This is a genomic window from Streptomyces sp. NPDC059874 (assembly GCF_042731135.1).
GTDB lineage: Bacteria > Actinomycetota > Actinomycetes > Streptomycetales > Streptomycetaceae > Streptomyces.
In genome coordinates, this window is sequence record NZ_JBHWJY010000018.1 from 1 (window position 1) to 54,984 (window position 54,984).

The 54,984-nt window shown below is 72.7% G+C and carries 53 protein-coding genes and 1 tRNA gene (1 of these 54 only partly in view); 27 read left to right on the top strand and 27 right to left on the bottom strand.

All coding sequences use genetic code 11. From position 1 onward, the window contains the following. Positions 1–184 precede the first annotated feature (184 nt). On the top strand, positions 185–1,495 hold the full coding sequence (locus ACFV9H_RS13065; RefSeq protein ID WP_385397055.1) for an alpha/beta fold hydrolase: 1,311 nt from the start codon (positions 185–187) through the stop codon (positions 1,493–1,495). Positions 1,496–1,539: 44 nt separating this feature from the next. Here the strand turns inward: ACFV9H_RS13065 and ACFV9H_RS13070 are convergent, their stop codons facing one another. Further along, on the bottom strand, positions 1,540–2,385 hold the full coding sequence (locus ACFV9H_RS13070) for an MBL fold metallo-hydrolase (RefSeq protein WP_385397057.1): 846 nt from the start codon (positions 2,383–2,385) through the stop codon (positions 1,540–1,542). A gap of 18 nt (positions 2,386–2,403) precedes the next feature. On the opposite strand from ACFV9H_RS13070, the gene ACFV9H_RS13075 reads away from it, so the two are divergent. Continuing rightward, positions 2,404–3,168, top strand: coding sequence for a PIG-L deacetylase family protein (locus ACFV9H_RS13075; RefSeq protein ID WP_385397059.1), 765 nt, complete (start codon positions 2,404–2,406; stop codon positions 3,166–3,168). A 55-nt stretch (positions 3,169–3,223) separates the two neighbouring features. After that, entirely contained in the window at positions 3,224–4,057 is an 834-nt protein-coding gene (locus tag ACFV9H_RS13080; RefSeq protein WP_385397061.1) for an enoyl-CoA hydratase/isomerase family protein, read from the top strand. A gap of 7 nt (positions 4,058–4,064) precedes the next feature. Here ACFV9H_RS13080 and ACFV9H_RS13085 read toward each other — a convergent pair whose 3' ends face one another. Together ACFV9H_RS13085 and ACFV9H_RS13090 are read right to left on the bottom strand one after the other, a co-directional pair. Further along, complete coding sequence (locus ACFV9H_RS13085; RefSeq protein WP_385397063.1) at positions 4,065–4,961, bottom strand: SDR family oxidoreductase; 897 nt, start codon at positions 4,959–4,961, stop codon at positions 4,065–4,067. A gap of 50 nt (positions 4,962–5,011) precedes the next feature. Beyond that, entirely contained in the window at positions 5,012–6,169 is a 1,158-nt protein-coding gene (locus ACFV9H_RS13090) for a hypothetical protein (RefSeq protein ID WP_385397065.1), read from the bottom strand. Between the two features lie 183 nt (positions 6,170–6,352). On the opposite strand from ACFV9H_RS13090, the gene ACFV9H_RS13095 reads away from it, so the two are divergent. Genes ACFV9H_RS13095 through ACFV9H_RS13105 form a run of 3 tightly spaced genes read left to right on the top strand, consistent with a single transcriptional unit; the run spans position 6,353 to position 9,620 of the window. Further along, complete coding sequence (locus tag ACFV9H_RS13095; protein WP_385397067.1) at positions 6,353–7,327, top strand: NADPH:quinone oxidoreductase family protein; 975 nt, start codon at positions 6,353–6,355, stop codon at positions 7,325–7,327. Further along, positions 7,324–8,523: an acyl-CoA dehydrogenase family protein gene (locus ACFV9H_RS13100; protein ID WP_385397069.1), complete on the top strand. Its 1,200-nt coding sequence runs from the start codon at positions 7,324–7,326 to the stop codon at positions 8,521–8,523. Before ACFV9H_RS13095 ends, ACFV9H_RS13100 begins: the two co-directional genes overlap by 4 nt. Further along, positions 8,520–9,620 (top strand): acyl-CoA dehydrogenase family protein, encoded by a 1,101-nt coding sequence (locus tag ACFV9H_RS13105; protein ID WP_385397071.1) that lies wholly within the window; start codon positions 8,520–8,522, stop codon positions 9,618–9,620. The genes ACFV9H_RS13100 and ACFV9H_RS13105 overlap by 4 nt, the downstream gene beginning before the upstream one ends. Here ACFV9H_RS13105 and ACFV9H_RS13110 read toward each other — a convergent pair. Both ACFV9H_RS13110 and ACFV9H_RS13115 read right to left on the bottom strand, forming a co-directional pair. After that, the gene (locus tag ACFV9H_RS13110; protein WP_385397073.1) at positions 9,617–10,699 is read right to left on the bottom strand and encodes a CU044_5270 family protein; all 1,083 of its coding nucleotides are present in this window, start codon (positions 10,697–10,699) and stop codon (positions 9,617–9,619) included. The two genes, ACFV9H_RS13105 and ACFV9H_RS13110, sit on opposite strands and share 4 nt — an antisense overlap. Further along, positions 10,696–11,256: an RNA polymerase sigma factor gene (locus tag ACFV9H_RS13115; protein ID WP_385397075.1), complete on the bottom strand. Its 561-nt coding sequence runs from the start codon at positions 11,254–11,256 to the stop codon at positions 10,696–10,698. Before ACFV9H_RS13115 ends, ACFV9H_RS13110 begins: the two co-directional genes overlap by 4 nt. A 217-nt stretch (positions 11,257–11,473) precedes the next feature. On the opposite strand from ACFV9H_RS13115, the gene ACFV9H_RS13120 reads away from it, so the two are divergent. Genes ACFV9H_RS13120 through ACFV9H_RS13130 form a run of 3 tightly spaced genes read left to right on the top strand, consistent with a single transcriptional unit; the run spans position 11,474 to position 13,332 of the window. Continuing rightward, positions 11,474–12,004, top strand: coding sequence for a GNAT family N-acetyltransferase (locus ACFV9H_RS13120; RefSeq protein ID WP_385397077.1), 531 nt, complete (start codon positions 11,474–11,476; stop codon positions 12,002–12,004). A 59-nt stretch (positions 12,005–12,063) separates the two neighbouring features. Further along, positions 12,064–12,438, top strand: a complete 375-nt coding sequence (locus ACFV9H_RS13125) for a tyrosinase family oxidase copper chaperone (RefSeq protein ID WP_385397079.1) — start codon at positions 12,064–12,066, stop codon at positions 12,436–12,438. 30 nt (positions 12,439–12,468) lie between these two features. Further along, entirely contained in the window at positions 12,469–13,332 is an 864-nt protein-coding gene (locus tag ACFV9H_RS13130) for a tyrosinase family protein (RefSeq protein ID WP_385397081.1), read from the top strand. An 83-nt stretch (positions 13,333–13,415) separates the two neighbouring features. On the opposite strand, the gene ACFV9H_RS13135 is transcribed toward ACFV9H_RS13130, so the two are convergent. Both ACFV9H_RS13135 and ACFV9H_RS13140 read right to left on the bottom strand, forming a co-directional pair. Continuing rightward, positions 13,416–13,706 carry a chaplin gene (locus tag ACFV9H_RS13135; protein ID WP_365166797.1) on the bottom strand — a complete coding sequence of 97 codons (291 nt, stop codon included), beginning with the start codon at positions 13,704–13,706 and terminating at the stop codon, positions 13,416–13,418. Between the two features lie 96 nt (positions 13,707–13,802). After that, complete coding sequence (locus ACFV9H_RS13140; RefSeq protein ID WP_385397083.1) at positions 13,803–14,138, bottom strand: hypothetical protein; 336 nt, start codon at positions 14,136–14,138, stop codon at positions 13,803–13,805. Positions 14,139–14,239: 101 nt separating this feature from the next. Between ACFV9H_RS13140 and ACFV9H_RS13145 the strand changes: the two genes are divergently transcribed. Then, on the top strand, positions 14,240–15,709 hold the full coding sequence (locus ACFV9H_RS13145; protein ID WP_385397085.1) for a carboxylesterase/lipase family protein: 1,470 nt from the start codon (positions 14,240–14,242) through the stop codon (positions 15,707–15,709). On the opposite strand, the gene ACFV9H_RS13150 is transcribed toward ACFV9H_RS13145, so the two are convergent. After that, positions 15,687–16,949, bottom strand: a complete 1,263-nt coding sequence (locus ACFV9H_RS13150) for an alpha/beta hydrolase (protein WP_385397087.1) — start codon at positions 16,947–16,949, stop codon at positions 15,687–15,689. The two genes, ACFV9H_RS13145 and ACFV9H_RS13150, sit on opposite strands and share 23 nt — an antisense overlap. A 345-nt stretch (positions 16,950–17,294) precedes the next feature. On the opposite strand from ACFV9H_RS13150, the gene ACFV9H_RS13155 reads away from it, so the two are divergent. After that, positions 17,295–18,332 carry a TolB family protein gene (locus ACFV9H_RS13155; RefSeq protein WP_385397089.1) on the top strand — a complete coding sequence of 346 codons (1,038 nt, stop codon included), beginning with the start codon at positions 17,295–17,297 and terminating at the stop codon, positions 18,330–18,332. Between the two features lie 56 nt (positions 18,333–18,388). Here the strand turns inward: ACFV9H_RS13155 and ACFV9H_RS13160 are convergent, their stop codons facing one another. Further along, positions 18,389–19,075 carry a GNAT family N-acetyltransferase gene (locus tag ACFV9H_RS13160; protein WP_385397091.1) on the bottom strand — a complete coding sequence of 229 codons (687 nt, stop codon included), beginning with the start codon at positions 19,073–19,075 and terminating at the stop codon, positions 18,389–18,391. A gap of 140 nt (positions 19,076–19,215) precedes the next feature. On the opposite strand from ACFV9H_RS13160, the gene ACFV9H_RS13165 reads away from it, so the two are divergent. The 4 genes from ACFV9H_RS13165 (at position 19,216) to ACFV9H_RS13180 (ending at position 22,590) form a co-directional block, all read left to right on the top strand. Beyond that, positions 19,216–20,016, top strand: coding sequence for an alpha/beta fold hydrolase (locus ACFV9H_RS13165; RefSeq protein ID WP_385397093.1), 801 nt, complete (start codon positions 19,216–19,218; stop codon positions 20,014–20,016). Between the two features lie 77 nt (positions 20,017–20,093). Continuing rightward, positions 20,094–21,338 carry an MFS transporter gene (locus ACFV9H_RS13170; RefSeq protein WP_385397095.1) on the top strand — a complete coding sequence of 415 codons (1,245 nt, stop codon included), beginning with the start codon at positions 20,094–20,096 and terminating at the stop codon, positions 21,336–21,338. 12 nt (positions 21,339–21,350) lie between these two features. Then, positions 21,351–21,911, top strand: coding sequence for a hypothetical protein (locus tag ACFV9H_RS13175; protein WP_385397096.1), 561 nt, complete (start codon positions 21,351–21,353; stop codon positions 21,909–21,911). A 1-nt stretch (position 21,912) separates the two neighbouring features. Continuing rightward, a complete protein-coding gene (locus ACFV9H_RS13180) occupies positions 21,913–22,590 on the top strand; it encodes a (2Fe-2S)-binding protein (protein WP_385397098.1) in 678 nt (225 codons plus the stop codon). A 31-nt stretch (positions 22,591–22,621) separates the two neighbouring features. Here the strand turns inward: ACFV9H_RS13180 and ACFV9H_RS13185 are convergent, their stop codons facing one another. After that, positions 22,622–24,067 carry an FAD-binding oxidoreductase gene (locus ACFV9H_RS13185; protein ID WP_385397100.1) on the bottom strand — a complete coding sequence of 482 codons (1,446 nt, stop codon included), beginning with the start codon at positions 24,065–24,067 and terminating at the stop codon, positions 22,622–22,624. Positions 24,068–24,144: 77 nt separating this feature from the next. Here ACFV9H_RS13185 and ACFV9H_RS13190 point away from each other — a divergent pair, with 77 nt between their 5' ends. Next, the gene (locus ACFV9H_RS13190) at positions 24,145–24,852 is read left to right on the top strand and encodes a winged helix-turn-helix transcriptional regulator (RefSeq protein WP_385397102.1); all 708 of its coding nucleotides are present in this window, start codon (positions 24,145–24,147) and stop codon (positions 24,850–24,852) included. A 72-nt stretch (positions 24,853–24,924) separates the two neighbouring features. Here ACFV9H_RS13190 and ACFV9H_RS13195 read toward each other — a convergent pair whose 3' ends face one another. Together ACFV9H_RS13195 and ACFV9H_RS13200 are read right to left on the bottom strand one after the other, a co-directional pair. Beyond that, the gene (locus ACFV9H_RS13195; RefSeq protein ID WP_385397104.1) at positions 24,925–26,688 is read right to left on the bottom strand and encodes a S8 family serine peptidase; all 1,764 of its coding nucleotides are present in this window, start codon (positions 26,686–26,688) and stop codon (positions 24,925–24,927) included. A 276-nt stretch (positions 26,689–26,964) separates the two neighbouring features. Next, a complete protein-coding gene (locus tag ACFV9H_RS13200) occupies positions 26,965–28,359 on the bottom strand; it encodes a cation:dicarboxylate symporter family transporter (protein WP_385397106.1) in 1,395 nt (464 codons plus the stop codon). 105 nt (positions 28,360–28,464) lie between these two features. Between ACFV9H_RS13200 and ACFV9H_RS13205 the strand changes: the two genes are divergently transcribed. Beyond that, a complete protein-coding gene (locus ACFV9H_RS13205) occupies positions 28,465–30,060 on the top strand; it encodes an ATP-binding protein (protein ID WP_385397108.1) in 1,596 nt (531 codons plus the stop codon). Next, a complete protein-coding gene (locus tag ACFV9H_RS13210) occupies positions 30,057–30,758 on the top strand; it encodes a response regulator (protein ID WP_385397110.1) in 702 nt (233 codons plus the stop codon). The genes ACFV9H_RS13205 and ACFV9H_RS13210 overlap by 4 nt, the downstream gene beginning before the upstream one ends. Here ACFV9H_RS13210 and ACFV9H_RS13215 read toward each other — a convergent pair. Both ACFV9H_RS13215 and ACFV9H_RS13220 read right to left on the bottom strand, forming a co-directional pair. Continuing rightward, positions 30,716–31,561: a tyrosinase family protein gene (locus ACFV9H_RS13215; RefSeq protein WP_385397112.1), complete on the bottom strand. Its 846-nt coding sequence runs from the start codon at positions 31,559–31,561 to the stop codon at positions 30,716–30,718. The two genes, ACFV9H_RS13210 and ACFV9H_RS13215, sit on opposite strands and share 43 nt — an antisense overlap. Next, a complete protein-coding gene (locus ACFV9H_RS13220; protein WP_385397114.1) occupies positions 31,558–31,953 on the bottom strand; it encodes a tyrosinase cofactor in 396 nt (131 codons plus the stop codon). Before ACFV9H_RS13220 ends, ACFV9H_RS13215 begins: the two co-directional genes overlap by 4 nt. A gap of 277 nt (positions 31,954–32,230) precedes the next feature. Between ACFV9H_RS13220 and ACFV9H_RS13225 the strand changes: the two genes are divergently transcribed. Beyond that, complete coding sequence (locus tag ACFV9H_RS13225) at positions 32,231–33,622, top strand: glutamate decarboxylase (protein WP_385397116.1); 1,392 nt, start codon at positions 32,231–32,233, stop codon at positions 33,620–33,622. A 7-nt stretch (positions 33,623–33,629) separates the two neighbouring features. On the opposite strand, the gene ACFV9H_RS13230 is transcribed toward ACFV9H_RS13225, so the two are convergent. Beyond that, on the bottom strand, positions 33,630–36,059 hold the full coding sequence (locus tag ACFV9H_RS13230) for a Helicase associated domain protein (RefSeq protein WP_385397118.1): 2,430 nt from the start codon (positions 36,057–36,059) through the stop codon (positions 33,630–33,632). A gap of 139 nt (positions 36,060–36,198) precedes the next feature. On the opposite strand from ACFV9H_RS13230, the gene ACFV9H_RS13235 reads away from it, so the two are divergent. Next, the gene (locus ACFV9H_RS13235; RefSeq protein ID WP_385397120.1) at positions 36,199–37,119 is read left to right on the top strand and encodes an NAD-dependent epimerase/dehydratase family protein; all 921 of its coding nucleotides are present in this window, start codon (positions 36,199–36,201) and stop codon (positions 37,117–37,119) included. A 32-nt stretch (positions 37,120–37,151) separates the two neighbouring features. Next, the gene (locus tag ACFV9H_RS13240) at positions 37,152–38,006 is read left to right on the top strand and encodes an RNA polymerase sigma-70 factor (protein ID WP_385397122.1); all 855 of its coding nucleotides are present in this window, start codon (positions 37,152–37,154) and stop codon (positions 38,004–38,006) included. A 20-nt stretch (positions 38,007–38,026) separates the two neighbouring features. On the opposite strand, the gene ACFV9H_RS13245 is transcribed toward ACFV9H_RS13240, so the two are convergent. Continuing rightward, positions 38,027–39,628 carry a sigma-70 family RNA polymerase sigma factor gene (locus tag ACFV9H_RS13245; RefSeq protein WP_385397124.1) on the bottom strand — a complete coding sequence of 534 codons (1,602 nt, stop codon included), beginning with the start codon at positions 39,626–39,628 and terminating at the stop codon, positions 38,027–38,029. 289 nt (positions 39,629–39,917) lie between these two features. Here ACFV9H_RS13245 and ACFV9H_RS13250 point away from each other — a divergent pair, with 289 nt between their 5' ends. Beyond that, positions 39,918–40,316: a PfkB family carbohydrate kinase gene (locus tag ACFV9H_RS13250; protein ID WP_385397249.1), complete on the top strand. Its 399-nt coding sequence runs from the start codon at positions 39,918–39,920 to the stop codon at positions 40,314–40,316. Here ACFV9H_RS13250 and ACFV9H_RS13255 read toward each other — a convergent pair. The 4 genes from ACFV9H_RS13255 to ACFV9H_RS13270 all read right to left on the bottom strand — a co-directional run bounded on the left by ACFV9H_RS13255 (position 40,279) and on the right by ACFV9H_RS13270 (position 44,385). Then, positions 40,279–41,160: an aldo/keto reductase gene (locus tag ACFV9H_RS13255; protein WP_385397126.1), complete on the bottom strand. Its 882-nt coding sequence runs from the start codon at positions 41,158–41,160 to the stop codon at positions 40,279–40,281. The genes ACFV9H_RS13250 and ACFV9H_RS13255 overlap by 38 nt on opposite strands. Then, positions 41,157–42,341 (bottom strand): serpin family protein, encoded by a 1,185-nt coding sequence (locus ACFV9H_RS13260; RefSeq protein WP_385397128.1) that lies wholly within the window; start codon positions 42,339–42,341, stop codon positions 41,157–41,159. Before ACFV9H_RS13260 ends, ACFV9H_RS13255 begins: the two co-directional genes overlap by 4 nt. Positions 42,342–42,430: 89 nt before the next feature. Further along, positions 42,431–43,753, bottom strand: a complete 1,323-nt coding sequence (locus ACFV9H_RS13265) for a glycoside hydrolase family 18 protein (RefSeq protein WP_385397130.1) — start codon at positions 43,751–43,753, stop codon at positions 42,431–42,433. A 128-nt stretch (positions 43,754–43,881) separates the two neighbouring features. After that, a complete protein-coding gene (locus tag ACFV9H_RS13270; protein WP_385397131.1) occupies positions 43,882–44,385 on the bottom strand; it encodes a hypothetical protein in 504 nt (167 codons plus the stop codon). 152 nt (positions 44,386–44,537) lie between these two features. Here ACFV9H_RS13270 and ACFV9H_RS13275 point away from each other — a divergent pair. After that, positions 44,538–44,611, top strand: a tRNA-Trp gene (locus tag ACFV9H_RS13275). 154 nt (positions 44,612–44,765) lie between these two features. Further along, positions 44,766–45,062: an ABC transporter substrate-binding protein gene (locus tag ACFV9H_RS13280; RefSeq protein ID WP_385397133.1), complete on the top strand. Its 297-nt coding sequence runs from the start codon at positions 44,766–44,768 to the stop codon at positions 45,060–45,062. A 215-nt stretch (positions 45,063–45,277) separates the two neighbouring features. Here ACFV9H_RS13280 and ACFV9H_RS13285 read toward each other — a convergent pair whose 3' ends face one another. After that, a complete protein-coding gene (locus tag ACFV9H_RS13285) occupies positions 45,278–45,682 on the bottom strand; it encodes a VOC family protein (RefSeq protein WP_385397135.1) in 405 nt (134 codons plus the stop codon). A 140-nt stretch (positions 45,683–45,822) separates the two neighbouring features. After that, positions 45,823–47,451, bottom strand: coding sequence for a N,N-dimethylformamidase beta subunit family domain-containing protein (locus tag ACFV9H_RS13290; RefSeq protein ID WP_385397137.1), 1,629 nt, complete (start codon positions 47,449–47,451; stop codon positions 45,823–45,825). A gap of 234 nt (positions 47,452–47,685) precedes the next feature. On the opposite strand from ACFV9H_RS13290, the gene ACFV9H_RS13295 reads away from it, so the two are divergent. Further along, positions 47,686–48,348, top strand: coding sequence for a hypothetical protein (locus ACFV9H_RS13295; protein WP_385397139.1), 663 nt, complete (start codon positions 47,686–47,688; stop codon positions 48,346–48,348). 9 nt (positions 48,349–48,357) lie between these two features. Here the strand turns inward: ACFV9H_RS13295 and ACFV9H_RS13300 are convergent, their stop codons facing one another. From ACFV9H_RS13300 to ACFV9H_RS13315, 4 genes are read right to left on the bottom strand one after another with little or no spacing between them, the layout of a single operon-like run. Beyond that, complete coding sequence (locus ACFV9H_RS13300; protein ID WP_385397141.1) at positions 48,358–49,296, bottom strand: SMI1/KNR4 family protein; 939 nt, start codon at positions 49,294–49,296, stop codon at positions 48,358–48,360. Positions 49,297–49,338: 42 nt separating this feature from the next. After that, the gene (locus ACFV9H_RS13305) at positions 49,339–50,172 is read right to left on the bottom strand and encodes a sugar phosphate isomerase/epimerase family protein (RefSeq protein WP_385397143.1); all 834 of its coding nucleotides are present in this window, start codon (positions 50,170–50,172) and stop codon (positions 49,339–49,341) included. Then, the gene (locus ACFV9H_RS13310) at positions 50,169–51,326 is read right to left on the bottom strand and encodes a dihydrodipicolinate synthase family protein (protein WP_385397145.1); all 1,158 of its coding nucleotides are present in this window, start codon (positions 51,324–51,326) and stop codon (positions 50,169–50,171) included. Before ACFV9H_RS13310 ends, ACFV9H_RS13305 begins: the two co-directional genes overlap by 4 nt. Further along, positions 51,323–52,447, bottom strand: coding sequence for a Gfo/Idh/MocA family protein (locus ACFV9H_RS13315; RefSeq protein WP_385397251.1), 1,125 nt, complete (start codon positions 52,445–52,447; stop codon positions 51,323–51,325). The genes ACFV9H_RS13310 and ACFV9H_RS13315 overlap by 4 nt, the downstream gene beginning before the upstream one ends. A 198-nt stretch (positions 52,448–52,645) precedes the next feature. Between ACFV9H_RS13315 and ACFV9H_RS13320 the strand changes: the two genes are divergently transcribed. After that, positions 52,646–53,722 carry a LacI family DNA-binding transcriptional regulator gene (locus ACFV9H_RS13320; RefSeq protein WP_385397147.1) on the top strand — a complete coding sequence of 359 codons (1,077 nt, stop codon included), beginning with the start codon at positions 52,646–52,648 and terminating at the stop codon, positions 53,720–53,722. Beyond that, positions 53,719–54,525 (top strand): sugar phosphate isomerase/epimerase family protein, encoded by an 807-nt coding sequence (locus ACFV9H_RS13325; protein WP_385397149.1) that lies wholly within the window; start codon positions 53,719–53,721, stop codon positions 54,523–54,525. The genes ACFV9H_RS13320 and ACFV9H_RS13325 overlap by 4 nt, the downstream gene beginning before the upstream one ends. A gap of 34 nt (positions 54,526–54,559) precedes the next feature. Here ACFV9H_RS13325 and ACFV9H_RS13330 read toward each other — a convergent pair whose 3' ends face one another. Further along, positions 54,560–54,984: the end of a substrate-binding domain-containing protein gene (locus ACFV9H_RS13330; protein WP_385397151.1), read on the bottom strand. It continues 688 nt past the right edge of the window; 425 of the gene's 1,113 nt are visible here — the last part of the coding sequence; the start codon falls outside the window, past its right edge; the stop codon is at positions 54,560–54,562.

A 54,984-nucleotide genomic window follows, 5' to 3' on the forward strand; every position in this document is an offset into this window, starting at 1 on the left:
ACGTCCAGTACGTGGGCTTCCGCCCGGCACGCCGAGAGCACGCACCAGACGCCGCGGGGCCGCCCTTCGGGCGACGACGGGAATTTGACGACAGGGCCTAGACTCGGGCGGAAAGCCACCCCGCACCCCGACCGTGATCCGGCCGGGGTGCGGGTTTCCGTACCTCGTACCCCTGGGGCCGTCCGTGACCGTCGAGCACAGCTACCGCCACCCCGGAACGGTCCTCACCGACCACCGGTTCACCGTCCCGCTGGACCACGCGCGCCCGGACGGCGAGCGGATCGAGCTGTACGCCCGCGAGATCGTCGCCTCGGACAAGGACCCCGAGACCCTGCCGTGGCTGCTGTACCTGGAGGGCGGTCCCGGCTTCGGCGCCCGGCGGTTCATCGGCCGGCAGGCCTGGCTGGAGCGGGCGCTCACCGAGTACCGGGTCCTGCTCCTCGATCAGCGGGGCACCGGCCGCTCCACCCCCGTGAACCGGCAGACCCTGCCCCTGCGCGGCGGCCCCGAGCAGCAGGCCGAGTACCTCGCGCACTTCCGCGCCGACTCCATCGTGCGCGACGCGGAGGCCATCCGCCCCGGCCTGACCGGCGGCGCGCCCTGGACCGTGCTCGGCCAGTCCTTCGGCGGCTTCTGTACGGTCAACTACCTCTCCACCGCGCCCGAGGGGCTGACCGCCGCCCTGATCACGGGCGGGCTGCCGTCGCTGACCGCGACCGCGCGGGAGGTGTACGAGGCCGCGTACCCGCGGATGGAACGCAAGAACCTGGCGCACTACAAGCGTTACCCGATGGACGTCGACCGAGCCCGCCGGATTGCCGCCCACCTCGCGGAGCGCCCCGTCGAGCTCCCCGGCGGCCATCTCCTCACCGTCGAAGCCTTCCAGTCCCTCGGCATCCTCCTCGGTGTCGGCGAAGGCAGCCACCAGCTCCACTACCTCCTGGAGGACGCCTTCGTCCCCACCCCGGCCGGCCCCGCCCTGTCCGACGCCTTCCTGGAGGCGGTCCGCGCGCAGCTCTCCTTCGCCGGGCACCCCCTCTACGCGCTGATCCACGAGGCGATCTACGCCCAGGACCCGGGCGTGCCCACCGCGTGGGCCGCCCACCGGGTGCACGCCGACCGGCCCCGCTTCGACGCCGCCAAGACCCTCGCGGGCGACGAGCCGCTCCTGTTCACCGGTGAGACCGTCCACCCCTGGCACTTCACCACCGACCCGGCCCTCGTCCCGCTGCGCGAGACCGCCGAACTGCTGGCCGCCCGCACCGGCTGGCAGCCGCTCTACGACCCGGCCCGGCTCGCCGCGAACGAGGTGCCGGTGGCCGCCGCCGTCTACCACGACGACCTGTACGTGGACACCGCGGACTCGCTGCGCACCGCCCGCGCGATCCGGGGCCTGCGGACCTGGGTGACGGACGAGTTCGAGCACGACGGGGTGCGTGCGGGCGGCACCCGCGTCCTGGACCGGCTGCTGGCCCTTGTACGCGACGAGGCGTAGGGGGCGCCGCGGGCGCCGTTCCCGCGCCCGCGGCTGATGCCGCGTCAACCGGCCGGGCCGACGCCTCCGTCCAGGGGGCGCCGGACCGGCGGCGCGTCTTGGCCCGGCTCCACGAAGGCTCGGGTCAGGTGCGCGGTGCCCAGAAGGGCGTTGCGTTCCACGGCACGGGCCAGCAGCGCCTCCCGGGAGGCCCGAGCCGCCGCCCGGTCCCGCTCGTGGGAGTACGGGATCGCCGGATCGGCCAACTGCACGGCGTGCACCAGCACATCGCCCGTGACCAGCACGTCCCGGGCCCCGTCGCCCTGCTCGACCAGCACCGACTGGTGCCCGGGGGTGTGCCCCGGCGTGGGCAGCAGGGTGATGCCGGGGAACAGCCGGTGCGTCCCCTCCACCTCGTGCAGCTGCCCGGCGGCTCGCAGCGGCGCCACCGTCCAGTCCCACACCGGGTCCGCCCGCTCCAGCGCGGCGACCTCGGCGCGCTGTACGACGTACCGCGCGGCCGGGAAGTACGGCTCCCCGGCGGCCCCCGACGTCCATCCCGCGTGGTCCTCGTGCAGGTGGGTCAGGACCACCGCCTCCACCCGCGCCCGATCGATCCCGGCCTCCGCGAGTGCGGCCGGCAGTCGCCCGGGCACCGGCGCCCAGGCGGCGGCGGGGGAGGCGGCCGGCCCGACCCCCGCGTCCACCAGCACCCAGCGGCCGCCCGGCCGGGCGATCGCGAAGCACCGGAAGTCCAGCACCCAGGTTCCTTCCGGCCCGGCCGCGCCCGGGTCCAGCAGTGAGGCGCGTGCCCAGTCGGCCTCCTCGGCCCCGGGGAACGCCGTACGCGCCGTCTCGAAGAAGCTCCCGGTGGCGTCGAGCAGTGCCACCACCTGCCCTTGTTGATCCATTCGCCTATTGTGCGACGTATGACTGAACAGCACGATCAGCAGACCCCGTTGCCCGCCATGCCCACCGACTGGCAACGCGCACTCGCGGTGGTGGCACACCCCGACGACCTGGAGTACGGCGGCGCCGCCGCCATCGCGGACTGGACGGACGGCGGCCGCGAGGTCGTCTACCTGCTCGCCACGCGGGGCGAGGCGGGCATCGACACCATCGCCCCCGCCGAATGCGGCCCGCTGCGCGAGGCGGAGCAGCGGGCGAGCGCGGCCGTCGTCGGCGTGTCCCAGGTGGAGTTCCTCGACCACCGCGACGGCGTCGTCGAGTACGGCCTGGACCTGCGCCGGGACATCGCCGCGGCCATCCGCCGCCACCGCCCCGAGCTGGTCATCACGCTGAACCACCGTGACACCTGGGGCGGCGCGGAGGGCGGCGGCTTCTGGAACACCCCCGACCACAAGGCCGTCGGCCGGGCCACCCTGGACGCGGCCGCCGACGCGGGCAACCGGTGGATCTTCCCCGAGCTCATCTCCGAGCAGGGCCTGGAGCCCTGGAACGGGGTGCGCTGGGTCGCGGTGGCCGGCACGACCACCCCGACGCACGCGGCCGACGCCGGTCCGGGCATGGAGCGGGCGGTGAAGTCGCTCATGGAGCACAAGGCGTACATCGAGGGGCTGACCGACCAGGACCCCGAAGAGTACGTACGCGGCTTCCTCAGCGGCGTCGCCGCGCAGGCGGCGGCCCGGTTCGGCGGCCGCCCGGCGGTGCTGTTCGAGGTCTTCCCCCGATGATCCGGCACCCCCTAACCTGACGGTACGTCAGATTACGATGGGGGTGCGGACCCGAATGATCGACACCATCTCCACGGAGATCGCGGAAGGCGAGGAACGGCTCCGGCTGGAGGTCGCGGACGGGATCGCGGTCCTCACCCTCTGCCGCCCGGACAAGCTCAACGGCTGGAGCTGGGAGTCCACCCGCCAGCTCGGCCTCCTCGCGGACCGGATCCGCTTCGACCCCTCGGTGCGCGTGGTGCTGCTGCGCGCCGAGGGGCGGGCCTTCTGCGCGGGGATCGACGTGACCGCGCCGGGCGGCGCCATCACCGGGGCGTCCGGCGCCGAACGCACCCGCAACTACTACGAGGGCATCCGCTGGGTCCACGAGCGCTTCGCCGTTCTCGCCCGGCTCCCGCAGCCGGTGGTGGCCGCCGTCCAGGGCTACTGTCTCGGCTTCGGCTTCGAGCTGGCGCTGATGGCGGACGTCCGGGTGGCGGCCGAGGACGCCGTCTTCGCCCTGCCGGAAGCCCGGTTGGGCGTGGCCGTGGACGCGGGCGGGGACCTGCGCATCGCCCGCGAGGCGGGCGCGGGCTGGGCCAAGTACCTGGCCCTGACGGGTCGCCGCATCGACGCCGCCACGGCGCACCGGCTGAACCTCCTCCAACAGGTCGTCCCCGGCGACGAGTTGGAACCCACCGCCCGCGCGCTGGCCGCGGAGATCGCCGCGAACGCACCCCTCGCGGTGCAGGGCATCAAGCGGGGGATCGACGCCTACGCCGACGCCGCCCTGCCCGCCGCCCTCGACCGGGTGGCGATGACCGCGGCCCTCACCCTCACCTCGGACGACATCCGCGAGGGCTACGGCGCCAAGGCGGCCCGCCGCCCGCCGCACTTCACCGGCGGCTGATCCGGTTCTAACCGCCGAACCGGCCGCGCCCCAGCTGCTCCCGTACCGGGACGACCTCCGGGTTGACCACGGCCCGGCGCTGCCAGTTCGCCCCGTCCACCACCAGCGTGTGGCCCGTCACGAACCGGGCGTAGGGCGAGGCCAGGAAGGTCGCCGCCCAGCCCAGTTCGCGGGGCGCACCCACCCGCAGCGCGGGCTGCCGGGCGTCCTTGGCGTCGGGGGCGGCGCGCTCCAGGCCGTCCCGGATGTCCTCGGTCATGTCGGTGTGCGGGAAGAGACCCGGTACGAGCCCGTTGATCTGGATGCCGTACGGGCCCCACTCGACGGCGAGCGTCTCCACGAGGTTCTTCACCCCGGCCTTGGCGGCGGCGCTGTGGGCGAAGCCCGGACCGCCCGTCCAGGCGTAGGAGGCGCCGATGTTCACGATCGACCCGGGGGTGCCCGCGGCGAGGTGGCGGCGGCCGAACTCGCGGGTCATGAACCACGTGCCGGTGAGGGTGATGTCGACCACCGCCCGCCAGGCGTTCGGCGACAAGTCCTCCGCCGGCGAGGGGAAGTTGGCGGCCGCGTTGTTCACCAGCACGTCCGGGAGGCCGAACGCCGCCTCGGCCGCGTCGAAGACCTCCGCGACCCTCTCCGGGTCCCGGATGTCGCAGACGGCGGCCGACACCCGGCCCGCGCCGGGCACGGCCGCCAGCTCCTCGCGCGCCGCCTTGAGCTGCTCGGCCCGCCGGCTCGCGATCACCAGATCGGCGCCGAGTCGCGCGAACTCGGCGGCGATGGCCTTCCCCAGCCCGGTGCCGCCGCCGGTCACGAGGACCACCTGCCCGGCGTACGTACCGGGAGGCAGGGCGGCGGCGCCGAGCGGGGGTGGCGCGGGCAGCCCGCGCAAAGGGGTCTCCATGCGCCCATCGATAGCGCCTGGGCGCTCAGATCGCCATGCAGGGGACGTGATCAGGCCTGCGGCACGTACGCCTGTCGGCTCGCGCAGGTCCAGATCACCGCGTTGGACACGCCGGTGTTCCAGTCGAGGAAATGGCCGCCGACGCGGTCGTCGTCCGAGGCCGTGGAGGCCTCGCTGCGGGAGTCCTTGCTCGCCCCCGCGGGGTGCGGGAGCGCCAGCGCCGGTCCCCGGCCCGGCCAGTAGGCGGCCTGGATGTGGTTCGGGTATCCCTCGACGAAGGTGACGGCGGTACCGACGGTCACGTTCGTGGTCGGGCTGGCGGCGTCGAGCTCGAGGTGCGCGTACCCGGAGACCTTGCCCGGGTCGGTGGGCAGCGCGTCGTACGGCTTCTTCCAGACCGCGGCGGTCCGCCGCTGGTCGTCCCGGTAGCTGAAGTGCTCGACGCCGACGACCCGGCCGCGATCGTCGATGTCCCGCGCATGGCTGCCGACGCTCCAGTGGCCCTCGTTCCACACCTGGAGGCTGTAGGGCGGGTAGCCACCCCCGGCCGGCCAGACCACGGGAAAGGTCTTCGTGATCGTCTGGTCGTTGTCCGCGTCGTAGTATTCCGAGTGCGCCGTGCCGGTGATGTCACCGCGCTTGTTGATGCCCGCGACCGAGATGATCTCGGTGCTCGGATGGGCATCCGCGGGGACGGGCAGCTCGCGCACGACCTTGCCGTTCAGCCACTCCTTGGGGCCGCCCGCGTCCCTACCGACGACATGGCCCGCGTCATTGACGTCCGACGCGACGGTGCCGGTGGCACCCTCGTTGAGCAGCTGGACGGCTCCGGCGCCCTGCTGGTAGGTGAACGCGGCGACGGCGCGGTCCGAGCTGCGCTCCACGGTGCCCACCATCAGGCCCTTGGAGTTCACGGCTCTGACCTCGCCGGACTGGAAGCCTTCTGGCAGCGGGACGGCGTGGGCCGTCCGGTCCGAGGTCCAGTACACCGGCAGGTTGGCGCTGGAGCCGACCGCCAGGCCGCCCGCGCCGAAGTCCTTCAGTCGCCCGCCGCCCGAGGAGTCGCTGTTGATGCCGGGCAGCTTCACGATGTCCGGCGTGCACGGAGCGGTGGCCGCCGCGGCCGGGCCCGCCGCCGTGACGATGCCCGCGAGGACGATCGCGGCTGCGGCGGCGGACGTGGTACGTCTCGTGCGGCTTGTGTTCATCGAACGGTTCCCCCCGATGCTGCGTGTCATATGCCCCATGGCATCTGCCCGTTGATGCTATCCGCGCAGACCGGGAAAGATCGCCCGGTTGTTCGGGCGCGTCCCCGACGGGTTCACAAGAGGGCAAGCGACCGCTTAGTATGCCCGCGGAGCGTGATTCTCGACGGCGGCTGGAGGCCCCGGATGCAGGCATGGCGCGTACACACCCCCGGCGAACCTCGCGAGGCCATGCGCCTCGAAGAGGTCCCCGAACCGGTTCCCGGTGAGGGCGAGGTGAAACTCCGCGTGCTCGCCGCCAACGTCAACTTCCCCGACGCGCTGCTCGTCCGCGGCCAGTACCAGATCCGCCCGCCGCTGCCCTTCACGCCCGGCGTCGAGGTCTGCGGCGAGACCGAGGACGGCCGCCGCGTCATCGCCAACCCGAGCCTGCCGCACGGCGGATTCGCCGAGTACGTCACCGCGCCCGCGCGCGGCCTGCTCCCCGCCCCGGACACCCTCGACGACGCCGAGGCCGCCGCCCTGCACATCGGCTACCAGACCGGCTGGTTCGGCCTGCACCGCCGCGCCCGGATCCAGAGCGGCGAGACCCTCCTCGTGCACGCCGCGGCCGGCGGGGTCGGCAGCGCCGCCGTCCAGCTCGGCAAGGCCGCAGGAGCCACCGTCATCGGGGTCGTCGGCGGCAAGGCGAAGGCCCGCACCGCCGAGGAGCTCGGCTGTGACCTGGTCATCGACCGAACGGCGGAGGACCTCGTCACCCGGGTCAAGGAGTTCACCGGCGGGCGCGGCGCCGACGTGGTCTACGACCCGGTCGGCGGCGACGCCTACACCTCCTCCACCAAATGCGTGGCGTTCGAGGGCCGGATCGTCGTCGTGGGCTTCGCGAGCGGCACCATCCCCGCCCCCGCCCTCAACCACGCGCTGGTGAAGAACTACGCCGTCCTCGGCCTGCACTGGGGGCTCTACGCCACCAAGGAGCCCGCCGCCATCCTGGCCTGCCACACCGAACTCACCCGGCTCGCGGCCGAGGGAGCCGTCAAACCGCTGGTCAGTGAGCGCCTTCCGCTGGCCGCGGCCGCCGACGCCGTGCAACGCCTCGCCGACGGGACCACCACCGGCCGCATCGTGCTCGTACCGGCCATGGACGGGACGAGCCGATGACCAACACCACCGTGTCCGCCGAAGAACTGTCCGCCCGCGTACGGGACCTGCTCGCGTCCCACCCACCCGCCACCACCGACCGCGCGGACTTCCTGCGTGCCCGCTTCGACGCCGGACTCGCCTGGGTCCACTACCCCGAGGGCCTCGGCGGACTCGGCGCGCCCCGCACGCTCCAGGCCGTCGTCGACGCCGAGCTGGAGGCCGCCGGGGCCCCCGACAACGACCCGCGCCGGATCGGCATCGGCCTCGGCATGGCCGCGCCGACGATCCTCGCGTACGGCACCGAGGAGCAGAAGCGCCGCTTCCTGCGGCCCCTGTGGGTCGGCGAGGAGGTCTGGTGCCAGCTCTTCAGCGAGCCCGGAGCCGGCTCCGACCTCGCCGCGCTCGCCACCCGCGCCGTCCTCGACGAGGCCGCGGGGGAGTGGGTGGTCGACGGCCAGAAGGTGTGGACCTCCAGCGCCCACACCGCCCGCTGGGGCATCCTGATCGCCCGCACCGACCCCACGCTCCCCAAGCACCAGGGCATCACCTACTTCCTGTGCGACATGCACGCCCCGGGCGTCGAGGTCCGGCCGCTGCGCCAGATCACCGGCGAGGCCGAGTTCAACGAGGTCTTCCTGACCGGCGTCCGCATCCCGGACACCCACCGCCTGGGCGCCGTCGGCGAGGGCTGGGCCGTCGCCCGCACCACCCTGATGAACGAACGCGTGTCCATCGGCGGCATGCGGCTCCCGCGCGAGGGCGGCATGATCGGCCCCGTCGCCGCCACCTGGCGCGAACGCCCCGAACTGCGCACCCACGCCCTCCACCAGCGGCTGCTCGAACTGTGGGTGGAAGCCGAAGTCGCCCGCCTCACCGGCGAACGGCTGCGCCAGCAACTGGTCGCCGGGCAGCCCGGCCCCGAGGGCTCCGGCATGAAGCTCACCTTCGCCCGGCTCAACCAGGAGATCAGCGGCCTGGAGGTCGAACTCCTCGCCGAGGAGGGCCTGTCGTACGACGACTGGACCATGCGGCGCCCCGAAGGGGTCGACTTCACCGGCCGTGACGCCGGCTACCGCTACCTGCGCGCCAAGGGCAACAGCATCGAGGGCGGCACCAGCGAAATCCTCCTCAACATCGTCGCCGAACGCGTCCTCGGCCTGCCGCCCGAGCCGCGCGACGACAAGGACCTCCCCTGGAAGGACCTGGCCCGATGACCCTCGACCTGCTCTACTCCGAGACGGAACAGGAACTCCGCTCCGCCGTACGGTCCTTGCTCGCCGATCGCTGCGACAGTACGAAGGTCCTAGCCCGGGCCGAAACCGGCAGGCCGCACGACCCGGCCCTGTGGGAGACCCTCGCCGTCGGGATCGGAGCCGCCGGTCTCCTCGTACCGGAGAAGCTCGGCGGCCAGGGCGCGAGCCACCGCGAGGCGGCCGTGGTCCTGGAGGAGCTGGGCCGGGCCGTGGCCCCCGTCCCGTACCTGACCAGCTCGGTGCTCGCCACGGAGATCCTGCTCGGTTGCGACAGCCCGGAAGCCGCCGAGCTGCTCCGGGAGCTGGCCTCCGGCAGCCGGATCTACGTGCCGGCCGTACCGCTGACCCTCGCCCCGGGCGCGCCCCTGCCGACCGGCGTCCGGAATTCCGGCGAGAGGACCCTGAGCGGCGCGGTCACCTCCGTCGCGGACGCGGTGGCCGCCGACGTCCTGCTGGTCCTCGCCGACACCGGGCTGTACGCCGTCCCCGCGGCCTCCGCCGAGCTGACCGGGCAAGTCCCGCTGGACCTGACCCGCCCGCTCGCCACCGTCACCCTGCGGGAAGCCGCCGGCACCCGCCTGGCCGACCCCGCGACGGCCCGCGCGGCGGTCGCCGGAGCACTGCTCACCGGGGCCGGACTGCTGGCCTCGGAGCAGCTCGGGTTGGCCGAGTGGTGCCTGACCGAGACCGTCGGCCACGTGCGCGGGCGCCACCAGTTCAACCGGCCCGTCGGCTCCTTCCAGGCCCTCAAGCACCGCCTCGCCCGGCTCTGGCTCGACGTGGCCTCCGCCCGCGCGGCGGCCAGGGCCGCGGCCGACGCCCTGGCCACCGGTGCCCCCGACGCCCCGCTGACGGTGGCCGTGGCCCAGGCGTACTGCTCGGGCGTGGCCGTCCGGGCCGCCGAGGAGTGCGTACAGCTCCACGGCGGCATCGGCATGACCTGGGAGCACCCGGCCCACCTCTACCTCAAGCGGGCCAAGGCCGACTCCCTCGCCTTGGGCACGTCGGGCCACCACCGCGGCCTGGTCGCCGACTTCGCGGAACTCCCGGCGCCCTAGCAGGACGACGTGCTCGGCACACCCGGGTTCTCGTCCTTCTCCGTCGCCTCCCGGTACGGGGGGATGCTCTGCTGGGGGTCCGCCGACAGGATCGTCGTGCGCACGGCGATCTTGCCGTCGTGTTCCCCGCCACGGAAATAGGTGGTCTCCTCCAACAGGTCTCCCTCCTTCGGGTCGATGATCAGGCGGATGCGCATGTCGTGGAAGTCCGCTTCGATGGCGGTGCCGGGACGGCCGGTACCGTCCTTGACCGGCCCGACCAGCCGGAGCCCCGGCAGGTCCGCGAGGACCTCGAACATGGCCGCCCGCTGCTTCGGCTCCAGCGGTGCGAACTTGAGCAGGAGGGTCAAGTAGGTGAAATAGTCGCGGAACCGATCAGCCTCGGGGCCGGACCCGTGGCCTTTCGGATGGAGGCAGTCCAGTACGGCCTTGAGCGCCGCGGCGTCCGTGGGGAGCCGTTTCATCTCGTCCCAGCTGAAGCCGCCGGTGCGGTAGCTCGGGTGGTACCAGACCCAATCGGAGGTGCTGCGCCTGCCGCTGTCGCGGATCTCCCCGTCGGCTCCGTCCTGGACGTACAGGGCACCGGCCGACACCCAGGTGCTTTCGTCACGGACCTGCGGCTTCTCGGAGTATCCGAGTTCCGGCTTGAGGGGGTGGCCCCAGAAGGAATCCACCGTGTGGACCTTCCAGTACGGCGCGTCCACGGCCGTGCCCTTCGCCTCCGTCGCGGCGACCTCGCGCAGGAAGCCGGCGGCGCTGGCGGTGGCCGCGGGCGGGGAACCCCGCAGGCTGCTGACCGGGTAGACGCTCACGCCCGCCGCGATCGCGGCTATCGCCGCGGCCGAGACCAGAAGCCTACGGGTGCGCGGCCGGGGGCGTCGCGGCCGGAGCGGTATCACCTCCGGCGCGGGCTCACGCTCCGCAGCGGCCTCACGCTCCGCCGCCGCGGCGGCGCGCACGGCCGCCAGGGCGGCCCCTACGACCGCGGCGCTGGGCGCACCGACCTCACCGGCCGCGCGCAGCCCGTCGGCACCGGGGAAGTCCAACAGGTCCGGGAAGTCCGTCGTACGGTCCGTCATGCCATCTCTCCAGAAAAATTAAGGGAGTTCGGGGAATCGAGGGCGGTCCGCAGGCGGCCGCGGGCGCGGTGGAGCCGCGAACGCGCCGTTCCGGCCGGTATTCCGACCACGCCGGCCGCCTCGGTGGGCGTGAGCTCCTCCCAGGCGACGAGCAGCAGCAGTTCCCGTTCCACGGTCGGCAGGCCGGCGAGCTTGTCGCGCAACAGCGGCCCGCAGGCCGCGGCGTCCAGCCGCTGGTCCACCGCCTCCCAGGGGTCACTGCTGTCGGCGGCCGGGGCAGACGCATCGGGCCGGTCCTGGGCGGACCGCCGCCAGTGGCCCGCCAGTACGTTCCGGGCCACGCCGAAGAGCCAGGCCCGGGCCGTACCCCGCCCGGCGTCGAAACCGGCACGTCCGGCGAAGGCCTGCAGCCACGTCTCGGACAGCAGATCGTCCGCCGCGGCGGGTGCCCTTCGCGCCAGGTAGCCGTGCAGGCTCACCGAGTGCCGCACGACCAGCGTCTCGAAGGCCGCTGGGTTCTTCGCCGACCACGTCAGCAATTGTTCGTCCGCGTCCACGCGCGATCCCCTCCCCGGCCGCGTGTCGTAGCGGCCCCACCCTGTACTTGTCGTCTTCCCGCGAGAGCGTTCGCGGCCCGCTCGACGTGCCGGCCCGGGCCGGACCGGGAGAGCGCGGCCCCTGCGTTCCCGGGCGCCCTGCGGATGGCCGCCGTCGCCGGCGATCCGCACCCGCCCCGCCCGCAGCGCGCCCCCGACCGATCCCTATGCTCGCCGCATGACCGCTGCGATCACCCCGCTGTCCGCCTCCGGCCTCCGTGCCCACCGGGACGAACTCGCCGCCCTGCTGGTGGACATCGTCGCCACCGGCTCCTCCCTCGGCTTCCTCACCGGTCTCGACCACCAGGAGGCCGCCGCCTGGTGGGACTCCCTGCTGCCCGCCGTCGAGGAGGGCTCCCTCGCGCTGTGGGTCTCCCGCTCCGGCGGCGACGGCCGCATCGACGGCACCGTCGGCTGGTACCGGGAGTCCAAGCCCAACGGCCGCCATCGCGCCGAGCTGCGCAAGCTCATGGTCCACCCGGCGGCCCGCGGCCGGGGCACCGCCCGCGCCCTGCTCGCCGAGGCGGAGGCGGCCGCCGCCCGCGCCGGGGTGGTGCTGCTGTTCCTGGACACCGAGACGGGCAGCGGCGCCGAGAAGGTGTACCTCCGGGCGGGCTGGACCGAGGTCGGGACCATCCCCGACTACGCCACCGACCCGGCCGGCCGCCTGCACCCCACCACCCTCTTCTACAAGCACCCTCAAGGGTGACCTCGCCCGCCGCGCGGCGTTAGACCCGTAGCCGCCGGCCACCGAGCGAGGGAGACCGTATGTTGTCCGCAGCAACCGCCGCCGCACCACTGACCCGCCGCGCGGTGCTCCGTACGGCCTTCACCGCGGCCGTGCTCGCCGGCACGGCCGCCGCCCTGGCCCCCGTACTGCGCGCCCGGCGTCCCCGGCAGACCCTGACCCCGGCCCCGCTCGCCGAGGAGGAGACGTACCGCGGCCGGCACATCGCCGTGGACCTCGCAGGGGTCCGCATCGACGGCCGCCCGCTGCACGTCATGCGCCGCGCCGACGGCAGCTACCTGAGCGGGATCAACCACTTCCAGTCCTATGCGACGCCCCTGGAAGTGGCCCGCGCCGCGGTCGACGAACTGGGCACGACCCAGCTGGCGTTCGCGGCGGCCCCGCACCACGGCTGACACACCTACGGGAACGGGAGGAGCCCCGCGTTGTACACCCGGCAGAATCAGAAGAACCTGACCAGCGCCCAGAAGAAGCGGTTCACGGCGGCCGTGCTGGAGCTGAAGCGCGACGGCACGTACGACTCCTTCGTACGCACCCACGGCAAGTACTTCGTGCCCGACCGCGACCGAAAGCTCCGCGTCGGGCACATGTCGCCGTCCTTCTTCCCGTGGCACCGGCTCTACCTGCTGCGGTTCGAGCAGGAGTTGCAGCGCGTGGACCCGGGCGTCTCCATCCCCTACTGGGACTGGACCACCGACACCAGCCCGGTCTCCTCCCTCTGGGCCGACGACTTCCTCGGGGGCACCGGCAGGGCGAGCGACCGCAAGGTGATGACCGGACCGTTCGCCTACGACAAGGGCAACTGGACGGTGACGGTGGGCATCACGGAGTCCGCGTTCCTCACCCGCAACCTGGGTCGGCCGCAGAACCCGATCACCCTGCCCACGCCGGCGGAACTCCAGTGGGCCATCGACGATCCGACCTACGACTCGTCACCCTGGAACTCCACCGCCGCCGGCGGCAGCTTCCGCAACAAGCTGGAGGGCTGGGCCGCGCCCAAGAGCGAGCGCTGGCGCAACCACAACAAGGTCCACCAGTGGATCGGCGGCCACATGACGGGCGGCACCGCCCCCAACGACCCGGCCTTCTGGCTGCACCACGCCTTCGTCGACCTGATCTGGGACCGCTGGCAGCAGCAGCACCCCGGATCCGGATACCTGCCCGCCGCTCCTCTCCCGTACGAAGACCTCCAGCACGGCCGGGTGATCGCGCTCGACGAGCCGATGCCCCCATGGAACCTCACCCCGCGCGAGGTGCTCAGCCACCGGGGCGTGTACCGCTACGAATGACCGCCGGAGAACGGACGACGGAAAGGGCCCCCGCCGCTCGGCGGGGGCCCTTCCGATGATCAGCCGATCAGAGGATCAGGCGATCAGTGGCCGTAGTCCCCACCCTCGGTGTGGTGGTCGTCGCCGTGGCCGCCCGACGCGTTGACGCAGGTGTTGCCGAACGCCGGGTTGAGCAGCGCGATCACGTTGACCGTGTTGCCGCAGACGTTGACGGGGACGTGAACCGGGACCTGGAGCAGGTTGCCCGACAGGACACCGGGGGAGTGGGCCGCCGCACCGTGCGCTCCGGCATCGGCGACAGCCAGACCCGCACCGGCGGTGACGGCGCTACCGGCCACAGCGGTGATGGCGAATGCCTTCGCGATACGCGACATCAAAGATCTCCTCGTGAGATATGGGAAGCCACAGAATCTGCAGCGTTTGACATGGCGTACAACGCGGGGAGGGCCGAGGGGTCACGGCCGCTGCGCCTACCTGGTGACGGCAAATGCCACGGAGGCGAAGTACGGCCGCACCTGAGTGACGGTGCCCGGCCGCAGGACCTCGACCACCCGGCCCCGGCAGCCCGGGTCGCGGTAGAAGGTCGCCGTGGCCGAGGTCCTGTTGGAGACCGCGCGGGCGCCGCCGCCCTCCGCCGCGACGCAACCCTTCGGCGCGGTGAGCCCGTGGGGCCGGTCGTCCTGGCCGACGTACTGGAAGTCGGGCTCGGCGGCAGCGGCGGCCCGGGCGGCCGGGCCGCCGGCGGCGAGCGCCGCCGCCGCCAACATCAGGGCGGGCAGGGTGTGGTGGATACGCAGGGATCGCATGCCCCGTCCAACCAGGTGGGGCCCCGGCACGGTCACGCCTTGTCACCCGTTGGAGGGCTGTGCGACCGTGCGCCAAGCACCGGCGACAGCAGGAGGAAGAGATGACCGCTCCGGGTGACGACGGCCGCGCGCGGCCCCGGGTCAGGACGGGGTCCGGCGTGGTCGAGGGCCGGTCGGACGTCCACGGGAGCGCCGTCTTCCGGGGCATCCCCTACGCCGCCCCGCCCGTCGGCGCCCTGCGCTTCGCGGCGCCGGCGCCCCCGGTCGCCTGGGAGGGGGTACGGGACGCCGGATCCTTCGGGCCCACCGCGCCCAAGGTGCCCTACCCGGACACCTTCGCGGCCCTGCTGCCCGATCCGCGGATCCCCGGGGACGACTGCCTGACCGTCAACGTGTGGACCCCCGACCCGGCGCCGGCGGCCAGGCTGCCCGTGATGGTGTGGCTGCACGGCGGCGCGCACACCCGCGGCTCCTCGGCCGTTCCCGTCTACGACGGGGCCGCCTTCGCGCGCGACGGCGTCGTGCTCGTCTCCTGCAACTTCCGCCTCGGGGTGCTCGGCTACGGGCTCTTCCCCGACGCGCCCGCCAACCGCGGGCTGCTCGACCAGATCGCGGCCCTGGAATGGGTCCGCGACAACATCGAGGCCTTCGGCGGAGACCCCGCCCGCGTCACCGTCTTCGGCGAATCCGCCGGAGCCATCAGCGTCGGCGCCCTCCTCGCCGCCCCCCGCGCCGCCGGGCTCTTCTCCCAGGCCGTGCTTCAGAGCGGAGCCCCCGAGGTGCTGCCGCGCGACAAGGTCCGCGCCATGGTGCGGCGGATGGCCTCCCTGCTCAAGGTGGAAGCCACCGCGAGGGCGTTCGCCGCCACCCCGCTGCCCGATCTGCTCGCCGCCCAGGCGGCGGTGCTGCGCAAGGCCGGCCCCCTCATGGGCGGACCCGCCTTCGGGCTGGTGTGCGACCCGGGCACGCTCCCCGGCGACCCCCTCGAAGGCGCCGCCGCGCGCGGCGAGGTGCCGCTGCTGCTGGGCTGGACCAGCGAGGAGTACCGGCTCTGGCTCGCCCCCACCGGCGGGCTGCGGCTCCTGGACCGGCTCGGCCCGCTCGCCGTGGCGCTGGCCCGCCACCGCAGCGGCAAGGGCCGCGAAGACGTACGGGCCCTGCGCGCCGCCCTGCCCGGGGCGAGCCCCGCCGAGATCGCCGGCCAGCTGCTCACGGACCGGCTGCTGCGCGACCCGCTGCGGCGGCTCGCCGGGGCCCGGCGGGCAGCGCCTAGCTATGTGTACGAATTCGGCTGGCCGTCCGGCGTGCCGGGGCTCGGCGCCTGTCACGCGCTGGAACTGGGCTTCGTGTTCGACACCCTCGGCGTGCCGGAGGCCTCGTGGCTGGCCGGGCCGGACGCCCCGCAGGCTCTGGCCGGGGAGATGCACTCCGCCTGGGTGCGGTTCGCCGTCCGCGGCGATCCGGGCTGGGCGCCCTGGGACGGCAACGGCCCGCCGAGGATGTTCGGCGGGCCGGAGACGAAGGCAGAGCGGGTGGAGGCGCCGGAGGCTACTCGACCGGTCCTTCCATGACCTTGCTGATGAACTGGATCGGCCCCTCGCCCATGTTCGGGACGTAGGTCTTGGCGTTGTGCTGGCCGCCCGGGATGACCCTCAGACTGGTGTGGACCGGCCCCTTGTTGCCGTAGGTGGCGATGAACTTCTGCACGTCCGGCAGGGTCTTCTTGTTGTTCTCGTTGTCGCCGACCTGGAAGGCGAGATAGACGTCCGGACCCTTGCTGTCGATGAGCTGCTTCGCCAGCACCTCCGGGTTGTTCTCGGCCTTCTCCTTGTCGTATCCCTTCCACAGGGAGGAGTCCGGGACGATGTCCGGGCCGGAGGCGATCACGGCCTTGAACTTGTCCGGGTGCTTGAGCACGGCCTTCAGACCCGCGAAGCCACCCGTGGAAGAGCCCATGAAGGCCCAGCCGTCACGGGACTTGACGGTGCGGAAGTTCGCCTTCATCAGGTCCGGGACGTCCTCGGTCAGCCAGGTGCCCATCTTGGGCTGGCCGGGGATGTCGGAGCCGTCCCAGTAGACGCCCTTGTCGTCGGGCGCGGGGTTCAGCACCGGCATGGCGAGGATGAAGGGCTTGCTCTTCCCCTCCGCGTACCACTTGCTGATGCTGGTCTGCAGCCCGAGGTCGGTGCCCATCCAGTAGTTGTTCGGGTATCCGGCGCCGCCGGGCAGCGCGATCAGGACCGGGAAGCCGCTCTTGGCGAACTTCGGGTCGTTGTACTCCTTGGGAGCCCAGACCCAGACCTTGCCCTTGAAGCCGGACTTCTTGCCGTCCAGCGTGGTCACGGCCACGTGCGTGCCGTCCGGCAGGGTCATCGAATTCTTGAACTCGGCGGCGGGCCCGGTGGGCATCAGCATCTTGGAGTTCGCGGGCTGCTTGGCGGGTTCGTTCTTCTTGCCGTCACCGCCCGCCGGGGACTGTCCGAAGGAGACCGCGGAGCCCTTGTCGGTGAACGGGGGTATCTCGTAGTGGTTCATCACGAGCGCCGCGATGCCGGCGAGCGCGAGGACGGAGGCACCGGCGATCACCCAGCGGCGGACCCGCGACTTACGGGGCGGGGGCTCGGGATCGTAGCCGTACTCCTGCTCGTACTCCGGCCGGCCGTACTGCTGCTCGTGCTGCGGCTGTTGCTGTCCGTACGGGGGCTGCGGCTGTCCGTACGGACCGCCGTACTGGTCGCCGTGGGGCGGCTGGGGGGTCTGCCCCTGCGGCCGGTACGGCTGGTACTGCTGCCCGTCGGGTGAGTACGACATGTGCGGTGGCTCTCCGGCTGGTGCTGCCCCGAAGGGGCGGTGTGGTCTGGCGGCTGGGTCCGTCCGTTCGGAAGATGAACGAATGCTTGTCCGGGTTCCGCATTTTTACTTCTCTTGGGGCTTTCTGGGGGAGCCCCTTACCCGACATCCGCGGGGTCGGTGGAGTTCGGGTTCCGTTCGCCGATCATCCCTGGTCTCCGCACATGCCCCTGGGTATGGTGCCTCCGCGCGGCCGTCCGGACCCGACCCCATGTGACCGGAGAAGGCCCGTGTTTGGCATGCCCCTGCCCGCGCATTCGCCCTCTGTGGAAGGCGCCTCACCCTCGAAAGGAGCCCGTGCCCCCGATGCCACCCCTCTCCCTCCGCCGCCGGATGCTGATCCTGGCCGCCGTCGTGGCCGTGCTGGCCCTGGTGGCCGGGCTGTCCTTCCTGCGGGCCTCCGATCGGGCCGAGCAGCGCAACCGCACCCAGGCCGGTGGCCCGGAGGTCACCCGGGGCGAGTCCTCCCTGACCCCGGGCGAGGGCGGGCCGCGGATCGTCTTCCGCAACATGGCCTGGGGCCCGCACCGCGACGAACTCGCCTCCGTCCCCGCCGCCGCGCCCGAGGGATCCCGTACCGCCTCCGGGGTGAGCTGCCTGCGCTTCCACTCGGCGGCGGGCACCGGCATCTGCCTCCAGGCGGTGAAGGGCGGGGTCCAGGACGGCTACCGGGCCGTCGTCCTCGACGCCCGCCTGAAGGAGGTGTCCGCACACCCGCTCGCCGGCATCCCCACCCGGGCCCGGGTCTCGCCCGGCGGCCAGCTCGTCGCGTGGACCGTCTTCGTCGGCGGGGATTCGTACGCCGGTACGAACTTCTCGACGCGGACCTCGGTGCTCGACCTGCGCACGGGCCGGCTCGACTCCTCGCTGGAGGACTTCACGATCCTCAAGGACGGCAAGGAGTACCGGAACACCGACGTGAACTTCTGGGGGGTCACCTTCCTCGCCGACGAGCGGACCTTCTACGCGACCATGGCCACCGGTGGCCGCACCCACCTGGTCCGCGGAGACCTGACCGCCCGCGCGGTGACCACCCTGCGCGAGAACGTGGAGTGCCCGTCGCTGTCGCCCGGCGGGGAGCGGCTGGTGTTCAAGAAGCGGGTGGAGGGCCTGCCGGCCGAGGCCCCCTGGCGGCTCTACGCCCTGGACCTGGCCTCCGGCAAGGAGACCCCGCTCGCCGAGGAGCGCAGCGTGGACGACCAGGTGGTGTGGAGGGACGACCGGACCGTCGTCTACTCCCTGCCCGGGGACTTCGGCGCCGACCTCTACTCGGTGCCCGCCGACGGCAGCGGTGCTCCGGCCCGGCTCATGGCGTCGGCCCTCGCCCCCGCCTTCCTCGGCTGATGGTGAGGAGGCGGGGGCGAGGGCCGACGCCGGGTGAGGGGGACGCCGCAGGACCGTTACGCCGGGATCAGCGTCTTGCGGCGCCGCTTGCGCTGGGCACCGGCGGACAGCCGCAACTCGATGATCGACCGGACGGCCGGCCACTCCTCGTCGAGGATCGAGTAGAAGGCCGTACTGCGCACCGCCCCGTCCAGCCCCCGCGAATGGGCCCGGCGGACCCCCTCGCAGGTGAAGCCCAGACGTTCCATGGCGGCCCGGGAGCGCCCGTTGCGGGCGTCCGCGCGCAGCGAGATGCGGCGCACACCCCAGGTCTCGAAGGCATGGCGGAGCATGAGCAGCTTCGCCTCGGTGTTGATGCCGGTGCCCTGGGCGCCCGGGGACAGCCAGGTATTGCCGATCTCGGCGGCATCGGGGATCGCCGTCGCCGGATCGCCGAACGGGACGCCCGGCACGGCGGGCCACACCAGAGGCCCCTGCCAGTAGTCCAGATCCAGGAACCGGGTCGACCCGACGACCCGCCCATCGGTGGCTCTGACCACCGCGAACGGGAGTGATCGACCCGCCGCCTGATCGGCGAGGGCACGTTCGATGTACTCGTGGGACGCCTGCACCCCATGGGGTACGGGAGTGAAGGCGTAAGTCGTACGATCCTCGGCCCCGGCCACGGCCAAGGCCTCGGTGTGGTGGGGGGCGAGGGGCTCAAGCCGCACGCTGCGGCCGGCGAGGAGTACGGGTACGGGCACGGAGCCTTCGGTCCTTCTGGGCGGTGGGGTGGTTGCACAGTCTGCGTCTCTGACGTCGCCCCCCGTGCAAAACACGGGTGAAAGGCAACGGGCTGTCAGGTGAACGCGAGTGGCTCAATGTAGCCCCTTAAAGTCCTCTCATGAACCCCCAATTTGGCAATGGCGTGAACGTCTTTTTCGACGACTTGGGTCCCCGCGACGGAGCGGCCGTAATCCTGATCCACGGACATCCCTTCAACCGCACGATGTGGGCCCCCCAGACGGCCGCGCTGACGACCGCCGGTTACCGCGTGATTACCCCTGACCTGCGGGGATACGGGGAAAGTCCGGTGGTTCCCGGCAAGGCGCTGCTCGCCGACCTCGCCGACGATCTCGCCGCTCTCCTCGCCCGTCTGGGTATCGAACGGGCGGTCGTCGGTGGTGTGTCCATGGGCGGGCAGATCGCGATGGAGCTGCGGCTGCGCCACCCGGGTGTGGTACGGGCCCTCGTGCTCTCCGACACCTCGCCGGTGCCGGAGACGGAGGACGGCAAGAAGTTCCGGCGGGAGCTCGCCGAGCGGCTCCTCGCCGAGGGCATGGAGCCGTACGCCGATGAGGTCATCGACAAGATGCTGGCGCCTTACAACGTGATCGGCATGCCCGAGGCGGCCGCCCGGGTGAGCGCCATGATGTGCGCGACCGACCCCGAGGGCGCGGCCGCCGCGCTGCGCGGGCGGGCCGAGCGCCCCGACTACCGGCCCGTGCTCGCCGAGGCCGCCGAGCCCTGCCTGGTGCTGGTGGGCGCGGACGACGTCTACACGCCGGTCGCCGAGGCCGAGGCCCTGCACGCCCTGATGCCGCACTCGGTGCTCACCGTCATCGACGGGGCGGGCCACCTGCCCGGGGTGGAGCAGCCCGAGGCCTTCAACCGGGCCCTGCTGGACTTCCTCGCGGGGCTGTGACGGAGCCGCAAGTGGCCCAGCAGGCGTGGGGCTGATTGGCTCTGCCCGGCGGGCCACCCGGCTGGTGCAATGAGCGGGTGACGCTACGGATACCGCCCCCGCCCGGGGCGCCGCGCCGACTGGCGGCGGCCCAGTTGAGCAACTCCGTCGGAGACGGCGCCTACTACGTGTGTTCGGCCCTCTACTTCACACGAGTGGTCGGTCTCTCGCCCGCGCAGATCGGCCTCGGGCTGACCGTCGCCTGGGCCGTCGGCTCGGTCGCCGGGGTGCCGCTGGGGGCGCTCGCCGACCGGCGCGGCCCGCGCGGCACCTCGGCGGTGCTGGCGGTGGCCACCGCGGCCTCGGTGTTCTCGTTCCTGTTCATCCGGTCCTTCTGGGCCTTCCTGCCGGCCGTCGTCGTGTACGCCACCGCCCAGTGCGGCCTCGCCGCCGCCCGGCAGGCGCTGCTCGCGGGACTGGTGGCGCCGGAGCGGCGGACCGGGGTGCTGGCCCACCTCCAGTCCATGCTCAACGGGGGCCTCGCCCTGGGCGCGGCGCTCGGCGGACTGGCCCTGGGCGCGGACACCGAGCGGGCCTACCTCGCGGTCTTCGTCCTGGACGCCGTGAGCTTCCTGGCCTGCGCCGCCGTACTGCTGAGGCTGCCCGCGGTGGCCCCCGTCCCGGGGCGGGCGGCCGGTGAGCCCCGGCTGGCGGTGCTCCGCGACCGTCCGTACGCGCTGGTCACGGTGCTGAACGCGGTCCTGCTGCTGCGGATGCCGCTGCTCAGCCTCGCCGTGCCGCTGTGGATCGTGCAGCGCACGCACGCCCCCGGCTGGCTCGTGTCGGCGCTGTTCGTGCTCAACACCGTCGGCGTGATGCTGTTCCAGGTGCGCGTGGCCCGGCCCGTGACCGGCCTGGACAGCGCCCGGCGCGCGGTCAGGGTCTCCGGGCTGGTGATGGCAGCCTCCTGCGTGGTGTTCTCCCTCTCGGCGCTGCCCGGGGCGGGCGGGCCGGCCGCCGCGCTGCTCGTGGTCGGCGCGGTGCTCCAGGTGGACGCCGAGATGCGGCAGTCCGCCGGGTGCTGGCAGATCGGCTTCTCGCTGGCCCCCGCCGACCGGATCGGCCAGTACCAGGGCTTCTTCGGCACCGGGGTGCCGGTGGCCCGCACCCTGGGACCGCTGGTGCTGACCTCGCTGCTGCTGGTGTGGGGGATCCCGGGGTGGCTGCTGCTGGGGGCCCTGTTGCTCGGCGCCTCGTACGGGATGGGCCCGGCGGTGCGCCGTGCCCAGGCGGCAATGGAGGGTGGTCGGCCGCTGCCCGGCGAGCCGGTCCCGCGCGCCTGAGATCATCCGGGCATGGACCTGGTTGAGGAACTGACCCGCTTCGCCGCCACCGGGCGCTTCGGCGCCTTCCACGTGGGAGTGCACCTGCGCGACGTGGTGGCCGCGTACGGGGAGCCCGAGTGGAGCGGACGGGTCAGCGCCAAGCGCCGGTGGCCGCACTGGTTCGGCTACGGCGGCCTGCAACCGGTGTTCTGCCGGTGCAGGCTGCTGAACGCCCTGTACATACCGGCATGGCACGACGAACTGGAGATCCCCGGCCCCGGCGGCCCCGCGGGCCGGGGCGAGTCGTACCCGGCGGCGACGCCGGTCACCGAGTCGCGGCTCACCGCCGCCTTCACCGAGGCCGGGGTCGTCTGGCGGACGCACCGGTCCGAGAACCTCCCCCACCAGCGGACCCTCTCCACGGAGCCCGCCCCGCACACCGCCGTCACCTTCACCTTCTGGGACCGCCACCACGGCGAGGGGCGCTCGGTGCCGGACTGGCCGCTCTACCAGGCGGGCACCTCCGGCACGGGGCACGGGCCGTGCCCGCAGCCCGACCGGAGCCTCCCCGACGACGGATACGGTGCCTGACGTGGACGACGTACTGCGGCAACTGGGATCCGTGGGCCCCTTCTTCACCGTGCCGTACGGGAAGGAGCCGCCCGGGGAGGGGTTCCGGCCGCTCGACGAGCTGTACGGGGAGCGGCTGGAGCCGTACGTGGCCGAGGTCGGGCGGCGGATCGGCAGCGGGCCGGGGAGGGTGGCCGCCTCGACCGCGCAGTTCGGGATCGTCTCGCGGCTGTGGTCGGTCGGGCTCGGCTGCGCCGCCCTGGCCGGGAGGGTGCCGGACCTGGCGCCCGACCGGGTGTGGTGGCGGCTGCCCGCGGCCGGTTCGCTGGAGCTGTGGCTGCCCGAGCCGGGGGAGCTGCGGGCGGAGGCGCTCGGGGAGACCGTCCTGGGGAACCTGGCCGTGCTGGACGCGGGCCTGCGGGAGCGGTTCGGGGTCTCGCCGAAGGTGCTGCGGGGCAATGCCGCATCGGGACTGGTCGGAGCCCTGCGGGTACTGATCGACAGGGTGCCCGGCGGCGCGGCCGCCGCGGCCGTCGCGCTGGCGGGTGACCTGCTCGCGGACGGTGGGGCGCTGGGCGGCGCGGGCACCTTCATCCACGAGGAGGGGCTCGGCGTGGCCTACGTACGGCGCAGCTGCTGCCTCTACTACCAGGCGCCCGGCGGGGGACTCTGCGGGGACTGCGTGCTGCGGACCAGGTAGGCGGGCGTGCGGGGCTCCTCGGACGCGACGCTCAGCCGGGGTGGATGTTCTTGTTGTGGTGGAAGGCGTTGTCGGGGTCGTACTTGGCCTTGACCTCGGCCAGGCGCCGATAGGTCTCGTCGCCGTAGGCCTCGTGCACGCGGCTGGTGTCGTCGTCGGAATCGAGGAAGTTGACGTAGACGCCGTCGCCGCGGTGCGGGCCGAGGGCTCGGAGGAATCGCCGAGTCCAAGCGGTCCCGGCGGCGGCGTGCTCGTCGGACTCGTCGCGGAGCCACACGGCGTCGATGACGATGTTGTAAGCCACGTCGCGGCCGGCGTAGGCGGTGGCGTCGTGGGGGACCCGGGCGACGGCTCCGCCCATGTGGAACAGCGCCGAGTACGAGCGGGGCGAGCCGGCGCCGTAGGCATGATCGGCGATGACGGAGATCGCGGCGTCGGAGAGGCCGGCGAGGCTGGTGGACTTCCAGTAGTAGTGCCATCCGTGGCGGACGGTGTCGTCCAGACCGCCCTGGAAGGCGGCGTAGGGCGTGGGCGCGAGGAGATCCACGAGGGGAGTCCCGAACCGGCGCAGGGGCCGCAGGACCCGCTCGCCGGCTTCGACGGGACCGGCGTGGCAGCAGGCCACGGCGACGGCGGGACGCCAGTGCAGTTCCTCGGGGATGACCGGCAGCGGCGGGACGGTGCCGAGCCTGATGACGGTGCCGAGCTCGTCGGGCGCTTCGGCGACGAAATCCCGGTAGAAGCGCAGCACGGCGGTGGTGTCGTCGGCCGCCCAGAAGACGGGTCCCGCCATCACGGTCGGGCCGACGGGGTGCAGGGCGAACCGGAACGTGGTGACGACGCCGAAGTTTCCGCCGCCTCCCCGCAATGCCCAGAACAGATCGGGGTGTTCATCGGCGGACGCCCGGACGACGCTGCCGTCCGGGGTGACCACCTTGGCGGCCAGCAGGTTGTCGATCGTGAGGCCGTGCCCCCGCATGAGGAAGCCGAGTCCACCGCCGAGGGTGAGCCCGGCGACGCCGGTGTGGCCCACGATGCCGCCGGTGGTGGCCAGACCGTGGGCCTGCGTCGCGTGGTCGACGTCGCCCCACAGCGCACCGCCCTGCACCTGGGCCGTGCGCCCCGCGGGGTCCACCGTGGCGGCCCGCATGGCCGACAGGTCGATGACGATGCCGTCGTCGCACACCGCCGTGCCGGCCACGTTGTGGCCCCCGCCCCGGACGGCGATCTCCAGGTCGTGATCGCGGGCGAAGCGCACGGCGGCGACCACGTCGGCGGTCCCGTCGCACCGGGCGATCAGCCGGGGGCGCCGGTCGACGGCGCCGTTCCACACGGCCCGGGCCGTGTCGTAGTCGGCGTGGTCGGCGGTGATCAGCCGGCCCCGGAAGCCGTCGATGTCCATCGCGGTCACCTCCCGCTCGACCGGCCGACTCGCCGGCCGGTCGCCGTCGTGGTCCTCGTCCCCCGATGCCCCCATCGCACCACCGCGGGCCGGGGCCGTGAAGTCAACAATCTGGACTTACCCGCCGAAGGCGGGCATGCGACACTGGCGTCGTGCGGACCTACGGTCAGTACTGTCCCATCGCCCGTGGCGCCGAGATCTTCGCCGAGCGCTGGACGCCGGTGATCATTCGCAACCTGTACCTGGGCTGCGGCAGCTTCGGTGAGATCCTCCAGGGCGCGCCCGGGCTCTCCCGCACCCTTCTCGCGCAGCGACTCAAGCAGCTCGAACGGCTCGGCATCGTCGAGTCGTCACTCAAACACGACGGGCACGGGCACCACTACGAGCTCACGTCCGCGGGGCACGAGCTCTTCAAGGTCTGTGTGTCGCTCGGCGAGTGGGGTGCCGCCTGGCTCGAGATCGCCCCCGAGCACCTCGATCCCTTCGTGGCGCTGTGGTCGATGTGCAACATGCTCCGCCGGGACCGGCTCCCGGACCGCCGCGTCGTCATCCGCTTCGACTTCACGGGTCGCCGGAGCCCGGAGCGGTACTGGCTGCTGATCGAACACTCGGACACCGAGATCTGCAAGACGTACCCCGGCGCCGACGAGGACCTCTTCGTCACGGCGGAGGCCGAAGCCTTCGTGAAATGGCACGCCGGGCAGCTCACCTGGGCCGAGGCCACCCGCGGCGACCGGATCCGACTCCACGGGCCGTCGTGGCTCGTACGAGCCTTCCCGACCTGGAACGCCAAGAGCGCCTTCGCACACATCAAGCCGGTCTCCCGGACGCGCGAGCCCGACGAAGCGGCCCGGGCATGACGAAGGCCCTCGGGGAACGGAGGCACCGCTCCCCGAGGGCCTTCAATGTCGGCTCACCGGAACCAGCCGGAACTAGAAGGTGAGGTTCCAGGAGTCGATCTTGCCGACGTCGCCGCCCGCGTTGTCGTTCACCCTGAGCTTCCAGGTGCCGTTCGCGACCTCCGAGGAGGCGTTCACGGTGTAGACCTGGTTGATGTTGTCGGCGCTGCCGCCCGACCGGTTGTGCACCGTGTAGACGGTGCCGTCCGGGGCGATCAGGTCGACCTTGAGGTCACCGATGTAGGTGTGCACGATGTTCACGCCCACCTTGAGGGTGGCCGGGGCGTTGCCGGTCACACCGCTGACGGTGATCGGGCTCTCCACGGTGGAGTTGTCGCTGATGGCGAAGTCGCCGAGGTTCTCGAAGTACTTGCCGGGCGGCGGGGTGGACCCGACCGCCTTCAGGGCATCGACCTGGCCCTCGCCGAAGAACCCGTTGTTGGCCGTCGTGCCCTTGCAGCGGCTGTCCGACGGGCAGGCGACGTCGTTGGCCTGGGTGGCCAGCTTGTCGCGGATCTGGGCCGGCGTGATGCCCGGGTTGGTGCTGGCGATGAGCGCCGCCACACCGGCGACGTGCGGGCTGGCCATCGACGTACCGCTCATGGTGGCGTAGGTGCCGCCCGGAGCGGTGGAGTAGACGTTGCTGCCCGGCGCGGCGACGTCGATGACGCCCTGGCCGAAGTTGGAGAACGAGGCCTTGGTGGTGCCGGTGCCGTTCGCCGCGACCGTGACCACGCCCGGGAGTTCGGTCGGGATGTCCAGGCACGCGTTGGTGATCGTGCGGGTCACCGGGGTCGAGTCGTTCGGGCTCGCCGTGTCGGTGGTCTTGTTGGCGAGGTCGTAGTTCTCGTTGCCCGCCGCGGCGACCTGGAGCGAACCCTTGCCCTCCGCGTACTCCTGGGCGCGCTTGACGCCCTCGATGATCGCGGCCTGGTCGGCGTTGTCCGGGCAGTTGAACTGCCACGGGTCCGTGTAATAGCTGTTGTTGGTGACCTTGAAGCCGTGGTCACCGGACCACATGAACCCGCAGACGGTGTTCTCGGCGAAGAAGAGCGAGGAGTTCGGCTCGGCGATGCGCACCGAGGAGATCTTCACGCCCGGGGCCACGCCGATGACGCCCTTGCCGTTCTTGGCGGCGGCGACCGTACCGGCCACGTGGGTGCCGTGGGTGCCCACGTCGCGCCAGGAACCCGCGCGGGTGTCCGGCTTGCCGTACGCGCAGGAGACGGAGTCGGCCGCGTTGAAGTTCGGGGCCAGGTCCTGGTGCTGGTCGTCCACACCGGTGTCCAGGATGCCGACCTTGACGGAGGCGGAGCCGGTGGTGACGGCCCAGGCCTGGTCGGCCTTGATCTGGGTCATGTCGACGCGGTTCGGCTCGCCCGCGGGCGTCGTCGCCTGCGACGGGTTGGCGGGCAGCGCCGGGTTGTAGGCGTCCGCCGGCACGTCCGAGGTGCGGGTGGCCCCGACCTGCTGGACCCCGCTCACGCCGCGCATCGTCGTGGCGAAGGTGCCCGACGCGGAGTGGGCGAGGACCACGCCGATGGCGTCGTAGTAATGGAAGACCGTGCCGCCGTTGGCGGCAACGGCGTTGCGCACCGCCGTGGTGTCACCGGGAGCGGTGATCACGAAGTAGGCGCGGGTGCCGGCAACCCAGGTCGCACTCTGGGAGGTCGGCGCCGCGGCCTTGGCCGCCGCGGGGGCGGAGGCGGACGGGGCGGCAGGGGAAACCGGGGCGGTGCCGGCGAGCGCGGCGGGGGCCCCGAAAGCGAGTGCGGCGCCGATGGTGGCGGCCAGCACGAGGGTACGTCGAGGTCGGCTGGATATGTGGGGTATCAATGCGTCCTCCGATGACGCGATGGTGCTGGTGGCACCTGTCGCGTCGTACGAAACGAGTGGTGGACGCAAGATGTCAGACGGATGCCCCGGTATGGAAGTACCTTTTACAGCACTACAGTTCTCGCGCCGGTGGCTGAAAATCGCCTATGTCGGCGGATGTCCGCGGATGTCGAGGGCCGGCCGGGCTGGGTACCGTGGGGGCGAACCCTGCCCGGCCGGCGTGCGCGGACGGACCGGCTAGGCCGGAACGCCGTTCTTGGAGTCGCCCGAAGGCTGCGCCGCGGCGGGGGCGTTCTGTGGGGAAGTGTCCGACTGTGCGGGAACGGTCGGCTCCGTCCCGTGCGCGTCGTCGACCAGCGTGGCCTCGTCGAACGGCAGCCGTCCGGCGAGGACTTCGCCGGCCCGCGCGTGGTCGAACTCCTTCGTCCACGTCCCGATGAGCACCGTCGCGATGGCGTTGCCCGCGAAGTTGGTCAGCGCCCGGGCCTCGCTCATGAACCGGTCGATGCCCACGATCAGGCCGACCCCGTCGACGAGTTCCGGCCGGTGCGACTGGAGTCCGCCGGCCAGCGTGGCCAGACCCGCGCCGGTCACGCCGGCCGCGCCCTTCGAGGCGATGATCATGAAGAGCAGCAGCGAGATCTGCTCGCCCAGCGCGAGCGGCTTGCCCATCGCCTCGGCGATGAACAGCGAGGACATCGTCAGGTAGATCGCGGTCCCGTCCAGGTTGAAGGAGTACCCGGTGGGCACCGTGATCCCGGTGACGGGACGCGAGACCCCCAGGTGCTCCATCTTCGCGATGAGCCGCGGCAGCGCCGACTCCGAGGAGGAGGTCGAGAGGATCAGCAGGAACTCGCGGCCCAGGTAGCGCAGCAGGGCGAACACGCTGACCCCCGTGCACACCCGCAGCAGTGTGCCCAGCACCAGGAAGACGAACAGCAGGCAGGTCGTGTAGAAGCCGATCATGATGACGGCCAGCGACTTGAGCGCGTCCATGCCCGTCGCCCCGACCACCGCCGCGATGGCGCCGAAGGCGCCCACCGGAGCCACCCACATGATCATCGCCAGCACCCGGAACACCAGCTTCTGCACGTGTCCGATCCCGCGCAGTACCGGCTCGCCCGCCGCGCCCATGGCCTGCAGCGCGAACCCGCACAGCAGCGCCACCAGCAGCGTCTGGAGCACCTGGCCCCCGGTGAAGGCGGACACCAGCGTGGTCGGGATGATGCCGAGCAGGAACTCCGGTGTGCTCTGGGCGCCGCCCGCCTTGGCCTGGGCCTCGCCCGCGTGCTTCGCAGCCTCGGTCAGGTGCAGCCCGCTGCCCGGTTCCAGCAGGTTCCCGACCAGCAGCCCGATCGCCAGCGCGACCGTGGACATGACCATGAAGTAGCCGAGGGCGAGCCCGCCCACCGCCCCCACCTTGGCGGCCTTGCGGACCGAGCCGATGCCCAGCACGATCGTGCAGAAGATCACCGGCGAGATCATCATCTTGATGAGGTTGACGAAGCCGGTGCCCAACGGCTTGAGCTCCACGGCCACGCCGGGCGCGGCGAAGCCGACGGCGATGCCGAGCAGCACCGCGGCGATCACCGCGATGTAGAGATAGTGCGTTCTGTCGCGCCTGGCGGCCACGATGCCTCCTGGTGGTGAATACGTTCGGGGAGACCATCGCCCAGCGCTGTGACCCCGGTCACCCTTGCGTTCATTGAGTTCACGACCCGGTGCACACTGAGCGCCATGTTCCGCTTCCCCCGGCCCCCGCGCAGCCTCGCCGGCCAGCTCTTCGCCATGCAGGTGCTGCTGGTCGCCGTGGTCGTCGCCGGGTGCGCCGTGTTCGCGTACGCCACCGCCCGCGGCCAGGCCGAGGAGGCCGCCCGGCGCCAGGCCGGTGCCGTGGCCCACGCCGTCGCGGACTCGCCGTCCGTACGCGAGGCCGTACGGGGATCCGCGCGCGGAACCGACCCGTCGGCCGCCCTCCAGCCCTACGCGGAGAAGGTCCGCACCGACTCCGGCGTGGACTTCGTGACGATCATGGCGCCCGACGGGCGGCGCTGGACCCACCCCGACCCGCGCCGCATCGGCGAGCCCTTCATGGGCAACACCGCCCCCGCGCTGCGCGGCGAGACCTTCAGCGAGACCTACACCGGCACGCTCGGCCCCTCCATCCGCGTGGTCACCCCGCTCACCGACGACGGCCGGATCGTCGGCCTCGTCAGCTCCGGGATCACCGTCCGCGCGATCAGCGACCGGCTCGCCGCGCAGCTCTCCGCGCTCGCCTGGGTCGCCGGCGGCGCGCTCGCCCTCGGCGGCCTGGGCACGTACGTGGTCAACGCCCGGCTGCGCCGCCACACGCACGGCATGAACGCGGCTGAACTGAGCCGGATGTACGACTACCACCAGGCGGCCCTGCACGGGGTCCGCGAGGGGCTGCTGCTGCTCGACGGGCAGCGCAGGATCACCCTCATCAACGACGCGGGCCGCGAACTCCTGGGCCTGCGGGGCGAGATCACCGGATCCGGCGCCGCCGACCTCGGACTGCCCGCCCCGCTCACCGGGGCGCTGCTCGCGGACCGGCCCCGGGTCGACGAGGTGCACCTGACCACCGACCGGGTGCTGGTCGTCAACAGCTCGCCGGTCGCGGGCGGCGGCCGCAAGGGCACCGTGGTCACCCTGCGCGACCACACCGAACTCCAGGCGCTCACCGGTGAGTTGGACCATGAGCGGGGATTCACCCAGGCGCTGCGCTCCCAGGCCCACGAGGCGGCCAACCGGCTGCACACCGTGGTCTCCCTGATCGAACTCGGCCGCGCCGACGAGGCGGTGGACTTCGCCACCGCCGAACTGGAGCTGGCCCAGGCGCTCACCGACCAGGTGATCACCGCGGTGGGGGAGCCGGTGCTGGTCGCGCTCCTGCTGGGCAAGGCCGCGCAGGCGCACGAGCGGGGAGTGGAGCTCGTCGTCACTCCCGACAGCCGCAGCCTCGCCGACGGGGGCGATCTGCCGCCCGCCCGAGACCTGGTCACCGTGCTGGGCAACCTCATCGACAACGCGGCCGACGCCGTCACCGCCGTCCCGGGGGCGCGGATAGCGGTGACCCTGCGGCCCGACGGGGACGAACTGCTGCTGCGGGTCGCCGACAACGGTCCCGGGCTGCCGGAGGGCGTGGACGTGTTCCGTCGGGGCTGGTCCGGCAAGGGCGAAGGGCGCGGCCTCGGCCTGGCGCTGGTCCGCCAGGTGGCGCAGCGCTACGGCGGCAGCGTGACCGCCGCCCAAGGCCCGGCCGGGGGCGCGGAGTTCACCGTACGGCTGCCCGTCGCGGGCGGTGTCCGGTGAGTGCGGGCGACGTACGGGTGCTGGTCGTCGAGGACGACCCCGTGGCCGCCGACGCGCACGCGCTGTACGTCGGGCGGGTGCCCGGCTTCACCGCCGTCGGCGTCGCCCACTCGCTCGCCGAGGCCACGCGCACCCTGGAGCGCACCCCGGTCGACCTGTTGCTGCTCGACCTGGGTCTGCCCGACGGGCACGGGCTGCGCTTCGCGCGCGGGCTGCGGGCCGCCGGGCATCCCGTCGACGTGATCGTGGTGACCTCCGCGCGGGACCTGGCCGTGGTCCGCGAGAGCGTCTCCCTCGGCGTGGTCCAGTACGTGCTGAAGCCCTTCGCCTTCCCGACCCTGCGCGAACGGCTCCTGCGCTACGCCGAGTTCCGCCAGACGGCGGGCGAGGCGGCCGGACAGGACGACGTGGACCGGGCGATGGCCGCCCTGCGCGCACCCCGCCCGGCCGAGCTCCCCAAGGGGCTGAGCGCGCCGACCCTGGACAAGGTCGCCGCCCTGCTGAGGGCGGCGACCGAGGGGCTGACCGCGGCGGGGGCGGCCGAGGCGGCCGGGATCTCGCGGATCACCGCCCGCCGCTACCTGGAGCACCTGGTGGACACCGGTCGCGCGGACCGCACTCCCCGGTACGGCCAGGTCGGCCGCCCCGAACTGCACTACCGCTGGCTGGCGGCGGCGGGCTCGGTGTCGAAGGTGTAGAACTTCCGGTGGTCCAGCATGTCCGCCGGGGTGACGTCGTTCCACGGCCGCATGGTGTCGTTCAGGTCCACCACGTTCGGGGTGCCGGCCGCCGGCAGGTACGTGGACTGCGGGTGGCGGGCCTGCCAGTCGGCCCACAGCTTGTCCACGAAGGCGTGGTGCATCCAGAAGACGGGGTCGTTGGGGGACACGCCGGTCGCCATCTGCCCGCCGACCCACACGTGCACCCGGTTGTGCAGGTTGGCGCCCCGCCAGCCCTCCAGGTGGTTGCGGAAGCCGTTCGAGGCGCTGTTCCAGGGGGCCGCGTCATACAGGGGCATCGCCAGTACGGCGTCCACTTCGGCTCTGGTCGGCAGTTCGGCGACGCCGGTGCCCAGCGCCCGGCGCAGGTAGGCGCGACCGTCCACCCGTACGTTCACGGTCCACTTCCCGGCCGCGTGGGCGAATGGCCCGTCGAGCACCTGCCCGTCGCGGGCCCGGCCGGTACCGCCGAGGAAGTCGGCCGCCCAGAGCGAGGAGCGGGAGGTGCGGTCGGCGGTCCAGTCCCAGTACGGCAGCGAAACGCTGCCGTCCACTTTCTGCAGCGCCGCCTCGAACTCCAGCAGGAAGCGCCGGTGCCAGGGCAGGAAGGAGGGGGAGCGATGACCGACCCGGTCGCCGGAATCGGTGTCGGCCATGATGAAGCCGTTGTGGGTGGTGACGAAGCGGTCGTACGTGCCGGTGCGCTTGAGCTCCAGCAGGGCGGCCGTGAAGGCGCGCTTCTCCTCGGGGGTGAGCGCGGCCTGGTTCTTGCGGACGGTCATGCCGCACCGCCGAACGGGACGAGCGCGGCGCCCTGGAGCTCGCGGACGGCGGCGCGGGCGAGGGAGCGCGGGTCGGAGTAGGTCTCGTAGTGGTTGACCACGCTGATCCAACTGCCGTCGGCGTTGCGCATCACGTGCAGTTCGCGGCCGTCTATTCGTACGGTGGGCAGTCCGGCGGAGTGGTGGCCGCCGTGGTGGCCGCCTCCGCCCTGGGTGATCTGGATGCGGCGGCCCTGGTAGACCTCGTCGGTGGCCGTGCCCGCGCGGCTCTGATCGAGAGGCGTCGTGGCGGGGGCCTGAGCGGCGTGCGCGGCGGTGGCCGCGATGCCGAATGCGGTGAGTGCGCCGGCAGTGGTGCCCGCTAAGGCCTGTCGACGGGTGATCTTGTTCATGACCCGAAGAGGTATCAGGACGACGCGGACAGCTGACCGATATCCGGACATCCATGGATAAGTTGCCGGTAGAACAAGTTGGATGATCTTCCCGTCCGAACCGGCTCCAGTGGCTCGAACGGGAAGACCTGTGGACAGAACCCTACTCGACGGGAAATCCTCCGGTTGTACCGGAGGGCTATGGAGGGGATCACACCGCCGGGTCGGCCGGAAGCGGTGGTGCGTGCCGGTCGGTCGTCAGCCACCTTCGTTCCTATGTGTCTCATATAGTCCCGATATGCCTCTTCATGAGACGAAAGACGAACGCGCACTCGACGCCTCCACGGACGTGTTCGCGTCCGCGCTGAGCGGCAAGGTGCTCCCCAAGTACCGGATGCCGGAGGACCACTCGCCCACCGAGGTGGTCTACCAGCTCCTCCACAACGAGCTGCTCCTCGACGGCAACGCCGCGCAGAACCTGGCCACCTTCTGCACCACCTGGTCGGACGACGGCGTGCACCGCCTGATGAACGAGTGCCTCGACAAGAACATGATCGACAAGGACGAGTACCCGCAGACCGCCGAGATCGAGGCGCGCTGCGTCAACATCCTCGCCGACCTGTGGCACGCCCCCGCCGGAACCGCCGCCACCGGCTGTTCCACCACCGGCTCCAGCGAGGCCGCCATGCTCGGCGGGCTCGCCCTCAAATGGCGCTGGCGCGAGCGCCGCCGCGCCCAGGGCCTGCCCGTGGACCGTCCCAACCTGGTGTGCGGCCCGGTCCAGATCTGCTGGGAGAAGTTCGCCCGCTACTTCGACGTCGAACTGCGCCAGGTCCCCCTGGAGGCCGGGGCAACCGGACTGCGCCCCCACCAGCTCGCCGCGTACGTCGACGAGAACACCATCGGCGTCGTCGCCATCCTCGGCGTCACCTACACCTGCGACTACGAGCCCGTCGCCGAGATCTCCGCCGAACTCGACCGGATCCAGGCCGAACACGGCTGGGACGTCCCCATCCACGTGGACGGCGCGAGCGGCGCCTTCGTCGCGCCCTTCCTGCACCCCGAGGTGGTCTGGGACTTCCGGCTGCCGCGCGTGGCCTCCGTCAACACCTCCGGCCACAAGTACGGGCTCGCGCCCCTCGGCGTCGGCTGGATCGTCTGGCGCACCGCCGACCTGCTCCCCGCGGAACTCGTCTTCGACGTGGACTACCTCGGCGGCGACATGCCGACCTTCGCCCTCAACTTCTCCCGGCCCGGCGGCGAGGTCATCGCCCAGTACTACCTCTTCCTGCGCCTCGGCCGCGGCGGCTACCGGCGCGTCCAGCAGGCCTGCGCCGACACCGCCCAGTACCTGGCCAGGGAGATCGCCGAGATCGGGCCCTTCTCCCTCCTCTACGACGGCCAGGGCGCGCTCCCCGCCGTCTCGTACGCGCTGACGGACCCGGCGGCGGCCGGCTTCACCCTCTACGACCTCTCCGACCGGCTGCGCATGCGCGGCTGGCAGGTGCCCTCGTACCCGCTGCCGGCCGACCGCGACGACACCGTCATCCAGCGCGTGCTCGTCCGGCACGGCGTGACCCGCGATCAGATCGCCCTCCTCGTCGCCGACCTGCGCCGGGCCGTCGAGCACCTCACCGCCACGCCCCCGCCCGTGCCCGCCACCGCGCCCCGGTCGGGCTTCCACCACTGACGGCAGGTCAGCCGGGCCGCCCGGATGCCGACCAGCGCATGCCCAGTGCGTCGAGGGCCTCGACCCGGTCCGGGCTGAGGGAGGCGGCGCGCGAGCGCTGATTGGCGATCCAGGCGCCCAGCCGGTACTCCTGGTCGCCGTACAGCTCGACGTGCTTACGGGGCACCCGCAGGTGCTTCTCGCGCATGTGGAACTGCTCGGCCGCCTCCAGATGGTCCGCCCACGCCTCGGCGTGGCTGCGGCGCGGCGCCGGACGTTCCTCCCGTGACGCCGGGGTCGCGCCGAGGGTGTGCTCCAGCAGCCAGCGCTGCGCCCACGACAGCCTCTCCCAGTTCAGCCGCTGGGTACGGACCCAGGCGCCCAAATCCTCGCCCTGGACCAGTACCTCGCCGGGCGCGAGCGGAAGTCGGCCGCCCGCGTCCAGATGGACCCGGGTCAGGTGGAAGGCGCGCTGCCAGGAGATCTCCCAGGCCGGGCACCAGGAGGCGTCCACCGCCTCCAGGGCCTCCCGCCGCTCCTCCGACAGGGCCCCCGGCCCCTCCCGGCGGGCCGCGGCACGCTGGTTCTTCACCCACACCCCGACCGGGGCGCCCGCCCAGGTGGCGTCCACCGGCGGCAGCAGGTGCCCGTGCTCCGCAGCCCAGGCGCGGGCCGCCGCGAGCCCTTCCTCGAAGGCGACGTCGAAGTGGCTCCACACCATGCCGAGTTCGTCGAGCTCGGCCGCCCGCTCCCGGCCCAGGGCGCCCCGGCGGTAGGTGCGCCGCACGTCCGCGATCCACTGGCCGAGCGGGAACCGGGCGAGCCCGGGCGGCCACGCCTCGTCGCCCGCCGGCACCTTGTAGCCGAAGGGCACCTTCAGGTCCCCCGCCGTGGCGGCGTAGATCCGGGCGGCCTCGACCCCGCGCCGCCAGTGCTCGTGTTCCGGGTTCAGGACGCGCAGCCGGACGAAGGCGGCCAGCAGCGCCGGGTCCCGCGGCGTGGAGAAGCTCAGCAGGCTCTCGGCGCCGCCGCTGAGGCCGCCCGAGGTCGCCGCGCCGGCGGGCCCGCCCGGAACCTGCGGCTGGGCCAGGGACTCGACCAGCCGGGTGTCGTGCGCCCGCAGCGCCTCCAGCAGCCGCGCCAGGTCCCCGTACGCCCGGGAGGTCAGCATCTCCGCCGGGCTCTCGCCCGGTCCCAGCAGGACGGGCACCACCAGCGAGGCGACCTTGCCCTCCCCGGGATGGATCCGCAGCGCCCGCCCGACCGCCTGGACCAGGTCGGGCATGGATCCCCGTACGTCGGCCCAGAAGACCGAGTCGCACTCCTTGGTGTCCACGCCCTCGCCCAGTACCCGGACGCTGCCCAGGAACGCCTTCTCCGCGACCCGGTCGTCGGCGAAGGCACCCAGCACCCGCCGCCGGTGCGCCGCCGAGTGCTGCCCGCACAGCCAGTCCGCCCAGACCCTGCGGGGATACACCGGCCGCGGGCTGCGGCTCGTCAGCCTCAGCCGTTTGGCCACGGCGGGCAGACCGGCCGCGAAGGCCTCGGCCTCCTTCGTCAGGTGGTGGAAGACCAGCGTCCGCCGGAACCCCTGGTGCACCGCGGCTTTGACGAGCGCCGTCTGGAGGGCGGCCAGCCGGGCGCCGCGCACCTCGTCGGAACGCCCGTCGCGGCCCATGAGGACGGCCGCCTGGAACCCCGGATCGGTCACGTCCACGCACACGACCCGGTAGGGGGCGCAGATCCCGCGGTCGATGGCCTCGGACAGCGAGAGCGTGTGGCACCGGGCACCGAAGGGCCCCCGCGGATCGTCCTCCATGGACGCGACCAGCTCACCGCGCCCCTTGGCGGCGCTCCCGCCGCCCCGCTCCTCGCTCTCCTCGCCGTCCTGCCAGACCCGCGGCGTGGCCGTGAGGTAGAGCCGCCGGACGGCGGGGATGCGCGTGTTGTCGTGGACCACCGCCCAGGGTTTCCCGATCCGCCCGGAGGTACGGTGCGCCTCGTCGACCACGACCAGGTCCCAGCCGGGCAGCCCGGCGAGATGCGCCCGCTCGACGATGCCCAGACCCAGCGAGGCGTACGTGGCGAAGACGGTCAGCCGGTCCACCGAGGGGCCGCCCCAGCGCGCCAGCTCGGCCGGATCGGTCGTCGTGGGCACCCCCGCGTCCTCGCCGCGCAGCGAGCACACGGCGAGGGACCGCCCGGTCCGGCCGCCGTCCCGCCAGGCCGCGGTCGTCTGCACCAGCAGGTCCAGGGACGGCACCAGCACGAGCACCCGTCCGGCCCGCAGCTCCTCGGCCGAGCGGACCGCGACCAGGGACTTCCCCGAACCCGTCGCCATGATCACCTGGGTGCGCAGCCCCGCTTCGGGGACCCGGCCCCCGGCGGGCAGCTCCAGCGCCCGCACCACGGCGTCAACGGCCTCACGCTGATGCGGGCGAAGTTCCTTCCTCGCCACTACGTCACCCACCCCTGTGATCTGCTGATTCGTCTCCAGCTCCTATCCTGCCCTGATTTTGACGCAAGTGCGGGGAGATTCGTGACGCGGGTCACACGGGCGAGTGTCACGTCCCGCGGGGCTGACTTGTCCCATGGGCATGAACGAGACCAAGAACGTACTGCTGGCCGGGGCGAGCGGAGTCCTGGGACGCCACATCACCGAGGCGCTCACCCGCACCGGATACACCGTGATCGGCCTCGGCCGCGGCGCCGGCGCCGATGTCCGGGCCGACCTGATGGACCGCGACGGGTTGCTGCGCGCGGTCGACGGCCTCAAGGTCGACACCGTCGTGCACGCCGCCACCGCCCTGCGCACGGCACCGATGAGACACAAGGACATGTTCGCCACCGACGACCTGCGGCTGACCGGGACCGGGCACCTGATGGACGCCGCTCGCGCCGTCGGCGCCCGCCGCGTCATCGCCGAGTCGATGGTCTTCGGGTACGGCTACCGGGACTTCGGTGACCACGTGATCACCGAGGACACCGATCTGTACGGCCCGACCGGCGACCCGGCCGTGGAACGCCACCTCGAAGGCATGCGGGTCAAGGAACAACTGATCCTCGGCGACCGCGACATCGAGGGGATCTCGTTGCGCTTCGGGCTCTTCTACGGCGCGGGCGGCACCGAGGCGCTCGCGCAGATGCTGCGCAAGCGGCAGATCCCGGCGATCGCCGACCACGGCAGGGTGCTGCCCTGGGTCGACCTCGCGGACGCCGGCCGCGCCGTGGCCCTCGCCGTCGAAGGCGGCCGCGCGGGGCAGGCGTACAACATCGTCGACGACACCCCGATGGGCTTCGGCGCGCACGTCAAGGCGGCCGCCGAGGCGTTCGGCACCCCGAAGCCACTGTCCGTGCCCACCTGGCTGATGCGCCCCTTCCCCTACGTCCACCGGGTCGTCACCACGAACATGCGGGTGTCCAACGCCAAGGCGCGGGCCGGTCTCGGGTGGACGCCGAGCCACCCGGGATGCGCCGACGCCCTGAGCGCCCTCGCGGGAAACCGAGACGGATCTTGATCGGTCGGCGGGGTGGTGCCACCGTAACGATCATGACCGACCATTTCGAGGAGTACCGGCGACTGCTGTTCGGGACCGCCTACCGGATGCTGGGCAGCGTCGCCGACGCCGAGGACATCGTGCAGGACGCGTGGCTCGCCTGGCACCGCACCGAGCGGACGTCCGTCGAGAACCCCAAGGCCTACCTGGTGCGTACCGTCACCAACCTCAGCCTGAACCGGCTCAAGTCCGCCCAGGTCGTGCGTGAGGCGTACGTCGGGCCCTGGCTCCCCGAGCCCCTCCTCACCTCGCCCGACATCGCCGAGGAGGCCGAATTGGCCGACACCGTCTCGATGGCGGTCCTGGTCGTCCTGGAGACCCTGACGCCGACCGAGCGCGCCGTGTTCGTGCTCCGCGAGGTGTTCGGCTACTCCCACGCGGAGATCGCCGAGGTCGTCGGGAAGTCCGAGGCGGCCGTCCGTCAGTCCGCGCACCGGGCCCGTGAACACGTACAGGCCCGCCGCCCCCGCTTCACCACCGAGGCCGCCGAACAGCGCGAGATCGCCGAGAAGTTCCGCGCGGCCTGCGCCGGCGGCGACCTCGGCGAGGTGCTCGAACTCCTCGCCCCCGACGTCGTCTCCTGGTCGGACGGCGGGGGCGTCGTCACGGCAGCCCGCCGCCCCCTGCACGGGCCGGACCACGTCGCCCGCTGGCTCCTCGGCGTGCTGGCCAAACCCGAGGTCCAGGGCGTCGAGATGCACCCCGCCGAGATCAACGGCGAGCCCGGCCTGCTGCTGGTGTACGGCGGCGTGAACTCCGGCGCCCTCACCTTCGACGCCGTGGACGGCCGGATCACCGCGCTGCGCCTCGCGATCAATCCGGAGAAGCTGCGCGGCCTCCAGCCCTGAACGGGGGCCGCGCCCCGCGGCTACCGGGCGCCGAAGTTCTGCGTCCACCAAGGGCCGCCCGAGCCCTGGTGGATACCGACACCGATGTCCTTGAAGGCGCAGTTGAGGATGTTCGCGCGGTGGCCCGGGCTGTTCATCCAGGAGTCCATGACCGACTTCGCGGTCGCCTGGCCCCGCGCGATGTTCTCCCCGTACGTCGACCAGCGGTACCCGGCGGCGGTCGTCCGCTGACCCGGGTCCGCGCCGTCGGGGTTGGTGTGGTCGAAGAAGTTCCGCGCCGCCATGTCGTCCGAGTGCCCCTGAGCGGCCGCCCGCAGCTGCGAGTCCTCCTTGAGGGGGCCGCAGCCGGCCGCCGCCCGCTCGGAGTTGACCAGGGCCACGACCTGCCCGGCCAGCCCCTGCGGCGCCGGCGCCGGCGCGGGAGCGGAGGTCCGCTGGGTGGGGGAGGCGGAGGTCTTCGCGGGGGTCGGCTTGGGGCTCGGACCGGCCGAAGCCGAGGCCGACGGCGAAGGAGAGGGCGAAGGCGAGGGCGAGGCCGACGCGGAGGGGAGCGGGGGCGCGGACTCGGTCGCCGCGAGCGCGACCGCCGGGGCGGCGGGCTCGTCCCCGTCCTTCGGGCCGCCGGATCCGGGGAGCGTGCCCAGGTACACCAGTCCGCCGCCCGCCACACAGGCGGCGATCACCGCGGCGCCGACCACGCGGCGGCGCTGCTGCCGACGCCGGCGCAAGGCGCCACGGCCACCGTCCGCCCCGCCGGCCGTGGTGCCGACCTGGGCGAGCTGGTCCGGGTCGTCGGCGAAGGCGGCGGCCGTGGGGGCGAAGCCGGCCGCCCCGGCCGTACGGGTCCAGGCGAGCAGCGCCGCCGAAAGGGGGACGAGTGCCAGTCCGGCCAGCAGTCCCTCCGCCGGAACCAGGCCGCTCCACAGGCCGGAGCATCGTATGCACTCACGCGCGTGGCGGGCTATTCGCTTGCGCCACAGCGCGGACGGCTCCCCGTCCCAGGACGCCACCACGGCCCGCAACTCCTCACACCGCGGCTGTGCGTCCAGCGCCCGTTCCACCACTCGGGCCGATTCCAGCTGTGCCTTCATCCGCTGCACCCGTACGGCCGCGTGCTGCCCGGGCAGCTCCAGGGCGGCGGCCACCTCGGCCCGGGTCAGCTCCCCGGCGCACTCCAGCCACCACAGCGACAGCAGCGCCCGGTCGTCGGGCTCCAGCCAGCGCGTGGCCCGCGCCGTCTCGCGACGCTGCCCCGACAGGTTCAGGCGTGCGACGGTCAGGTCGACGAAGTCGGCCCCCGGGTCGGCCAGGTCGTCGGCCGCGTCCAGGGCGGCGCTGTCGCCGAAGCCGCTCTGCCGGGCCTGCCAGTGCGCCCGGACCCGGTTCATCGCGATCGCCACCAGCCAGGACCGGAAACTCTCGTCGGAGCGCAGGCCGCCCAGCCCGTCGAGCGCACGCAGCATGGTGTCCTGCACCACGTCGTCCACGTCGCAGGACCCGTTCAGGGCGCGCCCGACGATGTTGTAGACCAGCGGCAGATGGGAGGCGACGAGCTCGTCCTGCGCCCGGGGATCGCCCGCGCGAGCCGCTGCCACCAGCGCTGCCGTCTGCTGAGTACTCATGTGATGTCCCTGTCCGTACCGGCGGTCGATGTTGCCCAATACCTGGGAGACCGTCGAGAGGGGCCTCGATAACAGTTATCCGGAATCAGGTTTTCCCGGCGTCCGCGTCCGGCGGCCATCATCCCTCCTCCCCGTCACAGCAGCGGAGCCAGGGCCTCCGTCGCGGCGAGCAGGGCGGCCGCGTACGTCTCGATTTCCTCGCGGGAGACCAGGAAGGTGACGGTCGGCACGCTCACTCCGCCGACCGGGTGGCCGCGGGCTGCTCAAGACGTCCCGCCCGGCCGACGCACTGGCCCTCGTCGACACCGACGAGCCGCGCACCGCGGCCGCCCGCTACCGCGCACCGCGGCCGCCCACTACCGCGCGCCCGCGCGGTCGCGGTCACCGTGGGAGCCGACCGGCTGCTGCTGGACGACGGCACGGGCGGCGTCGGCCACCACCCCGTGCCGGTCACCCGGCTCCGGTCGACGCGACCGGGGCCGGGGAGTGCTTCACCGGGACCGCCACCGCCCGGCTCGCCCTCGGCGACACCCTCGCGGACGCCGTGGCGTACGGCCCGGCCGCCGCCTCCCTCTCGGTCTCCGGGCGCGGGGACACCGGGCACGTGCCGGCCTTCCGGGAGACGGCGGCCCTGGCCGCTCGGGCGGTGCTCAGGCGGCGCTCAGGAGAGCGACTTCCTCCGGCGTGAGGCGCAGCGCGCCCGCGGCGATGTTCTCGACCAGGTGGTCCGGGTTTCCGGTACCCGTGATCGAAAGGACGTGCGGACCGCGGCTCAACGTCCACGCCAGGCGCAGCTGCGCCGCCGACACCCCGTGCGCCTCCGCGACCGCCCGCACCCGCTCGCCGTCGTCCGCCACCACTCCGGCCTCCTTGCCCGCGCCGGCTATGGCGAAGAACGGCACGAAGGCAATGCCCTGTTCCCCGCACGCGTCCGCGAAGGCGTGGTCCTCGGCGGGCGAGCCGATCCCGTACGGGTTCTGCACGCACACCACCGGCGCGATGGCCCGCGCCTCGGCGAGGTGGTCGGCGCGGGCGTTCGAGATGCCCAGGTGCCGGATCAGGCCCGCCTCGCGGAGCGCGGCGAGCGCCCCGAAGTGCTCGGCGACCGACCCGGTCGTCTCCCGGCGCGGGATCCGGAGGTTGACCACGTCGAGGTGGTCCCGGCCGAGCTGGCGCAGGTTCTCCTCGACCTGCCCGCGCAACTGCTCGGGTGTGGCCCACCACCAGTTGCCTCCCGCGTCGCGGCCCGGCCCGACCTTGGTGGTGATGACGAGCTCGTCGGCGTACGGGGCGAGCGCGCGGTTGATCAGCTCGTTGGCGGAGCGCAGCGGTGAGAAGTAGAACGCGGCGGTGTCGATGTGGTTCACGCCGAGCTCGACGGCCCGGCGCAGCACGCCGGTCACCCGCTCGCGGTCGCTGGGGGAGCCGTCGGCGAGGTGCGTGAGCCGCATCGCGCCGAAGCCGATCCGGTTGACGGTCAGGTCGCCGAGCGTCCAGGTACCGGCCGCGGCCGCAGTGATCGTTTCTGTCATTGCGTGACCATACCGGGCTCGTTGACCCATCCGGCGGCCAGCACCAGCCGGGAGGTCCGGTGGACGGCCAGGAAGCCGAAGGGGCGGTCGAAGCGGACCTCGGCGTGGCGGACCCGGTACCTCAGTCGCGGTGCGGCGCAGCCGGCCGCAGCCGCGACGGCGGTGACGGCCGCGGCCTCGAACCCCTTCGCGTCGAAACGGGCCAGGGCCGACTGGCGGGCCGAATCGACGGCCAGCTCTTCGGAACTGATGCCGGGGAAGTGCCCGTGGTCCCTGTCGGTGGCGGTCTCCAGCCCGAACAGTCGGGCCTGGCTCAGGAGGTCGTGCTCCGCTCGGACTTCGAACGCGACGGTTCTGATGTTCAGCCAGGGGGTGGGGTGCACGGCCGCCGCGGTACCGATGGACAGCCCCGGTCCGGGGTTCCCCTCGTGGAGGGAGCGCGCGCCCGTGGACGCGAGGGACCTGGTGACGGCATCGATCCCGGTGCCGAGGGTCTCGCCGGGCGGTGAATCGGGCTCCCCCAGCACCAGGTGGACGTCCACCCCGGTGTTTCCGACCACCTCCAGCAGGGTGACCGGACCGGTCGGGCCGTGCGCCACTCGGACCCGGTCCAGGAGGGAGGTGCTGCGACCCAGTAGGCGCAGTCGTCGACCGGCCCAGGGGCCCTCATCGATGTCGCCGCACCACTCGCGGAACGGGCGGATCCACTTCAACCGCAGCGCCAGCGCGGAGGCGAGGACGAACCGGGTTTCCTCGTCGACGGCCACCGGCATGCGCTCGATCAGGCCGCCGGTGCGGTCCGAAGCCCAGGCGTCCACGATCTTGCCGTCGGTCTGCGTGTCACCGGTCAGCGTTCCCAGGGCCCCCGCCGGGAGCTTCGCCGACCAGCGCTCCTCCAGCGGGAGATCGGCCTTGGACCACAACCCGGTCGCCGCCTGAAGGCCCCGTACGTCGGCCAGCGCGCCCAGCAGCTCCCGCGCGGCCTCGGCAGCGGCGTCGGCGGGTATGCCCAGGGCCTGCGCCAGTTCCGCGCGGGCCGGACCGCCCGCGCCGTCCGCCAGCAGGGCGAGCAGCGGCCAGACACCGGCCGCGGTGAACACCGTGCCCGGCCCGTCGGCCGGGGCCTCGGCCGCCCAGCGCTTCGAAAGGCGATTGACCGCCCGTACAGTCGAGTTCCTCATGCGGGGGAGGGTACGTGGAGTGGCACCGCCGGGCCGGGTGATTTTCCACGGCCCGGCGGCGCCGGTCTTGTGGCCGGCCGACCGGCCGGTCAGCGGCCGTGCAGGCCCCGGTCGACGGCCGTCATCAGCTCGCCGTCGGCGGTGTCCGCGTCCAGCGACCAGAACATCGCGCCGCCCAGGCCGTGTTCGCGGATGTAGCCGGTCTTGGCGCGCAGCACCTGCGGGTCGTCGTACGTCCACAGGGTGGTTCCGTCGAACAGCCAGGCGTGGCCGCCGCGCCGGTCCCGGTGGACCTGGTAGGTCCCCGAATCGGCGAGCTTCTTCAACGCCTTGTAGTCCTCGTACCCGGCGGACCAGGTGGCCGGTGCCGGGCCGGTCGCGGGCTGCCCCATGCCGTCCCCGCCGCCGCTCACACCCGTCCAGCCCTGCCCGTAGAACGGCATGCCCACCACCAGCTTGTGTGCGGGCGCCCCGCGCCGGCGCCAGGCGTCCACGGTGCCGTCGACGCTGAAGTCGCCCCGGGCGTGGAGCGCGGACTGCTGGGCGGTGACCGGCTCGCCCGAGACGTGGAAGTCGTAGCCCTGGAGCGTCACGAAGTCCAGGTGGCGCATGATGCGACGGACGTCGAAACCCGCGTCGATCTTGGCGGGGGCGGTCGGGACGAAGGCCGTCAGCTCGTACGCCGTCTTCCGCTTCTGGCCGCGCGCGTACGCGTCGAGCTGGGTGCGGAACTCCTTGACGAGCTCGGCGAAGTTCTCCTTGTCCTCCGGGCGGAACTTCGTGTCGGCGTCACCGGCCGAGCCGGGCCACTCCCAGTCGAGGTCGATCCCGTCGAACACGCCCGCGGCCGCCCCGGCGCCACCGCGGGTGCCGTCCTGCGGGAGGTTGCCCTTGATGTACAGGTCGATGCAGGACTCGACGAAGGCCTTGCGGGAGGCCGGAGTGAGGGCGGCGTCCGAGAAGTGCGTGGACCAGCTCCAACCGCCCAGCGAGATCAGCACCTTGAGCCCGGGGTGCTTGGCCTTGAGCTCGCGCAGCTGGTTGAAGTTGCCCGCGAGTGGCTGGTCCCAGGTGTCGGCGACCCCGTCGACGGAGTTCTCGGCATCGAGCGGGCGCGCGTAGTCGGCCCAGGCGTCCGCCTCGCCGGGCACGTTCCCGGTGAAGCACTTGCCCTGCGGACTGACGTTGCCGAAGGCGTAGTTGACGTGGGTGAGCTTGCCGGCGGAGCCGTTCGCCTCCAGGTCCTGGACCTGGAAGTCCCGCCCGTAGACGCCCCACTGGGTGAAGTAGCCGACCTTCTTGTACGGGCGGTCGTGGCCGCCGTCCGCCTGCGCGGCGGCGGGCGCGAAGGCGGTCAGCAGGGAGAGGGAGCAGGCGGCGACGGCCAGCCTGCCGAGCATGCTGCGGCGCATGGGCTTCCTTTGCGGATGCGGGGAGTGAGGCGTGTGCGCGTGCGCTGTGCATGCCGGAAACTATTGGTCTGGACCAGGTGGGTCAAGGGGGTGGTGGAAACTCGCGAACACCGGGAGTGGTCGGAACGCTACGAGAGGCTCCACTGGCCGACGTCGTCGGCGAGGCCGCCGTTCAGTGCGAACTGCACGGCTGCCAGGGCGGCGTCGTCCGGGAGGTGGAAGGTGACGAAGCCCTCCGTCGTGCCGCCGGGGTCGAGCGTGACGGTCTCGGGGAAGGCCGCTCCGGCGGTCGTATCGGTGTTGAGCCCCGCGAACCGCCGGCCGTCGGCGTCCAGCAGGTGGGCGCAGGACGCCGGGGAGTCCTTGTAGACGACGGAGCCGGTGTTCTCCAGGCGGAACCGGACGGCGACCAGCCGGTTGTCGACCGTGGCGGCCGCAGCGGCCGTGGCGTCCGCGGGGTCGACCAGGCGTGTCAGCGTGACGTCGAGCCGCTCGCCCGGCTCCCGGCCGGTGAGCGGGATCGTCTCCCCGGAACCGCCGGGCCCCGCGCCGAGCAGCAGGGGGAGGGCCAGCACCAGTGCGGCCGGCGCCGCCCTGAGCCGTTCGGGCACTCGGCCACGGCCCCGGGGCATGACGGAACCCTCCGATCCGCGGATCACCCTGCCCACGATCCTCCCCGGCACCGGCCCCCGCCACCCGCACCCGCGTAGGCCCCACAGGCGGTGGGCATCCCGCTAATCCGTTGGAGCTCCGGAGCGGGTCCTGGCATCGTTGGTTTCACCGAAGGGGCGTAGCTCAGCTGGTCAGAGCGCTGGTCTCCAAAACCAGATGTCGCAGGTTCGAATCCTGCCGCCCTTGCAACGGAAACCGTACGAGGCCCACGTCCGCAGTCAGCTGCCGACGTGGGCCTTCGGCGTTCGAGGAGCCGCGCGACACCTCTGGCGGACCGGCCCCGATACCCCAGGCGGCGCGTGACAGGAAACCGGTGCGATTCCGGTGCGGTCCCGCCACTGTGACCGGCCATCTCCCTGCGGTTGATGCCGGACTTGACCTCAAGGACACCTTCGGTGACGTGTCGTGGGAGAAGGTCGTCGAGCGCAAACCCGAGGTCGTCCTCATCTACGACTACGGCGGCACCAGCGTTGAAACCAAGAAGCAGCGCCTGTTGAACGATCCGGCGCTCGCCGAGGTTCCCGCGGTCAAGAACCGGCGGTTCGTCGTGCTGCCGTTGTCCTCGGCGGTGCTCGGTGTGCGCGTCGCCGACGCCGTCGAGTCCCTGAGGCGTCAGCTCCACCCCGACGCCGCGTGAGGCTCCGCACGGCCGCCGTCCTCTGCGCGCCGGCCGCCGCGCTGCTCGCGTCGACCTCAACCTCGCCGCCGCCTACTGCGACCGGCTGTACGTGCTGTCGGGCGGCCGCATCGCGGCCTGCGGGCCGCCGGCCGAGGTGTACGGGGTCCGCGCCCGTGTCGAGGTCGACCCCGACACGGGCGCGCCCACATCGTCCACCTACAGCTCAGGGCCGCTCAGCCCTGCTCGGCCGAGTCCTCCTGATATCCGTACGGGCGCGTGATGATCTCCATCCCGTGCCCGCTCGGGTCCGTGAAGTAGACCCCGCGGCCCCCGTCGTTGTGGTTGATCTCGCCGGGGTGCTTGCCGTGCGGGTCGGCGAAGTAGGTGAGCCCCGCCGCCCGGATCTTCTCGAACGCCACGTCGAACTCCTCCTCGGAGAGGAGGAACGCGTAGTGCTGCACGGTGATGGACCCGGCCGGGATGGTCGCGAAGTCCAGGGTGACGCCGTTGGCGGTTTCGACGGGGATGAAGGGCCCCCACTCGGTTCCGACCTCGAGGCCGAGGATGTGCGCCAGGAATTCGGCGGACTCCCGGTTGTCACGGGAGTGGATGATCGTGTGGTTCAGTTCGACTGACATGAGTGAATGCCTCCGAAAGGCACGTCACGGGCACCTCCATGCCTCACCCAGCCGGTGACCGACACGCGATGCCGTGATCACGATCCTAGGCATGCCATTCGGGTGAAGTCCACCGTGATCCGGCCAACACCCCCCGGACCTCACGAATCCCCGTACACCGCCTTCACGTTGTCCTGCGCCGGATGCGTCCGGCCGGCCGGGCCCGCCGCGAAGACCCGCAGCAGGTTCTCCGTCACCCGGGTCGTCAGCGCTCCGGAGCGCGCGTCCAGGCCGTGGTTCCTTCCGTCACGGCCGTCGCCCGTCGCGTCCAGGGCCTCCACCCACCTCATCGTCCCGGTCGCGAAGACCCCCGCCCCGCCGGCCGTCGTGTAGTACGCCGTGTCCTGATGGCTCGGCCGCCCGTCGCACACCACGGGGGAGTGCGCCAGGATCTCGATCGGTCGGGGCGTCGGGAAGCCGGTGTTCACCTTGTCGTACTCCACCCCGACCAGGTGCTCGAAGCGGTCCCCGGCCTTCACGCCGGTGCCCTCGAACAGCCAGTGGCCGGGGTTCGTCACCACGTACGGGGCGTCCACCGGATAGCCGTCGTAGATCACGCCGAGGAGCGAGCTCTCCGGGTCCGCGCCGGGTGCGGACCGGAAGTCGACCGTCGCCGGATGACCCCGCTTGAACGCCGGGTCCTGGTCGTAGGAGGACTTGTAGCAGACCACCGTCCGGTCCGGCCCGAGCTCGGAGGCCTCCAGCCGGATCCGCCGGAAGCAGCAGTTCGCGCCCAGGATCGCCAGGTTGGTGCCCGCGTCGCGCGCGGCCGTGAGGTGCGCCCGCTGCTCCGGCGACCAGTACTCGTCGTGCCCGAGCGAGAGCACCGCCGCCGCACCCTCCAGCAGCCGCTTCTCCCGGGCCGCGTCGGTGGTGGTCGCGTAGGCGAGGGGGATGCCGAGCCGCTCGGCGAGCGCGATCAGCGGGGCTTCGTACACCAGGAACAGGCCGGCGCCGTCGTCGTACTCGTACGGCCGGTCGAAGGTCACGGACAGGGAGCGCGAGGCGTAGCCGCCGCTGGGGCCGTCGTAGCTGCCGTAGCCGCCCCAGCGGTTGTACGCCTGCCAGGTGGCCACCGCGTTGACCACCACCGTACGACCGGCAGTCGCGGCCGACCGGACGGTCACCGGCACGAAGCGTTGGCCCTCGCCGCCCTGCGCGTCGAGCCGGAGCAGGTAGCAGCCCTCAGGCCAGTCCTTGGTCTCGACCGTGGTGGTACGAGCCCACCGCGTGCGGACCATACGGGTCCCGGCATCCACGGTGTGCTCGGGCTGCCGCGCCCCCGGCAGCGCCTCGGAACGCCACACCAGCCGCGCCCGGGCCCCGCCGTACCAGCCCATCCGGTAGGCGGAGACGGTGAACCGGGGCGCGGTGGTCGACACGTACAGCCCGAACGACTCGCCGGGCAGCACGCTGACCTTGTCCGCGAAGCCCTCGATGGCGCGCGCCGGGCCGGCCTTGCTCACCGGCCAGTCGGCGTTGCCCGGACGGGCGTTCTCCGCCTTGACGTCGAATCCCTGCGGCCGGCTCGCCGACGCGTCCCCGCTCGGAGCGGCGGACCCGCCGGGTCGGTCCCCGCCCTGCATCTCGGCGTCGGCGTCCCCGCCCGCGCAGCCGGACACGGCCCCGAGCCCCGCCACCGTGGCTGCCCCCGTCGCGATCGCGAGGAACCGCCGCCTGCCCGCGCCCCGGCCGTCTCCGGCCGCCCCGGCTATGTGCTCTTGATCCATGGAGGGCACGCTATGTCACGCTTGGGCCCCCGCTTCGACCGACCCACCCAGGCCGTCCCGTCCGGATCTTGCCCGACGCGGGTCAGGCGAGATCCGGACGAGACGGCCCGGATACGCCGTACGTTGTCGGCCATCCGGATTGATCCCGACACGGGGCCCGTTTCCCGCTCCTAGGATGGGCCCCGCCGCTGCTCAGGGCACGGCATTGATGGTCCAGCGCGGGGAGTTGAGGGAATGAAGCGGTTGCGGGCGCTCGTCGCGATCGGGGTCCTGACACTGGGTTCGGCCGGCGCCGGAACCGCTCAGGCCGCTCCGGCCCCCGGGGCCTCCGGGTGCCCGACGGCGGAGATCTTCGCCACGAACAACACGGCGGTCATCACGGATCCGGACGACCCCCGGCTCAGGACGCGCCTGTCGGGCTTCGACCGCGAGGTCCGGAGCATCATCCGTGCCCACGGCGCCCGGCCCGGTGACTCGACGCTGCTGGACGGCGTGTTCTGGTCCGGCCAGGAGCAGCAGGCCACGTACGAGCGGTCGCGGGAGTTCGACGTCGACCGGGTGAGCCCGGCCGGCCTGCACCACATCGCCGACGTCATCCGCAAGGAATACCACCAGGAGTCGGTACTGACCTTCCGCTGCCTGCCGCGCACGTCCTCGGACGTCGACGCGGTGGAGATCCAGGCGCCCGGTGTCAGCCCCACCCGTCTGCGCGACGCCCTGCTCGCCGACCCCGAGGCCCGCGACCGCCTGGGCGGCGGCTCGGTCGCCCTCGACGGCCGCCTGATCCTCATCGCCCCGATCGCCGACCTCCCGCTCGCCCGCAAGCTCACGGAATCGCTCGGCGTGGACTGGAACCGTGCCGAAGTACGTTACGGCGACGAGGAGTTCGTGGGCTAGGCCCACCCTTCAGACGGCCTGGTCCTCGGTGTCCTCGTTGTCCTCGGTGTCTTGGGGCTCATAACTCTGGAACAAGTGGGTGTCGAAGTAGCGGGCGGTGGAGAGCGGATGCCGCCGGTCGGTGAGCATCCGGTGGACGAACTCGGCCGTGGTGCCGTCGAATCGCACCCACGAGTCGGGCACGTCCTGCGTCACGAGCACGGGCCACTTGTCGGGGTCCGGGCCGTCGGTGAGCCAGAAGCACTGGTCGGCCTGTTCGGAGCTCGCCCACTCCAGCAGCCCGCCGGGGGTCGGGTACGCCTCGTACGGCTCCCACAGGCCGCGGCCCGCCGCGGACCGCTCGGCAGACCGGACGATGTCCTCTCTCGGGAAACGCGCGTCGGGCATGCGCATCGTGAGGAAGCCGTCGAAGGCGCCGAACCCGAAGAGCTCGACGAGCCGCTTGTAATCACCGGGCAGCGCCGTCCCGAGCCGCGCCTCCACGTCCGCCCAATCGAACGTACGGGTCCGGGTAGCGTCCCACCCGGTGACGGCGACCACCGCGTCCACCCAGGAAGCCCCCTCGGGCAACTCCGCCGCCGGATCCTCCCGTTCGGCGACAAGCAGCACGAGCCGTACGTCCTCCTCGAAGCGGGCGGCGCCACAGCCGATCCACCGGCCCCCGTACGCCCACGCGCGCATCTCGACGATCCGGTCGCCGAACGGGTCCAGGAGCGGCAACCCCGTCCTCGGGGACACCGTCGGATCGACGAAGCCGCCCGCGGCGAGATTGCGCGGCTGCCCGAGCCCCCCGCTCAGCGCCCGCTGGAGCGTGGGGAGGTCGTACTCCTCCGGGGGAGCCAGGCAGACGTGCCCCGCGGCGTGCCCCGACTCGCCGCACTTCAGCTCGCCCGGGCCCGGCCGCGCGACGCCGAAGACAGCCGAGAGCAGTTCTGCTTGTTCGTCCATGGCCGTATTGAAGCGGATACCACTGACGTCGAAGCCGACGGCTCATTCCACGTGCTCGCGGTAACGCTCGATCACCTCCCGCAACACCTCAGAGCCGTCCCGGGCCCACAGCCCCGGGTTGAAGATCTCCACCTCCACCGGGCCCCGGTAGCCGGCCACGTCCGTCAGTTCCCGGAAGGACCGGAGATCGATGGATCCGTCGCCCAGCTGCCCGCGCCCCAGCAATACGCCCTCCGGCAGTGGAGTCACCCAGTCCGCCACCTGGACCGACACGATGCGACCGCCCTCCCCGGCCCGGAACAGGTCCGCGGGGAGCCGCTCGTCCCACCACAGGTGGTAGGAGTCGACCACCACCCCGACCTCCTCGGCCGGGAACAGCTCGGCGAGATCGAGGGCCTGGCCGAGGGTGGACACCACGCAGCGGTCCGAGGCGTACATCGGGTGCAGTGGCTCGATGCCCAGCCGTATCCCGTGCCGGGTCGCCCACGGCGCCAGTTCACCGAGGATGTCGGCGATCCGGCCGCGCGCGCCGACCAGGTCCCGGTCGCCGCCGGGAAGCCCGCCCGAAACCAGGACGAGCGTGTCGGCGCCCAGCTCGGCAGCCTCCTCCACGGCCCGGCGGTTGTCGTCGAGCGCGGCGGCCCGGCCGCTCGGGTCCGCGGCGGTGAAGAAGCCGCCCCGGCACAGCGAGCTGACGCGCAGACCCGCCCCGGAGACCAGCTTCGCGGTCTTCCGCACACCGTGCTCGCGGACGGGATCGCGCCACAGCCCGACCGCGCCCACTCCGGCCGCCGTGCACCCGGCGACCAGTTCGGGCAGCGACCACTGGCGGATCGTCTCCTGATTGATGCTCAGCCGGGCGGGGGAGGGGATCACGATTCCACCCCGTGTACGGAGAGCAGCCGGCGCATCCGGTCTTCCGCCAGCCCCGGGTCGGGGAACAGCCCCAGTCCGTCGGCCAGTTCGTACGCGGTCGCCAGGTGCGGGAGTGACCGGGCCGACTGCAACCCGCCCACCATCGTGAAGTGCTCCTGGTACCCGGCCAGCCAGGCGAGCAGGACCACTCCCGTCTTGTAGAACCGGGTCGGCGGGGCGAAGAGGTGTCTCGACAGGGGGACCGTCGGATCCAGCAGTTCCCGAAAGCCGCTGACGTCGTCCCGGTCGAGCGCGAGCGCGGCCCGCGCCGCGATCGGGGCGATCGGATCGAAGATCCCCAGCAGCGCGTCGCCGACCAGCTCCCCGTCCCCGGCGATCAGTTCCGGGTAGTGATAGTCGTCGCCCGTGTAGCAGCGCACCCCCGCCGGCAGCCGCCGCCGGATGTCCACCTCCCGCTCCGCGTCCAGCAGCGAGACCTTGACGCCGTCCACCTTCTCCGGGCACTCGGCGATGACCTTCAGGAACACCTCCGTGGCCTCGTCGAGGTCGGAGTGTCCCCAATAGCCGGTCAGCGCGGGGTCGAACATCGGCCCCAGCCAGTGCACTACGACAGGCCGCGCGCACTGCCGGAGCAGGCCGCCGTACACCTGCACATAGTCATCCGGGCCGCGGGCCGCGGCGGCCAGCGCCCGCGAGGCCATCAGAACGGCCCCCGCCCCGGACGCCTCGGTGTGCGCGAGCTGCTCCTCGTACGCGGCGGTGATCGCGGCAAGCGAGTACGGGCCACCGGCGGACAGCTGGTCGGTGCCCGCGCCGCAGACGATCCGGCCGCCGACCTCCCGGGCCTCGGCCGCCGAGCGGCGGATCAACTCCGCCGCGGTCGGCCAGTCCAGGCCCATCCCGCGCTGTGCGGTGTCCATCGCCTCGGCGACCCCGAGCCCCTGGGACCAGAGGCGGTGGCGGAAGGCCAGGGTGGCCTCCCAGTCGACCGCGGGGGCGGCCTCGGCCGACGCGGCCAGTGGATCGGCGACCACGTGCGCGGCCGAGTAGAACATGCGGCTGTGGGCGGGGCCGCACGCGAGCGGTGCGAAGGGGTCGGTGTTCGGGCGGTGCAGGCGGTACCCGCCGTCCGCCGAGGGGAGCCGGATGCTCACAGGGTCACCTCCGGCACCGGAAGCCGCCGGCCCTCGGCCGAGGAGCGCAGTCCGAGGTCGGCGAGCTGCACCCCGCGCGCGCCGGCCAGCAGGTCCCACCGCCAGGGCTCGTCGAGCACCACGTGCCGTAGGAAGAGCTCCCACTGGGCCTTGAAGCCGTTGTCTGCGGGGGCGTTGTCCGGGACCTCCTGCCACTGGGAACGGAAGGGCTCCGACTGCGGCAGATCCGGGTTCCACACCGGCTTGGGGGTCGCCGCGCGATGCTGGACACGGCACCCGCGCAACCCGGCGACGGCCGACCCGTGCGTGCCGTCCACCTGGAACTCCACCAGTTCGTCGCGGTTGACCCGAACCGCCCAGGAGGAGTTGATCTGTGCGACCACCCCGCCCTCCAGCTCGAAGATCCCGTACGCCGCGTCGTCCGCCGTCGCCTCGTACGGCTTGCCCTCCTCGTCCCAACGGCGGCCGATGTGGGTGCGGTGCAGTGCCTGCACCGTCTCCACCCGGCCGAACAGCTCGTGGAGCAGGTACTCCCAGTGCGGGAACATGTCGGCGACGATGCCTCCGCCGTCCTGCGAGCGGTAGTTCCACGAAGGCCGCTGGGCGGGCTGCCAGTCCCCCTCGAAGACCCAGTACCCGAACTCCCCCCGCACGGACAGGATCTCGCCGAAGAAGCCGCCGTCGATCAGCCGCCTCAGCTTGAGCAGGCCCGGCAGGAACAGCTTGTCCTGGACCACACCGTGCTTGATCCCCGCGGCCGAGGCCAGCCGGGCCAGCTCCAGCGAGGACGCGAAGCCCAGAGCGGTCGGCTTCTCGCAGTAGAGGTGCTTGCCGGCCGCTATGGCCTGTCGTACCGCCGCCTCGCGGGCGCCGGTGACCTGCGCGTCGAAGTAGATCTCCACCTCGGGGTCGGCCAGCACGGCCGCGAGGTCCGTGCCGACGTGCTCCAGCCCGTGCTGCTCGGCGATCGCGCGCAGGGCGGGTTCCCGGCGCCCCACGAGCACCGGTTCCGGCCACAGCACCGTGCCGTCGCCCAGGTCCAGGCCGCCCTGCTCGCGCAGGGCGAGGAGTGACCGGACCAGATGCTGCCGGTACCCCATGCGCCCGGTGACGCCGTTCATGGCGATCTTGATCGTCCTACGCTCCACGATGTCCCTCCCGATGACAGAAAGCGCTTTCATTCCTGCCAGGCTAGGGCCGGGATTCTTCGCCGCGCAAGACTCGAACGAGTGATGGAAAGCGCTTTCTCGATCTGAGACCATGGATGCCCGAGGACCGGATGAGACGATGACCCGGGTTCAACAGAGGAGGGGTGCGGTATGGCGGTGACTCTCGCCGAGGTCGCGGCGCACGCGGGTGTGTCGCCCGCCACGGTCTCGCGCGTATTGAACGGCGGCTATCCGGTGGCCGGTACCACCCGGACCCGCGTGGAGCGGGCGGTCGAAGAGCTCGGCTACGTGGTGAACGGCCCCGCCCGCGCGCTCGCGGCCGCCACCTCCGACCTCGTCGGAATCCTTGTCCACGACGTCGCCGACAGCTTCTTCGGAATCCTGGCCGGCTCCCTGCAGAGCGCCTTGGCGCCCGTCGGCACGGGAGGCGCCCGCCGGCTCGCCTTCGTCTGCAACACCGAGGGAGTCCCCGAGGCCGAGCTGGCCTACCTCGCCCTGCTGGAAGGACAGCGGGCCGGCGGCCTCGTCCTCACCGGCGGCGCCGTAGAGGACCACGAGCACACCGCGGCACTGGCCGCCCGCATCGCGCGCGTGGCGACCAACGGAGCCCCCGTCGTCCTCTGCGGGCGGCCACCGCTGCCCGTGCCCGCCGGGCTGCCCGTCGCCACCGTGATGTTCGACGACCGCGGCGGCGCCTTCCGCCTCGCCGAGCACCTGCTGTCGCTCGGTCACCGCCGGATCGCCTACGTCGCCGGACCGCCCGGGCTGAGCACCACCCGCGAGCGGCTCGCCGGACACGACGCCGCCCTGCTGCGGCACGACCCGGGCCTGGCCCAGGCCTGCGCCGAGCTCACCGTGCACGCCGGCTTCGAGCGCGCGGCGGGTTATGACGCCACCCGCGAACTCCTGCGCCGCGGGGCGCGCTTCACCGCCGTGGCCGCGGCCAACGACACCGTGGCCACCGGAGTCGCCGCGGCCCTGCGCGAGGCGGGCATACGGATCCCCGAGGACGTCTCCGTCGCCGGCTTCGACGACCTCCCGATCTGCGCCGACACCGCCCCCGCCCTCACCACCGTGCGCGTGCCCCTGCGCGAGGCCGGCGTACTCGCCGCCCAACTGGTCACGGGCCGCCGCCCGCTGCCGCCGGGCGGGATCACCACCCTGCCCACCGAGCTGATGGTGCGGGCCTCCACCGCACCACCCCCGGCCGAAGGGGGCCGCCGGTGAAGTACGCCCTCTCCACGCTCGGCCTGCCCGGCACCCCCCTCGACCACAGCGCCGCCCTCGCGGCGTCCCAAGGGTTCGACGGCCTCGAACTGCGCGCCCATCCCGAGGAACCCCTGCACCCCGGCGCCCCCGCCGCCGAACGCACCGCAGGAGTAAGGACCTTGGCCGCCGCCGGAGTCAGCGTGCTGGGGATCGCGGGCTACGCCCGGGTGGCCGCCCCCGGCGAGGACGAGCCGGTCCTCGCCGAACTACGGGACCTGGTCCGGCTCGCCGCCGACCTGGAAGCCCCGTACGTCCGCCTCTTCCCCGGCGGCGGTGACCAGTCCGAAGCGACCGCCGACGCCCATGCCGTCCGCCGGCTGCGGGCCGCAGCGCCGTTCGCCGAGCGGCACGGCGTGCGCATCCTGTTGGAGACGCACGACTCCCACCGCACCGCCGCCGCGGCGGCCCGCGTCCTCGACGCGGTCGCGCGTCCCGGAGTCGGAGCGCTGTGGGACGTACTTCACACCTGGCTGGGCGGCGAATCCCCCGCCGAGTCGCGACGGGCGCTCGGCGCGCACCTGGGCTACGTCCAGGTGAAGGACGTGGCATCGGCGCAGGAGCTCACCCCGCTGGGGCTGGGCGCCGGGGTGCTTCCGCTCGCCGAGGCGGTGGCGGCTGCGCCGCCCGACGGCTGGCTCTGCTGGGAGTACGAGAAGCGCTGGTACCCCGATGCCGCCGAGCTGCCGGGACAGCTCGCGCGGGGCCGGGCGTACCTGGAATGGCTGGTGGCGGCCTGCCATGAGCCGGAGGAGACGATCTAGTGCTGTGACCCGGTGAACCTTTCCGGTCACAGCACTAGATCCGGATGGTCAGGAGGGGGAGCAGCTCCAGGTGTTGGCGGGGGGAGTCGTCCTGGGCGCCGGCAGCCAGTCGGTCCAGCAGGAGCGCCGCCGCCCGCGCCCCCACCTCGCGCTTGGCCGGGGCCACCGCCGAGAGCGGCACGTCGGCCATCCCGGCCACCTCGTCGTCGTACGTGATCACGGCCAGGTCCTCCGGCACCCGTACGCCCCGGGCCTGGAGCCGCGGGATCAGCATGATCGCGTCGGTGTCGCTGTGGATCAGGGCGGCGGTCACCCCACCCTTCGCCACCGCGTCGCACAGGTAGTCCAGTGTCCGGGCGAACAGGTCCGCCTCCGAGAGCGGGCCCGCTCCGGCCACCGGCCATTCCGGAGCCGGCTCCAGCCCCAGCGCGGCCACGGCGGCCTCGTACCCCGCCCGCA

Excerpts from the sequence above, each read along its gene's own strand:
- ACFV9H_RS13315 (WP_385397251.1), bottom strand. The coding sequence starts at position 52,447 with ATGAACGGCGTCACCGGGCGCATGGGGTACCGGCAGCATCTGGTCCGG.
- ACFV9H_RS13235 (WP_385397120.1), top strand. The coding sequence starts at position 36,199 with ATGAACGAGACCAAGAACGTACTGCTGGCCGGGGCGAGCGGAGTCCTG.
- ACFV9H_RS13265 (WP_385397130.1), bottom strand. The coding sequence starts at position 43,753 with ATGCGCCGCAGCATGCTCGGCAGGCTGGCCGTCGCCGCCTGCTCCCTC.
- ACFV9H_RS13290 (WP_385397137.1), bottom strand. The coding sequence starts at position 47,451 with ATGGATCAAGAGCACATAGCCGGGGCGGCCGGAGACGGCCGGGGCGCG.
- ACFV9H_RS13215 (WP_385397112.1), bottom strand. The coding sequence starts at position 31,561 with ATGACCGTCCGCAAGAACCAGGCCGCGCTCACCCCCGAGGAGAAGCGC.
- ACFV9H_RS13105 (WP_385397071.1), top strand. The coding sequence starts at position 8,520 with ATGACCCTCGACCTGCTCTACTCCGAGACGGAACAGGAACTCCGCTCC.
- ACFV9H_RS13225 (WP_385397116.1), top strand. The coding sequence starts at position 32,231 with ATGCCTCTTCATGAGACGAAAGACGAACGCGCACTCGACGCCTCCACG.
- ACFV9H_RS13245 (WP_385397124.1), bottom strand. The coding sequence starts at position 39,628 with ATGAGTACTCAGCAGACGGCAGCGCTGGTGGCAGCGGCTCGCGCGGGC.
- ACFV9H_RS13300 (WP_385397141.1), bottom strand. The coding sequence starts at position 49,296 with ATGGACGAACAAGCAGAACTGCTCTCGGCTGTCTTCGGCGTCGCGCGG.
- ACFV9H_RS13075 (WP_385397059.1), top strand. The coding sequence starts at position 2,404 with ATGACTGAACAGCACGATCAGCAGACCCCGTTGCCCGCCATGCCCACC.
- ACFV9H_RS13080 (WP_385397061.1), top strand. The coding sequence starts at position 3,224 with ATGATCGACACCATCTCCACGGAGATCGCGGAAGGCGAGGAACGGCTC.
- ACFV9H_RS13150 (WP_385397087.1), bottom strand. The coding sequence starts at position 16,949 with ATGTCGTACTCACCCGACGGGCAGCAGTACCAGCCGTACCGGCCGCAG.
- ACFV9H_RS13270 (WP_385397131.1), bottom strand. The coding sequence starts at position 44,385 with ATGCCCCGGGGCCGTGGCCGAGTGCCCGAACGGCTCAGGGCGGCGCCG.
- ACFV9H_RS13090 (WP_385397065.1), bottom strand. The coding sequence starts at position 6,169 with ATGAACACAAGCCGCACGAGACGTACCACGTCCGCCGCCGCAGCCGCG.
- ACFV9H_RS13255 (WP_385397126.1), bottom strand. The coding sequence starts at position 41,160 with ATGACAGAAACGATCACTGCGGCCGCGGCCGGTACCTGGACGCTCGGC.
- ACFV9H_RS13175 (WP_385397096.1), top strand. The coding sequence starts at position 21,351 with ATGGACCTGGTTGAGGAACTGACCCGCTTCGCCGCCACCGGGCGCTTC.
- ACFV9H_RS13240 (WP_385397122.1), top strand. The coding sequence starts at position 37,152 with ATGACCGACCATTTCGAGGAGTACCGGCGACTGCTGTTCGGGACCGCC.
- ACFV9H_RS13185 (WP_385397100.1), bottom strand. The coding sequence starts at position 24,067 with ATGGGGGCATCGGGGGACGAGGACCACGACGGCGACCGGCCGGCGAGT.
- ACFV9H_RS13110 (WP_385397073.1), bottom strand. The coding sequence starts at position 10,699 with ATGACGGACCGTACGACGGACTTCCCGGACCTGTTGGACTTCCCCGGT.
- ACFV9H_RS13085 (WP_385397063.1), bottom strand. The coding sequence starts at position 4,961 with ATGGAGACCCCTTTGCGCGGGCTGCCCGCGCCACCCCCGCTCGGCGCC.
- ACFV9H_RS13260 (WP_385397128.1), bottom strand. The coding sequence starts at position 42,341 with ATGAGGAACTCGACTGTACGGGCGGTCAATCGCCTTTCGAAGCGCTGG.
- ACFV9H_RS13320 (WP_385397147.1), top strand. The coding sequence starts at position 52,646 with ATGGCGGTGACTCTCGCCGAGGTCGCGGCGCACGCGGGTGTGTCGCCC.
- ACFV9H_RS13125 (WP_385397079.1), top strand. The coding sequence starts at position 12,064 with ATGTTGTCCGCAGCAACCGCCGCCGCACCACTGACCCGCCGCGCGGTG.
- ACFV9H_RS13220 (WP_385397114.1), bottom strand. The coding sequence starts at position 31,953 with ATGAACAAGATCACCCGTCGACAGGCCTTAGCGGGCACCACTGCCGGC.
- ACFV9H_RS13295 (WP_385397139.1), top strand. The coding sequence starts at position 47,686 with ATGAAGCGGTTGCGGGCGCTCGTCGCGATCGGGGTCCTGACACTGGGT.
- ACFV9H_RS13205 (WP_385397108.1), top strand. The coding sequence starts at position 28,465 with ATGTTCCGCTTCCCCCGGCCCCCGCGCAGCCTCGCCGGCCAGCTCTTC.
- ACFV9H_RS13145 (WP_385397085.1), top strand. The coding sequence starts at position 14,240 with ATGACCGCTCCGGGTGACGACGGCCGCGCGCGGCCCCGGGTCAGGACG.
- ACFV9H_RS13070 (WP_385397057.1), bottom strand. The coding sequence starts at position 2,385 with ATGGATCAACAAGGGCAGGTGGTGGCACTGCTCGACGCCACCGGGAGC.
- ACFV9H_RS13095 (WP_385397067.1), top strand. The coding sequence starts at position 6,353 with ATGCAGGCATGGCGCGTACACACCCCCGGCGAACCTCGCGAGGCCATG.
- ACFV9H_RS13120 (WP_385397077.1), top strand. The coding sequence starts at position 11,474 with ATGACCGCTGCGATCACCCCGCTGTCCGCCTCCGGCCTCCGTGCCCAC.
- ACFV9H_RS13285 (WP_385397135.1), bottom strand. The coding sequence starts at position 45,682 with ATGTCAGTCGAACTGAACCACACGATCATCCACTCCCGTGACAACCGG.
- ACFV9H_RS13135 (WP_365166797.1), bottom strand. The coding sequence starts at position 13,706 with ATGTCGCGTATCGCGAAGGCATTCGCCATCACCGCTGTGGCCGGTAGC.
- ACFV9H_RS13165 (WP_385397093.1), top strand. The coding sequence starts at position 19,216 with ATGAACCCCCAATTTGGCAATGGCGTGAACGTCTTTTTCGACGACTTG.
- ACFV9H_RS13140 (WP_385397083.1), bottom strand. The coding sequence starts at position 14,138 with ATGCGATCCCTGCGTATCCACCACACCCTGCCCGCCCTGATGTTGGCG.
- ACFV9H_RS13155 (WP_385397089.1), top strand. The coding sequence starts at position 17,295 with ATGCCACCCCTCTCCCTCCGCCGCCGGATGCTGATCCTGGCCGCCGTC.
- ACFV9H_RS13100 (WP_385397069.1), top strand. The coding sequence starts at position 7,324 with ATGACCAACACCACCGTGTCCGCCGAAGAACTGTCCGCCCGCGTACGG.